This is a genomic window from Pseudoxanthomonas sp. J35, from assembly GCF_000513995.1.
Classification (GTDB): Bacteria; Pseudomonadota; Gammaproteobacteria; order Xanthomonadales; family Xanthomonadaceae; genus Pseudoxanthomonas.
Map to the genome: position 1 here is coordinate 115,732 of NZ_KI911337.1, position 51,694 is coordinate 167,425.

Sequence of the window (51,694 nt, forward strand, 5' to 3'; positions counted from 1 at the left end):
GCCAGTTGCCTGGCCGCTGCGCTGCGGCGTGATGGGTGGGAGTGGTGGGCTTCGGACGGAGCCGCGGCAGCGCGGGGGTATGCCGCATCGCGCGGTTCCGCGTCCTGCTCCAACGCGCGAGCGCAGCACATCCCTGTGCTGCTTGCGGCATACCCCCGCACTACCGCGCCTTCGGGAGCGTTGGGGACGTGGCTTCGATTGGCGCGCCGGGAGCCTGGCTGACACTCGGAGCGCGGCTATTGGAGGCCGTACGAGTCGCGACTGCATCAGGGCGCCGTCGTCGGCGGCGGCACACTACTGATCCCCGATTCGCGCAGCCGCTGCCGGGAGTGCGCGCGTTCGTCGATCACGGCGGTGATCAGGGCGCCGGCGAAGAACACAACGGCGGCGTAGTACATCCACATCAGGAGCAGGACCAGGGCGCCCATCGAGCCGTAGGCGCTGCCGGGGGCGGCCTGGGCCAGGTAGAGGCCGATCAGGTAGCGGCCCAGGGCGAACAGGAGGGCGGTGATGGCGCCGCCGAGCAGGGCCTGTGGCGCCAGGCGACGCGGCGGTCGGGCAGGTAGTGGTAGAGGAAGGCGAAGCCCACCGTGTAGAGCAGCAGGGTGGTCACGTAGCCGACGATGGGCAGCACCGAGGGCAGGCGTGCGAACACGACCTGCAGGGCGGTGGTGGCGATCATCGAGACGATCAGCAGGAAACCCAGTGCCAGCACCACGCCCAGCGAGAACACGCGCTTGCGCAGCCAGGCGCGCAGGCCGCCGAGCTGTTCGCCGCCGGTGCGGAAGATCAGGTTCAGTGCGCCCTGCAGCTGGGCGAACACCACCGTGGAGCCGATGAACAGCAGGGCCATGCTCCACCAGCCGGCAAGCGAGCCGACGTCCGGCTGCTGGTCGGCATTGCGCAGCACGGTCTGGGCCACGGCGGCGGCCTCGGCGCCGGCAAGGTCGTGGATCTGGGCGACCAGCGAGGCCTGGGCGGGCGGGTACAGCGAGGCGGTGAGCCACAGCAGCAGCACCAGCAGCGGGGCCAGCGAGAGCAGGGTGTAGAAGGACAGCGAGGCGGCCTGGGTCACCAGGTCGGCTTCGACGAAGCGGCGCAGCAGCGCCGCCGGCAGGCTTTCCCGCAGGCGTTCGAGATGGCGGCGCAGCTTGGCGGGGGATGGCCGCTTCATCGCAGTGGCAGGTGGGGCATGGACCCAAGCCTTGCGCGTGCGATGTGGCCGGTGCGTGAGCGGTCAGGCCGCGGCGCTGGCGGCGAGGGCGCGGAGGGCTTCGCCGTCGAGGCGCTGCACGGTCCATTCGTCCATCGGCCGGGCGCCGAGGCTGCGGTAGAACTCGATCGCCGGGGTGTTCCAGTCCAGTACCGACCATTCGAAGCGGCCGTAGCCGCGCGACACGGCCAAGGCAGCCAGGTGGACCATCAGCTTGCGGCCGATGCCGCGGCCGCGGAATTCCGGGCGCACGAACAGGTCTTCCAGGTACAGGCCGGGCTTGCCGAGGAAGGTCGAGAAGGAGATGAAGAACAGGGCGAAGCCGGCCGGCGTGCCGTCGCATTCGGCGATCACGACTTCGGCCGCCGGGCGCGGGCCGAACAGCGCCGCTTCCACGTCCTCGGGGGTGGCCACCGCTTCGTGGGCCAGGCGTTCGTATTCGGCCAGGGCGCCGATCAGCTCGAGGATCAGCGGGATGTCGGCCGGGGTGGCCGGGCGCAGGTCGATCTTGGCGTCGGTGGACATCGGCGAGGGGCGGGCAGGGGTGGAACGTCCCATTGTGGCCTGTCTTCGCGCGCGCCGTGGCGCAATGACGGCCGATCCGCGATCGCGCATGGTCGCGGCGGTGCCGGCGCACGCGGGTCGGCACCGGAAGGCAGGGTGGCGGGCTCCGACCCGGCCACCCCGCGGGCGGGCCTCAGCCGGCCAGGCGGCGCTTCACCAGGGCCGAGACCTGGCCCATGTCGGCCTGGCCGGCCAGCTGCGGCTTGAGCACGCCCATCAGCTTGCCCATGTCGGCGGGGCCGGGGGCGCCCCCGCTTTCACCAGACATGAGGGCGATGGCGGCGTCGATCGCGGCCAGGATCGCGGCCTCGTCCAGCTTGGCCGGCAGGTAGCGCTGGATCACCGCGATCTCGGCGCGCTCGACGGCGGCCAGGTCCTCGCGGCCGGCGCCCTCGTACTGGGAGACCGAGTCCTTGCGCTGCTTGACCATCCTGTCGAGCACGGCCAGCACGGCGGCATCGTCCAGCTCCACGCGCTCGTCCACTTCCTTCTGCTTGATCGCGGCGTTGATCAGCCGGATCACGCCCAGCGTGTCCTTGTCGCCGCCCTTCATGGCGGCCTTCATGTCGTCGGTCAGTCGCTGCTTCAGGCTCATGGCAATACCTTTCGGAAGGGAGGGCGGGCCGCCGCGCGCAGCGCGACGTGCTTCTGCAGGGAACACAAAAAGCCGGCCACGCTCGCGTGCCGGCTTTCGGTTGCCTCTCGTCGGAACGACCCGGCCGCACGGGCGGCCAGGGCGACGCTACGTCAGTACAGGCGCTGGCGCTTGGTGACGTCGCGCGACATCCGGCGCATCTGGCGCTTCACCGCCGCGGCGGCCTTGCGCTTGCGCTCCTGGGTCGGCTTCTCGTAGAACTCGCGCTTGCGGGTTTCGGCCAGGACGCCGGCCTTCTCGCAGGTGCGCTTGAAACGGCGCAGAGCGAACTCGAAAGGCTCGTTCTCACGGACTTTGACGCTGGGCATGGAATCTCCGGTGCACAAATAACCGGGCCGGGCCCGGTGAGCCGCGTATGATAGCGGGGTCCCGTGGCCGGCTGCAAGCCGGTCCGGGCTTTTTCTTTCCCTCCCCCGCACCCATCTGTCCCCCATGCGCGTCCTCGGCATCGAAACCTCCTGCGACGAGACCGGCGTAGCCGTCTACGACACGGCCTTTCCCGGCCCGGCCGGCCTGCGGGCCCACGCGGTCTACAGCCAGATCGCCCTGCACGCCGAGTACGGCGGCGTGGTCCCCGAACTGGCCAGCCGCGACCACGTACGCAAGTTGCTGCCCCTGGTCCGCCAGACCCTGGCCGAGGCCGGGCTGGCGACCTCCGACCTCGACGGGGTGGCCTATACGGCCGGCCCGGGCCTGGTCGGGGCCCTGCTGGTGGGCGCCGGCACCGCGCGGGCGCTGGCCTGGGCGCTGGACGTGCCGGCGGTGGGGGTCCATCACATGGAAGGCCACCTGCTGGCCCCGCTGATGGAGGACGACCCGCCGCAACCGCCGTTCGTGGCCCTGCTGGTCTCCGGCGGCCATACCCAGCTGGTAGCGGTGGAGGCGATCGGCCGCTACCGCCTGCTGGGCGAGACCCTGGACGACGCCGCCGGCGAGGCCTTCGACAAGACCGCCAAGCTGATGGGCCTGCCGTATCCGGGCGGTCCGCAACTGGCCGCGCTGGCCGAGAAGGGCACGCCAGGCGCGTTCCGCTTCGCCCGGCCGATGACCGACCGGCCCGGGCTGGACTTCAGCTTCAGCGGGCTGAAGACCCAGGTACTGCTGGCCTGGCAGCAGTCGGACCAGTCGGAACAGACCCGCGCCGACATCGCCCGCGGCTTCGAGGACGCGGTGGTCGACACCCTGGCCATCAAGTGCGAGCGCGCGCTGGACGCGGCCGGCAGCAACACCCTGGTGATCGCCGGCGGCGTCGGCGCCAACAAGCGCCTGCGCGCGAAGCTGCAGGCCATGTGCGCGCACCGCGGCGGCCGCGCCTGCTTCCCGCGGCCTGCGCTGTGCACCGACAACGGCGCGATGATCGCCTTCGCCGGCGCGCTGCGCCTGGAAGCCGGACAGCGCGAGGATGCTTCGGTCAACGTCACGCCACGGTGGGATATGGCGTTGCTGCCGCCGTTGGTGGCGGGAAAGCCGTGATTCGGGATTGGTGATTCGGGATTCGCAAGAGCAGAAGCGAAAGGCACAGCAGAAGAAGCAAAGAGCGAAAAGCGAAAAGCGAAAAGCGAAAAGCACGGGCCCAGGTTGCTACCATCCTCATCGAATCCCGAATCCCGAATCCCGAATCCCGAATCCCGAATCCCGAATCCCGAATCCCGAATCACAGCTCCCAATGGACAAAGTTTTCATCGAAGGCCTCGAGATCGAGGCGCTGATCGGCATCTACGACTGGGAGCGGCGGATCCGCCAGCCGCTGCGCTTCGACCTGGAGATGGCCTTCGACAACCGCGTGCCGGCGGCCAGCGACGACATCGCCGACACGCTGGACTACAAGGCGGTCAGCAAGCGCCTGATCGAGTTCGTGGGGCAGTCGGACTTCGGCCTGGTCGAGACCCTGGCCGAGCGCTGCGCGGCGATCGTGATGGAGGAGTTCGGCGTGCGCTGGCTGCGGCTGAAGCTGAGCAAGCCCGGTGCGGTGCGCGGCGCGCAGGCGGTGGGCGTGGTGATCGAGCGCGGCGTGCGGGAGGCCTGAGCGGATGCTGGTGATCGCGGGCATGGAGGCCGTCACCGTGCGTTGGCTGGAAGTGGCGCGGACCACGCTGGAACCCTATCCCTGGGCCTACACCCTGCTGGTGCTGGCGGCGTTGCTGCTGCTGTCCGGCCTGGCCAACCTGGTGACGAAGAAGATCCTGCTGCGCGGCCTGCACCGCGTGGTGGGCATGCTCGTGCGCAGCGAGGACAGGGAAGCGCCGTACCGGCTCAAGGTGATCCCGCGCCTGGCCAACGTGGTGCCGGCACTGGTCATCGCCCTCGGCATCGACTGGGTGCCGGGCATGCCGGACCCGGTGGTGGCCTTCGTCCACGGCGCCTGCAAGGTCTGGATCGTGCTGACCGTGGCGCTGGCGATGGCGCACGCGCTGGACGCGCTCAACATCGTCTACGAGCGCCGCCCTGAGGCGCGCACGCGTCCGATCAAGGGCTACCTGCAAGTGGCCAAGCTGGCGATCTTCGTGGTCGCCGGCCTGTCGGTCGTGGCGACCCTGGCCGGGGTGCGCATGCTGCACCTGGTTACCGGCCTGGGCGCGGCCACCGCGGTGCTGATGCTGGTGTTCCAGGACACCATCCTGTCCTTCGTGGCCAGCGTGCAGATCAGCAGCGACGGCCGCGTGCGGGTGGGCGACTGGATCGAGATGCCCAGCCAGAACGCCGATGGCGACGTGGTCGACATCGCCCTGCACACGGTCACCGTGCAGAACTGGGACAAGACCGTCACCACCATCCCGACCAAGAAGCTGATCAGCGAGTCGTTCAAGAACTGGCGCGGGATGCAGGAAGCCGGCGGCCGCCGGATCAAGCGCGCGCTGTACCTGGACCAGGGCAGCGTGCGCTTCCTCGACGCGGAGGAGCGGCAGAAGCTCAAGCGCTTCGCCCTGCTGCGCGAGTACCTGGAGGCGAAGGAGCGCGAGCTGGCCGAATGGAACGCCGGCCTCGGCGAGGACGGGCAGCTGCCGGTCAACGCGCGCCGCATCACCAACCTCGGCACCTTCCGCGCCTACGTGGAGCGCTACCTGCGCCGCCATCCGCAGGTCCACCAGGGGATGACCCTGCTGGTGCGCCAGCTGCAGCCGGGCGCCACCGGCATCCCGCTGGAGATCTACTGCTTCACCAACGACACACGCTGGGCCGTATACGAAGGCATCCAGGCGGACATCTTCGACCACCTTCTGGCGATCCTGCCGGAGTTCGGGCTACGCGTGTTCCAGGAGCCCGGCGGAGCGGATTTCCGCGCCCTGCTGGCGCCCGGCGACGGCGCGCCGGCCCCTTGACGCCCGCCGCGGGCGCGTGCATGTTGCAGTGCACAAGCCGGTGCGGGGGTGCCGGCATGCCAGGCGGGTGCGATGGACTGGAGCAAGTACCGGACACCGTCCTTTGACGAGCTGATCGGGCCCGAGGGCCTGCCGCGCCCGGCCGCGCGGCCGCTGGTCGAGTACCTGTCCGGGCTGTCCGGGCGCGAACTGGCCGAGCGCCAGCTCGCCGCCGACGTCGCCGCCCGGGTCATGGGCATCACCTTCACCGTGTACAGCGACGGCCGCAACGTCGACCGCACCCTGCCTTTCGACCTGATCCCGCGGATCCTCGACCGCCGCGAGTGGCAGCGCACCGAGGCCGGCCTCAAGCAGCGCATGCGCGCGCTCAACCTGTTCATCGGCGACATCTACGGCGCGCAGAAGATCGTCCGCGACAAGGTGTTCCCGGCCTCGCTGCTGAAGCAGTCGGTGAACTTCCGCCCGCAGTGCGTGGGCGTGCGCCCGCCGCTGGACGTGTGGGCGCACATCTGCGGCTCGGACCTGGTGCGCGACGCCGACGGCACCCTGTACGCGCTGGAGGACAACCTGCGCATCCCCTCGGGCGTGTCGTACATGCTCGAGAACCGCATGGTCGCCAAGCGCGTGTTTCCGGAGCTGTTCGAGACCAGCGCGATCCTGCCGGTGGACGACTACCCGGCGCAGCTGTACGACACCCTCGCCGCGCTGTCGCCGCGGCCGGGCGACACCCCGGTGATCGCGCTGCTGACCCCGGGCGTGTTCAACAGCGCCTACTTCGAGCACGCTTACCTGGCCCAGGCGATGGGCATCGAGCTGGTCGAAGGCGGCGACCTGTTCGTCGCCGACGACGACTGCACCTACATGCGCACCGTGTACGGCCCGCAGCGGGTGGACGTGATCTACCGGCGCGTGGACGACCTGTTCCTCGACCCGGAGGTCTTCCATCCCGACTCGCTGCTGGGCGTGCCCGGGCTGATCCGCAGCTGGCGAGCCGGCAAGGTCGCCCTGGCCAACGCGCCCGGCGCGGGCGTGGCCGACGACAAGGTCGTGTTCGCCTACGTGCCGAAGATGATCCGCTACTACCTGGACGAGGAGCCGATCCTGCCGAACGTGCCCAGCTACCTGTGCCACAACGCCAGGGACCGCAGGTACGTGCTCGAGCACCTGCACGAGCTGGTGGTGAAGCCGGCCAACGAGTCCGGCGGCTACGGCATGCTGATCGGCCCGCGCGCCAGCAGGAAGGAGCGCGAGAAGTTCCGCGCGCTGATCGAGGCCGACCCGCGCAACTACATGGCCCAGCCGACCCTGTCGCTGTCCACCGCGCCGATCGTCGCCGACGAGGGCCCGGCGCCGCGGCACATCGACCTGCGCCCGTTCATCCTCTCGCGCGAGGACACCTACGTCACCACCGGCGGCCTGACCCGGGTGGCGATGACCGAAGGCTCGCTGGTGGTGAATTCCTCGCAGGGCGGCGGCGCCAAGGACACCTGGGTGGTCGACCTGGAGGAGATGGGCTGATGCTGTCCCGCGTCGCCAACCAGTTGTACTGGTTCAGCCGCTACCTGCGCCGGGCCGAGAACACCGCGCGCCTGGTCGGCGTGGGCAGCCTGCTGCAGCTGGACCTGCCGCGCTCGGTGCGCTTCACCTGGCGGCCGATGATCGCCACCGTCGGCGCCGAGGAGCTGTTCCTGGGCGTGCATCCGGAGCCGGACGAGGCCCATGTGCTCGACTTCCTGCTGCTGGACGCGCGCAACCCGTCCTCGTTGCGCAGCTCGGTGGACCAGGCCCGCGAGATCCTGCGCGGCATCCGCGACGCGCTGCCGCAGGAGGTGTGGGAAGCGGTCAACGACCTGCACCTGTACATCGACGGCGACGGCGGGCGCGTGCTGACCCGCCGCTACCGCATGGACTTCATCGGCCGCATCACCGACGGCTGCCTCAAGGTCTCCGGCCTGCTGCAGGCCAACGTCAGTCGCGACATCGGCTTCCATTTCCTGCGCCTGGGCACGGCGCTGGAACAGGCCGACATGACCACCCGCATCATCGACGCCGGCGCCTCCGGCCTGGTCACCCCGCGCCACGAGGAGGACCGGGAGGCGTTCCAGAACATGCAGTGGATGGCGGTGCTGCGCGCGCTGGCCGCCTACCAGATGTACCGCCGCCACGTGCGCCAGCGCGTCTCGGCCGCGCATGCGCTGAGCTTCCTGCTGCACGACACCGAATTCCCGCGCAGCGTGCAGTTCTGCCTGAGCCGGCTGCAGCGGATCCTGCCGTCGATGCCGCCGCGCCCGCCGGTGGACCGCGCGCTTGTCCGCGTCAGCGGCCTGGTGCGCCAGGCCGATCCGGCGATGCTGGCCGCCGGCGACCCGGCGCGGTTCATGGACGAGGCCCAGCTCTACCTCGGCCGCCTGCACGCGGCCATCGCCGAGGGCTACTTCACGGGCTGAACCTGCGCTTCCCGCCCGCGGCCATGACGGCCGCACCCATGCCCCGGGTAGTAGAATCCTCGTACCGGAACCTGCAGATCGCCATGACCTACTGCGTCGGCATCGAAGTGGACGAAGGCCTGGTCTTCGCCGCTGACACCCGTACCAACGCCTCGCTCGACGACGTCCGCGTGCACCGCAAGCTGCATGTGTTCGAGTACCCCGGCGAGCGGGTGTTCGTGCTGATGAGCGCCGGCAACCTGGCCACCACCCAGCTGGCGGTGTCGCGGCTGCGCCGCGACGCCGAGGATCCGGAGGCATCGCGCAGCCTGCGCACCTTCCGGCACCTGTTCGAGGTGGCCGAGTACGTCGGCGAGGTGCTGGTGGCCAGCCAGGTGCAGGCCAGCGAGCACGGGCCCAACGCCGGCATCAGCACCCAGGCCACGCTGATCCTCGGCGGGCAAATCGCCGGCGAGCGCCCCGGCCTGTACATGATCTATCCGCTGGGCAACTGCATCGCCGCCTCGCCGGAGACGCCGTACCTGCAGATCGGCGAGTCCAAGTACGGCAAGCCGATCCTGGACCGGATCATCCGTCCCGAAACGGCGATGGAGGATGCGGCGCGCTGCGCGCTGCTGTCGCTGGACTCGACCATCCGCTCCAACCTGTCGGTGGGCCTGCCGATCGACCTGGCGCTGATCCGCGCCGGCGACCTGCGGATCAGCCAGCAGATGCGCCTGGAAGGCGATACGCCGCTGTACGCGGAAATCCACGACACCTGGTCGCGCAAGCTGGAGAACGCGGTGCGCACGCTGCCGCGCTTCCCGTGGGAGCCGCCGCTGCCCGCCGCGGACGAGTCGCGCCCGCTGCCGCCGCTGCCGCCGCGGCGCGGGCCTTCGCGGCAGGACCCGGGCGACCAGTCGGCGCAGCAGTAAGGCATCGCAACCATGGATCCGAAACCGGCGGCGGTGGCCGCCATCCCGGTGCTGCTCAGCCTGGGCAGCAACCTCGAACCCGAACGCCACCTGCGTGCCGCGCTGGACGAGCTGCGCGCGCGCTTCGGCGAGATCGCCGTCTCGCCGGCGTACCGCACCGCCGCGGTCGGCTTCGACGGCGCGCCGTTCCTCAACAACGCCGTGTCCCTGCGCACCACGCTGCCGCTGGCCCAGCTGGAGGACTGGCTGCACGCGCTGGAGGACCGCCACGGCCGCGTGCGTACCGGCCCGCGCCTGGCCGACCGCACCCTGGACGTGGACGTGGTGTTCTACGGCGACCAGGTGGTGCGCGAGGACGGACAGGTGCGCATTCCGCGTCCGGAACTGAAGCACGCCTTCGTGCTCAAGCCGCTGGCCGACATCGCTCCGGATTTCGTCGATCCGCTGGGCGGGCGTACGCTCGCCGCGATGTGGCAGGCGCATCCGCAGCATGGCGATGCGTTCGAGGTCGTGCCGCTGTAACGACAGGCTTCGCGTAGCGGCGCACGCGTCGCGTTGGAGGAGTCAGCGCTCGCGGCCGCCGTCCACGTGCAGCACCTGGCCGGTGACGTAGGCCGCGTCCGCCGACAGCAGCCAGGCCACCGCCGCGGCGATGTCTTCCGGCGTGCCGGCGCGGCCCAGCGCGGTGGCCTGCAGGATCGCCTGCTGCGCGTCGGGGTCCGGTTCCTGCTCCGGCCACAGGATCGCGCCGGGCGCGACGGCGTTCACCCGCACCTGCGGCGCCAGCTCCAGTGCGAGCGCGCGGGTCAGCGAGACCAGCGCCGCTTTGGCCGACGAGTACGGCGCGTGCCGCGGCAATGGTCGTGCGGCGTAGACGTCGGCCAGGTTGACGATCGCGCCGCTGGCCGCGCGCAGGTGCGGCGCGGCCGCCTGGGCCAAGAAGAACGGCGCGCGCGCGTTCACCGCGAACAGATCGTCCCACTGCGCCGGCGTCACCGTGCCCAGCGGGGTGGGGAAGAAGTTGGAGGCGTTGTTGACCAGGGCGTCGAGGCGGCCGTAGTGGCCGACGGCAGCGGCGACCAGCTCCGGCAGGCGGTCGAACTGGCGCAGGTCGGCCTGCAGCACGTGCACGCTGCCGGCGCGCACGCCTTCCAGTTGCGCCGCCAGCGCCTGCATCTCCGCGCCCGAATGCAGGTGGTGCAGGGCCAGGTCGTAGCCGGCCGCATGCAGCCGCTGCGCGATCGCCGCGCCGATGCGGCGGGCGGCGCCGGTGACCAGGGCGACGGGGCGTGCGGGGGCGGGCGTCGGGCTCATCGTGACGGGGGCTCGGCTATGCTGGTCCATTGTCACCGCCCCACGACCACGATGCACGCCGAACTCCCCCTTCCCGAGCCGCAGGCCCTGGCCCACAGCGACACCCTGGCCGCGCACATCCGCGCCGAGATCGCCGCGGCCGGCGGCAGCGTGCCGTTCTCGCGCTTCATGGAACTTTGCCTGTACGCGCCCGGCTTCGGTTACTACAGCGCCGGCAGCACCAAGTTCGGCGCCGCCGGCGATTTCGTCACCGCGCCGGAGCAGGGCCGGTTGTTCGCCGCCACCGTGGCCGGCGTGCTGGCCATGGCGCTGCAGTCGCTGGGCCCGCAGTCGCGGGTGCTGGAGGTGGGCGGCGGCAGCGGCGCCTTCGCCGAGGTCGCGCTCAAGCGCCTGCTGCAGCTGGACGCGCTGCCGGACCGCTACGCCATCCTCGAACCCAGCGCCGACCTGCGCGAGCGCCAGCGCGAGCATCTCGCCCGCACCCTGCCACCGACCGTGTTCGAGCTGGTGGAATGGCTGGACCGCCCGTTCGACGACGAGTGGGACGGCGTGCTGTTCGCCAACGAGGTGGTCGACGCGCTGCCGACGCCGCGCTTCGCCGTGCGCGGCGGCGAGGTGTTCGAGGAACACGTGGCGATGGACGCGGACGGCCGCTTCATCCTCGTCGACCAGCCGGCCGACGCGCTGCTGACCGCGGCGGTGCGCCACGTCGAGCGCACCATCGGCGCGCCGCTGCCGGAGGACTACCGGTCCGAACTGCTGCCGCAGCTGCCTTACTGGGTGCAGGCGGTGGGCGGCGGTCTGCGCTCCGGCGCGATGCTGTTCCTCGACTACGGCTATCCGCGCCGCGAGTACTACCTGCCGCAGCGTGCCGACGGCACCCTGCGCGCGTTCTACCGCCAGCGCATGCACGAGGACGTGCTGCGCTGGCCGGGCCTGCAGGACCTCACCGCCTCGGTCGATTTCACCGCGCTGGCCGAGGCCGGCACCGGCGCCGGCTTCGACCTGGCCGGCTACTGCAGCCAGGCCAGCTTCCTGCTCGGCAACGGCATCGACCGGCTGCTGGCGGAGGCCGAGGAACGCACCGACGAGGCCGGCGCCCTGCGCCTGCGCCAGGAGCTCAAGCGGCTCACCCTGCCCGAGCAGATGGGCGAGCGCTTCCAGGCCATGGCTTTCACCCGCGATGTCGACCTGGGCGCGGCCTTCCTGCTCGGCGACCTGAGCTGGCGGCTGTGAGCGTGCTCAAGCCATTCCGGCGCCCGCGCCTGTGGCTGGGGCTGTGGGCCGCGGCGCTGCTGGCGGTGATCGTGGCCTGCCTGGTCCCGCCGCCGCCGCTGGAGCTGCCGCAGCACAGCGACAAGCTTGAACACCTGCTCGCATACGCGATACTCGCCGCTGGCGCGGTGCAGCTGTTCCCCCGCGGCCGGGGGCTGTGGATGGCCGGCGGGGGACTGGTGCTGATGGGCGTGCTGCTGGAGGTCGCGCAGGGCGCGCTGACCAGCACGCGCATGGCCGATCCGGCCGACGCGCTGGCCAACACAGTGGGCGTGGTTCTCGGGCTTTCGACGGCGTTGACGCCATGGCGCGACGCCCTGCTGAAGATGGAAGGGGGCGATGGCTGAAGCGGACGGCGACGGCAGCGTGAAGCGGGGGGCACCGCCAGGTGCAGCCACGCCCGCCACGCTCTACGCCGCCGCCTTTGCCGCCTACCGCAGGGGCGATGCCCTGCAGGCCCTCGCTATCCTCCAGCACCTCCTGCGCCAGGCGCCTGGCCATGCCGACGCCTGGAACCTGGCCGGCGTGATCCACGGCAGCCGCCAGGAACTGCCGCAGGCCATCGCCTGCTACCGGCGCGCGCTGGCCGCCGGCGCGCCCCCGGGCACCTGGGTCAACCTCGGCCTGGCGGAACAGCGCCGCGGCGCCCCTGCCGAAGCCGAGGCCGCCTACCGCGAAGCCCTGCGCCGCGACGACCGCCTGGCCCTGGCCTGGCAGAAGCTGGCCCAGCTGCAGGAGGAAACCGGACGGCCGGAAGAGGCCCTGGCCAGCCACCGCTGCGTGCTGCAGCTGGATCCCGGCAACCTGCGCAGCCTGGGCGAGGCGCTCACCCTGCGCCGCTACCTGGCCGACTGGGATCCGGCGCTGGGTCCTTCGCCCGAGGCGCTGCTGGCCGCCTGGCGCCAGGCTCCCGCCAGCGACCTCTCGCCGCTGCAGCTGCTGGCCCTGCCCGAGGCCGACGCGCCCCTGCAGAAGATGGCCGCGGCGAAGTTCGCCGCCACGCAATGGGGCGCGCAGCTGGCCCAGCCGCCGCTTTCGGCACCGCCCACGCCGCTGGAAGGCCGGCGCCTGCGGGTGGGCTACACCTCCTCGGACCTGCGCCGGCATGCGGTGTCCTACCTGCTGCTGGAGGCGATCGAGGCCCGCGACCACGCCAGCTGCGAGGTCTTCCTCTATGCGCAAGGCCCGGCGCCTCCCGGCGACGTCTGGCGCGCGCGGGCACGGGCCGCCGCCGACCGCTTCGTCGAACTGCCCGGCGACGACCTGGCCGCCGCGCGCCTGATCGCCGACGACCGGCTCGACGTGCTGGTCGACCTCAACGGCTATACCGGCAATGCGCGCATCGGCGTCCTCGCCCTGCGCCCGGCGCCGACGAGTGCGACCTGGCTGGGCTACATCGGCACGCTGGGCGACGGCCGCCTGGTGGACTACGTGATCGGCGACGCGGTGGCCACGCCGCTGGCGCGCGCGGGCGACTTCGCCGAGCACCTTGCCCTGCTGCCGCATTGCTACCAGCCCAACCCGTCGCTGCAACCGATACAGGCGCCGACGCGCGCCGAGGCCGGCCTGCCGGAAGAGGCGGTGGTGTTCTGCAGCTTCAACCAGGCCTACAAGCTGCATCCTGCGCTGTGGGACGACTGGTGCGCGATCCTCGCGGCGGTACCCGGTTCATTGCTGTGGCTGGCGCCACCACGCGCCGAGGTGGCGCGCGCCAACCTGCGACGCGAGGCCGAGGCGCGCGGCGTCGATGGCGCGCGCATCGTGTTCGGGCCGCAGCTGCCGCTGGAGGAACACCTGTCGCGACTGGCGCTGGCCGACCTGGCCCTGGATACCTGGCCCTACAACTCCGGCACCACCGCCGCCGACGCGCTGCGGGCAGGCGTGCCGCTGCTCACCTTCACCGGCGATACCTTCGCCGGGCGCATGGCCACCAGCCTGCTGCGTTCGCTGGGCCTGCACGAATGCATCCGCGCCGATCGCGCCGCGGTGGTCGCCGAGGCGGTGCGCCTGGGCAACGATGCGGCGGCGCGGGCGGCCTTGCGTTCGCGCCTGGCGGCGCTGCTGCCCACCGCACGCCTGTTCGATCCGAAGGCGATGGCGGCCGACCTGGAGCGGCTGTACCGCGCGATGCACGCCAACGCCCTGGCCGGGCGCCACGTGCCCATCGCCCTCGATCCCTGATACCCCGTTGCGCGGGCGCGCGGCCCGCGCAACGGAGCGGATGCCTCAGCGCAGCTGCAGGCCGACCCGGTCGACCACCCACATCTGCGGGCGCGTATCGCCGGTGAAACGCAGGCACAGGTCGCGGCGCCCGGCGACATCGGCAGGCAGTTCCGCCACCAGCTCGATGAAGCCATCCCGGCCCGGCGCTTCCGGCAGCGGCACGCTGGCGAGGCGTTCGCCGCCGCAGCCGTCGGCGTGGATGTCCAGCTCGCCGTGCGTCGAGCGCGACGCTTCGAACTTGCGGTGCGGTTCGTCGTGGGCCAGCTGGAAGTAGTACGGGATGCGCCCGGCGCGCACCTTCACCGCGGCCACGCCATCCAGGTCGGCGCCGTTCCACTGCCAGCACGGGTAGAAGATCGTGGTGTTGAAGATCGCACGCTCGCCGTCCGCCGGGCCGTCGTCTTCCAGGCGCAGCAGCAGGCGCCCGGCGTCCGGGCAGGTGGCCAGCTGTTCGTCGGTGCGGACCAGCAGCGACGAGGCGTCCCAGCGGTAGTCGCGCGCCGGTGCCAGCGCCACGCCGTCGGCGAAAGCCGCCGCGCGCAGCCGCGCCGGCAGCTCGAGCGTGAGCGGGCCGGTGTAGGCGGCGGAGCCGGCGGTCGGCTCGCTGCCATCGGTGGTGTAGTGCACGGCGTAGCCGAGCGGATTGGACAGGGTCACGGACACCGTGCCGGCCTTGCGGTCGTCCTCGGCCACCGCGTCCACCTGGAACGGCGTCTGCGCATAGCCGATTCCGGAGGCGCGGTAACGCTCCAGCTGCACCGGCAGGCGACGCAGGAAGCCGGCGTAGTCCTTGCGATCGGCCGGCGTCCAGCCGGTTTCGGCCACCGCCGCCAGGCGCGGGAACACGTGGTGCTCGAAGCGCTCCCAGGTGCGGGTGTGTTCGGTCCACAGGTTGGCCTGCAGGCCGAGGACGTGGTGGCGCTTGTCTTCCTCCAGCTCTGCCGGCACCGGTTCGAACTCGTACACGTCGCGCAGCGTGATCGTGTCCGGCCGGCCCGGTGGCTCGTACGGTGACTCGGTCTGCAGGTAGTCCAGGTACAGGTCGCCGGACGGCGACATCACCACGTCATGGCCTTCGCGCGCGGCCTCCAGCCCCCCCTCGGTGCCGCGCCAGGACATCACCGTGGCTTCCGGCGGAAGCGGGCCCTCGAGGATCTCGTCCCAGCCGACGAGGCGCTTGCCGTGCGCGGCGAGGAACTTCTCCAGCCACGCCACGATGTGGCTCTGCATCTCCATTTCGGTCTTCGCGCCGACCTCGCGCATGCGCTGCTGCACGCGCGCCGAGGCTTCCCACTGGTCCTTGACCGCCTCGTCGCCGCCGATGTGGAAGTAGGTGCCGGGGAACAGCGGGATCAGCTCGCCGATCACGTCCTCGAGGAAGGCGATGGTGCTCTCCTCGGCGTTGAACAGGTTGGGGAACACGCCCCATTCGCTGGACGGCACCAGCGGCTCGTCGGTCGAACCCAGCTCCGGATACGCGGCGATCGCCGCGGTGGCGTGGCCGGGCTGGTTGATCTCCGGGACCACGGTGATGTGGCGCGCCGCGGCGTAGGCGACGATCTCGCGCACCTCGTCCTGGGTATACCAGCCGCAGTACGGACGCGGCTTGCCGGTGCGCGGATCGATGCCGCCGTCGCCGGCCGGGATGCGGCAGCCGCCGACCTCGGTGAGCTTCGGATACTTCCTGATCTCCACGCGCCAGCCCTGGTCGTCGGTGAGGTGCCAGTGCAGGACGTTGAGCTTGTGCAGGGCCATCGCGTCGATGACCTGCTTGACCTGGTCCACGGTCCAGAAGTGGCGGGCCGGGTCCATCATGAAGCCGCGCCATGGGAAGCGCGGCGCATCCTCGATGCGCACCGCCGGCAGCCAGGCGGTGCCGTCGCCGTCGACGGTGGCCAGCTGCAGCAGGGTCATCGCGCCGTAGAACAGGCCGGCGGCATCGCTGGCGCTGACCGTGGCGCCAGCGGGTGTCACTTCCAGCAGGTAGGCCTCGGTGCCGGCGGCGGCGCGTGCCGGATCGAGCACGAAGCGGATCGCGCCGTCGGTCTCCTGCAGGCCTTCGCCCAGCCGGGGTTCGATGCCGCGGCCCTTGCCGAGCAGCGCCGCGAACTGCGTGGCGACGGTGCGTGCCGCGTCGCCTTCGGCCAGCAGCCGGGTATCGGCGCCGAGGGCGAGGCGGCCTTCGCCGGGCGTCATGCTGGCGGGCGCGGGCACCAGCGCCTGGCGGCTGTCGTAAGCCGGCGCCGCCGCCGAAGTGGCGGCCGGCTGGGCTTCCGGGGCCGCATCGCGGTCCCCGCCGCAGGCGGCGAGCATGGCGAGCAGGCCGGCCGCGCCGAGGCGGCGGGCGTGGTGGAGCAGGGTCGATCGCTTCATGGTCACTCCGTGAGGGTACGGATGCGGCGCCGGACATGGAACGGGCCCGGGATCCCCGGGCCCGTCCACGGACGGACAGCGCATGCTGCCGTCATGGCGCCGGCATCAGAACTGCACGCGCAGGGTCGCCTGGTAGCGGCGGCCGGTGCGGTAGTCGCCGCGCACCAGCTTGTCGGTGTTGGGGATGCCGTCGACTTCCGCGTAGGTGTAGTAGTTGGAATCCAGCAGGTTCATGCCGTCCAGGCTCACGCTGAGGAACTCGTTGATCCGGAACGAGACGCTGCCGTCGAGCGAGTCGTAGTCGTCGGTGACCAGGTAGTTGCCGCGGTCGACCTGGGTGTAGTACTTCGAACGCCACGAGTAGGTCAGGCGCGCGCTCCAGCGGTCGTTCTCGAAGAACGGGCTGACGTTGACCTGGTGTTCGGAGTTGTAAGGCAGCGGGTCGCCGTTGTCCGCCTCGGCATCGGCCCAGGTGTAGTTGGCGAGCAGGCCGAAGCCGATCGGCAGGGTGTGCTGGAACGCGGCCGAGAAGCCCTGCACGGTGGCGTCGCCGGCGTTGTTCGGTCGGGAGACGTTGTAGACCGTGTCGCGGCCCTGGTTCTGGTTGAAGTGGGTCTCCTCGCGGGTGGTCACCAGGATGTAGTCGGAGACGTCCTTGCGGAACAGCGTGCCGGCCAGGATGGAGTTCTCGCTGAAGTACCACTCGGCCGAGAAGTCGAGGTTGGTGGACTGGTACGGATCCAGCTCCGGGTTGCCGCCGCCGCCGGTGAGGGTCTGGTCGCCCAGCCACAGGTAGCTGGACATGTCGCCGTAGTTCGGGCGCGCCATCACCTTGGCCGCCGAGAAGCGCAGCATCAGGTCGTCGCGCGCCTCGAAGGCGAGGTTCAGGTTGGGCAGCAGGTTGTCGTACTTCTTGCGCACGCTGGTCGGCGCGTAGGCGTTGGCCGGGCAGGGGCTGACGTTGATGGTGCAGGCCCAGCCCATGCTGTCGGACTCGGTGCGCACGTAACGCACGCCGAAGTTGCCGCGCACGCGGTTCCAGCTGTAGTCGGCCTGCACGTAGAACGCGTCGATGTCCTCGGTGACCGTCCAGGTGTTGGCGGCGAAGGACGGGTCGTTGAAGGTGTTCGGCTCGGGCATGGTCTGCCACGGCGCCAGCCAGTCGCCGCTGAGGATCCAGTCGGCCAGCGCCCAGCCGTCGATGGTGAAGCGCTCGGACAGGTCGCCGGTGTTGGGGAAGCCGCTGAGGTAGTTGCCCGGCAGCGGGCGCGGGCTGAACTGGTCGGCGGTGGCGTTGCCGTAGCCGGCGACGGTGGCCAGCGAGACGCCACCCATGCGCTGGCCGGTCTCGTGCTCGCGGCGCTTGGCGCCGAAGCGCAGCTGGTAGACCGGCGAGTCGAGGCGGATGCCGAAGTCGACCTGGCCGTACTTCTCCTCGTCCCAGGTCGGCTTGAACACGATGTTGCCGCCCCAGCCCGGGTTCCAGGTGGCCGCGCTGGACGGGTCGGCGCCCCAGCCGCCGTCGATCTGGAACGCGGACGGATCCAGGAACGGGTTGGCGCCGTGGAAGGTCAGGCTGCGATCGCCGCTGATGTCGTAGCTGTAGTCGGACCAGTTGAGGAACTCGCCGTAGACCTGGCGGCCGGTGCCGCCGGTGGCCTTGGAGCGGCCGAAGTGGGTCGAGGCGAACCAGCGGTCCTCGTTCCAGGTGGCCTTCAGGTCGTATGAATCGGTGTCGATGGTCGACTGGCGGTTGATCAGGTCGTAGACCACCAGCGCGTTGTCGAAGGTGGCCTTGGTGATGACGCCGCCGTCCACGGTGAGGTCGGTCATCTTCATCAGCCCGTTCCAGGCGTTGCCGTTGAAGGCGAACATGGAGTGGCTCATGTTGTCGAACTCGGCCTTGACGTCGAGCGCGTTGAACTCGATGTCCAGCTGCTCGACCGGCTTGAACTGCAGCGCGACGGAGGCCGTGTCGCGGTTGCGCTGCTGCTCGAAGTAGTGGGCGCTGACCGAGTTCGGGCCGACCGCGTCGAGGTTGGCCATCAGCGTGGTGGCGCAGGCGCCGGTGCAGGACGCCGGCAGGGTGGGCTGGCTGCCGTCCGGGTTGGGCGCCTGCGACCAGTCGGCCGGCAGGTTGTAGATCGAACCGCCGCCACCCTGGCCATAGGCGTAGTCGCGGCCGGTGACGGTGCCGTAGGACTCGATGCCGTCGCGGCGGATGCTTTCCTGCGCGCGCTGCGCGGCGACGATCACGCCGAAGTTGCCGGCGTCGTTCTTCCAGCCCAGCAGCAGGGAGGCCTGCGGGTCGCCGCTGCCGATGCGGTCGTTGTACAGGTAGCCGATCTGCCCGGAGATGGTGGTCTTCTCCAGGTCCAGCGGCTTGCGGGTGACGATGTTGACGGTGCCGCCGATGGAGCCTTCGTCGATGTGCGCCTCGGGCGACTTGAACACCTCGACGCGGCCGACGATCTGCGGCGCCAGCAGCGAGTAGTTGAAGGTGCGGCCGGGCTGGTCGGTGATGAACCAGTCGGCCGACGCCATGGTCTGGCCGTTGAGCAGGGTGCGGTTGAGCGCCGGGTCGGTGCCGAGGATCGAGACCTTCTCGCCCTGGCCGAAGGCCTTGTCGATGGTCACGCCCGGGATGATGGTGATCGCCTCGGCGACGTTGGTCGCCGGGAACTTGCCCACGTCCTCGGCGGTGACCACGTCGATGATGGCGTCCGCGTCGCGCTTGGCGTCCAGCGCCTGCTTGAGGCTGCCGCGGATGCCGACCACGGTGACGGTATCGAGCTCGGTGGCGCTGTCGTTCGCCGGCGCAGTGGCTTCCTGCGCGCTGGCCTGCACGGCGAAGCCCATACAGGTGGCGATGGCGACGGAAAGAATGGACTTGCGGTGCTTCATGATGTCTCTCCCATCATTGTCTGGATTGCACCGGAGACCCCGCCTCCGGCGACGACTGCCTGCTGTGACACGACCCGGAAACACCGGGACAACCCAACGACGCACTGCTCCCGGCGTTGTTCAGCCGTGTTGTTCGTTCTCCACGGGACCCGAGCCGAGGTACCAGCTGGCGGCGCCGACGACGCCCAGCTGCCCGTGTTCGACCAGCCGCACCGACACGCGCTCGAGCGCCTCGCGCATCGGGCCCTTGTTGAGGAAGCGCGCGACGAAATCGCTGCGGACCAGGAATTCGCGGATCTGCGGCAGGATCCCGCCGGCGAGGTAGACGCCCTGCACGCCGTACAGCAGGGCCATGTCGCCGACCGTGCTGCCGAGCAGTCCGCAGAACACTTCCAGGCTTTCGCGCGCCAGCGGGTCGGTGCCGGCCAGCGCCGCCGCGGTGACGTCGCCGGGGCGCCCATGTACCGGATCGCTGCCACGCAGCGCGCACAGCACGGTGTAGAGGTTCATCAGGCCTGGGCCGGACAGCGCGTGCTCGACCGGCACGTGGCTGCGCTGGGCCAGCATCTGCCGCAGCAGCGCCATCTCCACTTCGGTGCCGACCGCCAGCGCGGACTGGCCGGCCTCGGTGGCCAGCACCACCGGCCGCGTCGCCGTGGGGATCCACACCGCCGCGCCCAGCCCGGTGCCCGGGCCCAGCACCAGCACCGGTCCGCGCGCGGTTTCGGCGGGGCCGGCCAGCTGCAGCACCTCGCTCTCGTCGAGGTGGGCGACGGCGTGCGCGACCGCTTCGAAATCGTTGACCAGGTGCACCGCGTCGAGGCCCAGCGCATCGCGGATCGCCGAGGGCGACAGCGTCCAGGGCAGGTTGGCGGCGATCACCGTGCCGTCGTCCAGCGGATAGCCGGCGCTGGCGATCACCGCCACGCGCGGCGCGGCGGCTTCGCCGCGGGCCTGGACGATGCCTTCGATGAACTCGCGCAGGATCGCATCCAGGCCGGCGTAGTCGGCGCAGCGGAACTTGCTGTAGGCGATGACCTGCAGCGGCGCGCCGGTACCGGCGGCCTCGACCAGGCCGATGCGCACGTGGGTGCCGCCGACGTCGGCCGCGATGAACGGCCGGGGCGGTTGGACTGGCGTAGGTGTTGCGGTAGCGGCTGCTGGCACGCGTCTTTCCCCGTCGCTTGTGTGCCCGGACGTCCTGCCCTGGGCACGGAACGGGGCCGAGTCTGGGATTGCCTTGACAACGATGTCAAGACTTTCCGGACACGCACGGGGATCCACCCGGCCGATCCGGGCGAAAACTGGAACGGTGGTGGAGTCGGTGCGGTATTGCCAGCAAAAAAGGCGTCAAAACAGACGCATAGACGTATTCATATTCGCCGGTTGGCGAGTGATGGCTGCTGCATTGCAGCGGAATATGCGCTTGTCGCACCCCCGCCAGGTTGACAAGCGGGCCGTCGCGAACGAATAAATGTGACAACGTTGTTCCCAGCATCGGCCCGCAACGGGCCACGCCCAACCCGGGGAGGCAGTGCACGGAATGTCAGCGACCACCACCGCGCAGGCGCGCAGCGGACTGGCCACGTCGATCGCGGTCGTCGGCGGCCTGTTCTTCATCATCGGCTTCTTCACCTGGATCAACGGGCCGCTGATCAGCTTCGTCCAGCTCGCCTTCGACGTCAGCGAGATCTCGGCGTTCCTGGTGTTGATGGTGTTCTACCTGTCGTACTTCTTCCTCGCCCTGCCGGCGTCGTGGATCCTGCGCCGCACCGGCATGAAGAAGGGCCTGGCGCTGAGCCTGGCGGTGATGGCCGGCGGTGCGGCGATGTTCGGCCAGTTCGCCACGCAGCGCTGGTTCGGCGGCGCGCTGGGCGGGCTGTTCGTGATCGGTGGCGGCCTGGCGCTGCTGCAGACCGCGGTGAACCCGTACATCTCCATCCTCGGCCCGATCGAGAGCGCGGCCCGGCGCATCGCGCTGATGGGCATCTGCAACAAGGTCGCCGGCATGCTCGCGCCGGTGCTGCTCGGCTCGCTGGTGCTGCATGGCATCGGCGACCTGGAGGCGCAGGTGCAGGCGGCCGATGCCGCCGCGCGCGCGCAGCTGCTCGACGGTTTCGCCGCCAAGATCCACGCGCCCTACCTGGTGATGGCCGGGCTGCTGCTGGCGGTGGCGGTGGCGGTGCTGTTCTCGCCGCTGCCGGACCTGCGCAGCGAGGAAGCCAACGCGGTGCCGGCCGGCGCGGCGACCCAGCGCCGCAGCGTGTTCCAGTTCCCGCACCTGTGGCTGGGCGTGCTGTGCCTGTTCGTGTACGTGGGCGTGGAGGTGCTGGCCGGCGACGCGATCGGCACCTACGGCCGCGGCTTCCACCTGCCGCTGGACCAGACCAAGTTCTTCACCTCCTTCACCCTCGGCGCGATGCTGCTGGGCTACCTCACCGGGCTGGCGCTGATCCCGCGCTTCGTCTCGCAGGAGCGGTGGCTGAGCGTGTCGGCGCTGCTGGGCGTGCTGTTCGCGGTCGGCGCGCTGCTGACCCGCGGCTACGTCTCGGTGGGCTTCGTCGCCGCGCTGGGCTTCGCCAACGCGATGATGTGGCCGGCGATCTTCCCGCTGGCGATCCGCGGCCTGGGCCGCTTCACCGAGACCGGTTCGGCGCTGCTGATCATGGGAATCGCCGGTGGCGCGATCATCCCGCAGGCCTTCGCCGTGCTGAAGCAGCACTACGACTTCCAGTGGGTGTTCGCCGGCCTTGCCGTGCCCTGTTACCTGTACATCCTGTTCTACGCGCTGCGCGGTCATCGCGCCGGGCTGACCGGGGCGCGCTGATCGCGCATCATTGAAGGCAGTCGGGAACCGGACGAAGAAGCGATGCGCAGGCCCACCATCAAGGACGTCGCCGAGCGGGCCAAGGTCTCGCTGAAGACCGTGTCGCGGGTGATCAACAACGAGCCTTCGGTGATGCAGGCGACGCGCTCGCGGGTGCTGGCCGCCATCGCCGAGCTGGACTACGAACCGGACGCGACCGCACGCAACCTGCGCAGCGGCACTCCGTTCGTGATCGGCCTGGTCTACGACAACCCCAACCCGTACCACATCATCGGCGTGCAGAACGGCGTGCTGGCGGCCTGCCGCGAGACCGGTTTCGGCCTGCAGATCCAGCCCTGCGACTCGACCTCGCCGCTGCTGGCCGAGGAACTGGCCGAGTTCGTGCAGCGTTCGCGCCTGGCCGGGCTGGTGCTGACCGCGCCGATGTCCGAGCGCGCCGACCTGGTCGCGGCGCTGGTGGCGCGCGGCATCCGCGTGGTGCGGATCATCGCCGCCACCGAGGATCCCGGCGACGGCCCCTGCGTCTACATCGACGACCGCGACGCGGCCTACGAGGTCACCGAGCACCTGATCCAGCTCGGCCACCAGCGCATCGGCTTCCTCTGGGGCGGGGCGCAGCACCGCTCCTCCGGCGAGCGCTATGCCGGCTACGAGGCGGCGCTGAAGGACTACGGCATCCCGCTGGACAAGCACCTGGTGGTGCCGGGCGACTACACCTTCGACGACGGTTTCCGCGGCGCGCGCCGCCTGCTGGCGCTGCGCGAGCCGCCGACCGCGATCTTCGGCAGCAACGACGAGATCGCCGCCGGCGTGCTGGCGGCGGCCAAGTCGGTGGGGCTCAACGTGCCCTACGACCTGTCGATCGCCGGCTTCGAGGACAGCCCGTTCTCGCGGCAGTCATGGCCGCCGCTGACCACCGCCAAGCAGGCCACCGAGGACATCGCCCGCCACGCCGCGCGCCTGCTGATCGGCAGCCTGCGCCAGGATGCCTACGCCGAACACCCTCTGGCCGTGACCAACCAGGGCTTCGTGCCGCAGCTGGTGGTGCGCGGCTCCACCGCGCCGGCGCCGCTGCAGGCGCGGCCGCGACCCGCCACGCCCTCCTCCGAAGCATGACCATGCCGCCGCAGCTGCCTGCCGAAACCGCAACGCTGATGCACCGCGAGGCCGCCGAGGCGGCCGATGTCGTCGCCACGCAGTTCGCGCGCAACCGCGACACCGTCGCCGCGCTGGCCGCGCGCCTGCGCGATGCGCCGCCGCCGTTCGTGGCCACCTGCGCGCGCGGCAGCTCCGACCACGCCGCCACCTACGCCAAGTACCTGTTCGAGACGCGGCTGGGCGTGGTGACGGCCTCGCTGTCGCCCTCGGTCGGATCGGTCTACGAGGCGCCGTTGCGCCTGCGCGGCGCACTGTTCATCGCCGTGTCGCAGTCCGGCAGGAGCCCGGACCTGCTGCGCAATGCCGAGGCGGCGAAGGTGGCGGGCGCGCACGTGCTGGCGCTGGTCAACGTCGAGGATTCGCCGCTGGCGGCGCTGGCCGATACGGTGCTGCCGCTGTGCGCCGGCCCGGAGCGCAGCGTGGCGGCGACCAAGAGCTACCTGGCCTCGCTGGCGGCGATCGCGCAGCTGGGCGCGTACTGGTCCGGCGACGCGGCGCTGCTGTCGGCGCTGGATGCATTGCCCGATGCGCTGCGCGGGGCGTGGCAGCAGGACTGGTCGCCGCTGGCCGACGGGCTGGTGGATGCTTGCAACCTGTTCGTGCTCGGCCGCGGCCTGGGCCTGGGCGCGGCGCAGGAGGCGGCGCTGAAGTTCAAGGAAACCTGCGGCCTGCACGCCGAGGCGTACAGTTCGGCCGAGGTGAAGCACGGGCCGATGGCCCTGGTCGGCGCCGGCTTCCCGGTGCTGGTGTTCGCCCAGCCGGACGAAACCGGTGCCGGCGCGGTCGCGGTCGCCGACGAGTTCCGCGCGCGCGGCGCGCAGGTGTGGCTGGCCGGGCAGGGCGGCGCGCCGGAAGGGCGCCTGCCGCTGCCTGAGGCGCCGCATCCGGCGCTGGCGCCACTGCTCACCGTGCAGGCCTTCTACCGCGCGATCAACGCGCTGGCGCTGCGCCGCGGCCACGACCCGGACCTGCCGCCGCACCTCAACAAGGTCACGGAGACGGTGTGATGGCCACGACCGCCCTGCTCAACGCACGCGTGCTGGCCGGCGAAAACCTGCAGGACGGCCTGGCCGTCCTCGTCCGCGACGGCAGCATCGCCTCGGTGCTGCCGGCGGAACAGGCACGTGCGCAGGCCAGCGCGGTGCACGACCTCGGTGGCGGCATCCTGTTGCCTGGCTTCATCGATGCCCAGGTCAACGGCGGCGGCGGGGTGCTGTTCAACAACGACACCACGGCCGAGGCGATCGCCGCGATCGGCCGCGCGCACCGGCGCTTCGGCACCACCGGCTTCCTGCCGACGCTGATCAGCGACGACGCGCCGGTGATGGCACGCGCGGTGGCGGCCACGCGCGAGGCGATCGCCGCCGGCGTACCCGGCGTGCTGGGTGTGCACCTGGAGGGGCCGTACATCGCGCCGGCGCGCAAGGGCACGCACGACGCCAGCAAGTTCCGCGTGCCCGATGCCGCGGAAGTGGCGATGGCCACCTCGCTGGACAACGGCGTCACCCTGGTCACCCTGGCGCCGGAGCAGGTGCCGCTGGAGACCATCCGCGCCATGGTCGCGCGCGGCGCGATCGTCGCCGCCGGCCACACCGCCGCGACCTACGAACAGGCGCGCGCCGGCCTGGAGGCGGGCCTGCGCGGCTTCACCCACCTGTACAACGCGATGTCGCCGCTGCAAGGGCGCGAGCCGGGCGCAGTGGGCGCCGCGCTGGAGGACCGCGAGGCCTGGTGCGGGGTCATCGTCGACGGCGTGCACGTGCATCCGGCCAGCCTGCGCGTGGCGCTGGCGGCCAAGCCGCGCGGCAAGGTCTACCTGGTCACCGACGCGATGCCGATGGTCGGCGCCGACGATCCCTCGTTCGCGCTGTACGGCGAGGTGATCACCGCGGTCGACGGCGTGGTGCGCAATGCCGCCGGTGCGCTGGCCGGTTCGGCGCTGGACATGGCCACGGCGGTGCGCAACAGCGTGCGTCTGCTGGGCCTGCCGCTGGAGGAGGCCGCGCGCATGGCCTCGACCTATCCGGCACGGTTCCTCCGGCTCGACGACCGCCTGGGCCGCATCGCGGCCGGCTACCGCGCCGACCTGGTGCTGCTGGACGAGGCGTTGCAGGTGCGCGCGACCTGGATCGGCGGCGCGCGCGAGGACGTGGCATGAACCCGGTACCGGCCGCGGCCTGATGGGTGGCGGCCCGGCCACTCCGCCGCGCTTCGCCTCGGTCGACGCCCTGCGTGGGTCGACCGTGGCGGCGATGCTGCTGGTCAACACGCCTGGCGACTGGGGCCACGTCTACGCGCCGCTGCTGCATGCGTCCTGGCATGGCTGCACGCCGGCCGACCTGGTGTTCCCGTTCTTCCTCTTCATCGTCGGCGTGTCGATCGCGCTGGGCGTGGTGCCGCGCGCCGAGGCCGGGGTCGACCGCGGCGTGCTCGGGCGCGCGGTGCTGGTGCGCTCGCTGCGGATCGTCGGTCTCGGCCTGCTGCTGCACCTGCTGGCGTGGTGGTGGCTGGACCAGGCGTACTTCCGTCCATGGGGCGTGCTGCAGCGGATCGGCCTGTGCTTCCTCGGCGCCGGCACGGTCGCGCTGTGGCTGAAGCCGCGCGCGCAGTGGCTCCTGCTCACCGTGCTGCTGCTGGGCTGGTGGGCATTGCTGGCGCTCGGCGGCAGCCTCGACCCCTGGGACAACCTCGCCAGCCGCATCGACGATGCGCTCGCCGGCCCATGGCTGTACCAGCATGACCCGGCAAGCGGACGCGGCCACGATCCCGAAGGGCTGCCGAGCACCCTGGGTGCGCTGGCGACCACGCTGCTGGGGCTGCGTGCCGGCGACTGGTTGCGCCGAGGCGCCACGCCGCGGCTGTGGTGGTCGGGCTTTGCTCTGTTGCTGGTCGGCCTGGCCTGGTCGCTGCTGCTGCCCTGGAACAAGAACCTGTGGACGTCCTCCTGCGTGGCCTGGACCGGCGGCTGGGCGATGCTGGCGCTGGCCATCGCGCATGCGCTGGTGGACCGGCGCGGCTGGCCGGCGCTGGGGCGCAGTCTCGGCGTCAATGCGATCGCCGCGTACGCGGGTTCGGCGGTGATGGTCTATGCGCTCGCCGCGCTGGGCTGGTGGGGGCCGCTCTACGAGGTCGCGTTCGCCGGCTGGATGACGCCGCGCTTCGGTCCGTACCTGCCGTCGCTGGCGTTCGCGCTGGCGTTCGTCGCGCTGTGGTGGCGGGTGGTGCGCTGGATGGACCGGCGTCGCCTGTACATCAGGATCTGACCCCGCCCCGTGCCCGCGGCGCGGCGGTGCCGGCGAGGGTGCCGGCGCTGCTGCGATCGGGCTGCCGATGGCCGGCCCCCGTTCGCGGTGCAGAATGCGGCGGACGGCTGGCGGGCGTGGACTCCCGCGGCCACACACCGGCAGGAGGTGCACGTGGCTGGAGGCCCATGCAGCCGCGCTGATGGCGGTCGTGTTCATCATCCTGGGTGTGGCCCTGGCGGCCAGCGGCGCCGACGGGCTGTAGCGCCGGCCGGGCGCACGCGAAGGGGGCGCACCGGTGGTGCCGCGAAGGCTGCGCGGTGGCGCCGGCTCAGGTATCGCAGCGCGCGGCCCGTTCCAGCAGCAGCTTGCGCTCGCGGGCGTTGCCGGCCAGCTCCGCGGCGCGTTCGAACTCCGCGCGTGCTTCGTCCAGCCGTCCCAGCCGGAACAGGAGGTCGCCGCGCACGCTGGGCAGCAGGTGGTAGTTGGCCAGCTTCGGTCCGTCGCGCAACGCGTCCACGCTTTCCAGCGCCACCGCCGGGCCCGATGCCATCGACACCGCCACCGCGCGGTTGAGCTCGACCACCGGCGATGGCGCCAGCTGCACCAGTGCGTCGTACAACGCGACGATCCGCGCCCAGTCGGTGTCCGCGGCGGTGGGCGCGCGGGCGTGGCAGGCGGCGAGCGCGGCCTGCAGCGCGTAGGGGCCGAGGGTGCCGCCAAGCTGGCGCGCACGCTCCAGCGCCTCCAGACCGCGTCCGATCAGCAGGCGGTCCCAGCGCGAACGGTCCTGGTCGAGCAGCAGCACCGGCTCGCCGTCCGGGCCGGTGCGCGCGTGCAGGCGCGAGGCCTGGATCTCCATCAGCGCGACCAGGCCGTGGACCTCCGGCTCCCGCGGCATCAGTCCGGCCAGCACCCGGCCCAGGCGCAGCGCTTCATCGCACAGCGCCGGGCGCACCCAGTCGTCGCCGCTGGTCGCCGCGTAGCCTTCGTTGAACACCAGGTAGATCACGCCGAGCACCGCCGACAGGCGCTCGGGAAGTTCCTCGCGCCGCGGGATCTCGAACGGCACGTTGGCCTCGGCCAGGGTGCGCTTGGCGCGGACGATGCGCTGGGCGATGGCCGGCTCGCTGGCGAGGAAGGCGCGGGCGATCTCGCCGGTCTCCAGGCCACCGAGCAGTCGCAGGGTCAGGGCTACCCGCGATTCCGGCGGCAGCACCGGGTGGCAGGCGATGAACATCAGCCGCAGCACGTCGTCGCCGACCGGATCGTCGAGCAGCGACTCGTCGCGCTCGCCGGCCTCCTCCTGCCACTGCTCCAGCTCGTAGGCGACCTCGACGTGCTTCTGCTCGCGCAGCTTGAGGTGGCGCAGGCGGTCGATCGCGCGGTTGCGCGCGGTGGTCGTCAGCCACGCGCCCGGGTTGTCGGGCACGCCGGTTTCCGGCCATTTCTCCAGCGCGGCGACCAGCGCGTCCTGCGCCAGCTCCTCGGCCAGGCCGACGTCGCGTACCATCCGGGTGAGGCCGGCGATGACGCGCGCCGACTCCATCCGCCAGACCGCGTCGATGGTGCGATGGATCTCCGCGTGGGGGGCTGCGGGGCTCATGCGATGCGATCACAACACCGGGGCGCGGCGCGGGCAAGCCCCGCCCCGTGCGTCGCCAGCCAGGGCAGGGCGCGGGCGGCTCAGCCGCGGCTCCCGATCTGCTCGCGCAGGCGTCGTTCCTGTTCGTGCAGTTCCGGAGTGAATTCCGCGCCGAAGTCCTCTTCCTCGAACACCGGGCGGATCTCGATCTCGCTGTCCTCGGGCATCGGGTTGGGGCAACGCCGGACCCATTCGATGGCTTCTTCCATCGAACGCACCTGCCACAGCCAGAACCCGGCGACCAGCTCCTTGGTCTCGGTGAAGGGGCCGTCGACCACGCTGCGCTGCCTGCCGGAGAAGCGTACCCGCACCCCCTTCGAACTTGGATGGAGTCCCTCGCCCGCCAGCATTACCCCGGCCCTGACCAGTTCCTCGTTGTAGCGGCCCATGTCGGCGAGCAGTTGCCCGCTGGGCAGCTCGCCCGCTTCCGAGCTGGGAGTCGCCTTGACCATCACCATCACGCGCATGCGGGCTCTCCATGGCGGGCGCCCGATGCGCCCCTCTGGCACCTCGACGTCCGATGCGGCCGGGAATCGACATCCGCAGGGGCCGGCAGCGGGCGGCCGGCACCGGCGGCGTGCCGTGGTGGGCTGCCTACCCGCTGCGGCGCCCGCGCATCTGGCGCAGGCCCCGATGGGCCCGATGCGCAAGGGCGAGGTACATGAAGCCGCCCGCGGCCACGTGGGCGAGGGCCGCGCCGGTGGTGCCCAGCCGCGGGACCAGTACCGCCAGCAGCAGGACCTGCAGCGCCGCGGCGGCGGCCACCGTGCGGAGCAGGGCGCGGTTCTCGCCCTGGTGCTTGAGCCAGGTCGGGGCCATCGCGAACACGGTGCCGATCGCGGTACCGACGGCGAGGATGCGCAGGGCGTTGGCCCCTTCGGCCACGAAGGCCGGGTGGAACAGCCCCACCAGCTGCGGGGCGAACCCGAACACGACCGCGAGGTAGAGGGCCAGCGGCACGACCAGCCGGCGCGCACGAACCACATCAGCTGCTCGCCGGCCATGTAGTTGGCGTTGAAGGCGAGGCCGCGCGCCCGCGGCAGGCCGCCCTGTTCCGGGTCCTTGTACCAGGCGGTGAGGTGGATGTTGTTGGCGTCCATCGCCGCGCGCGCGTGGATCGGCGTGCGCGTCCGCGCCAGCGAGGTGAAGCCGACTTCGAGCATGTAGAAGTGTTCGTCCTTGCTGAAGAAGTCGTCGATGGTGCTGCCGGTGTCGCTGCTGTGCACGGTGAACACACCCGGCTTGACGTACAGGCCGCCGCTGGTCGGATACCAGGCCGCCACCGCGCCGAAGCCGCGCAGCGGCGAAGCGATGCTCGGGCTGGTGGAGAACGCCTGGGTCAGGAACTGGCGGTTGTCGTCGAAGAACGGATAGGCGTTGAGGAAGTTCGGCGCGAAGATCTTGCCGATCGTGTAGTGGAAGCGGTTGCCGGCCAGGTTCTGCCGGATATAGGCCTGGGTGACGCCCAGGCTGAAGTCGCCATAGGTGGCGGCGGTGGGGATCATCGAACCGGTGGCCATGCCCGCCTGCAGCGGCGCCAGGTCCGTGCCGAGCGGGCGGCGGTCCTCGACCGCCACGTCCAGCGACAGTGCATTGGCCTGGCCGCGGTTGAACAGGTCGTAGGAGAAGTTCAGGGTCAGCTTGCTGCCCACCGCGTCGTGCTGGTCGATGAGGCTGCTGGAATAGTTCTGCCACAACACCATCAGCGATCCGCCGAAGGTGCGCCCGGTGTCTTCACGTACCCGGTTCTTCCAGGCGAACCAGGAGCCCATCGAGGTCGGCCGCCGCATCCAGCCGGCGGGACGGGCGGTGTCTTCCGCCAGGTCGCCCTGCACCGACATCGTGGTGTCGAGCAGGTCCGGATAGGGTTCGCGGTCGGCGATGTCGGCGAGGGTGAGGTCGAGTGGTTCCGGCTCGCCCGCGGCCGTCGGGGTTTCCTGCTGCGCGAACGCGTTCCCGCCGGCCAGCAGCAGGCACAGCGCCGCCGCAGCGCGCCCCGATGCGGAGGGGCGCGGACATTCCTGCGCCGCAGCGCGGCCAGGATGCCGGCCGCACCGATGTAGCCGGTGATGTAGTCGTTCATCACCAGCGTCGGCGGGAACCGCGGCACGCCGGTGCCGCGGCCCTCGACGAGGGTGAAGCCGGTGGTGGACACGCCTTCCATGTCGAACGCGGCGCGATCGCCCCACGGGCCTTCCCAGCCATAGCCGCGCACCGACAGGTAGACGATGCCGGGACGGCACGATGCGACCTCCTCCACGCCGAAGCCCAGGCGTTCCATCGAGCGGCCGCGGAAGCCCTCGATGAACACGTCCGCCTGCCGAAGCAGGCCGGCGAAGCGCTGGTTATGCGCCTGGTCGCGCAGGTCCACCCAGGCCGAGCGCATGCCGACGTTGACGTCGACCACCAGCGCCTCGTGCTCGAAGCTCTGGTCGCGGGCGATATGCAGCACGTCCGCGCCGTACTCGGCCAGGGTCCGCGCCGCGGTGGTACCGGCGATCACGTGCGTGCAGGAGACCACCTTCAGCCCGGACAACGGCCGCGACGGCCGGGCGGCGAACTCGCGCGTTGGCGCGTCGCCGATCTTCACCAGCTCGATCAGCGGCGTTCCGGCAAGGTAGCGGCCCTGCGGATGCGCCAGCCATTCCTCGCGGGTGCGATGCAGCACGCCCACGCCGTTGCGCGCCGCGAGCGCGTCCTCCAGTTCCTGCCCGTCGCGCTTCTTCACCGCCGAGCGGATCGCGGCCGCGTCGGGCGGCACCGCGAGCACCTCGAGTACGCGGTCCATCAGGTGCGGGTAGATGCCGGTGAGGTTGATGAAGCGGCCATCGCCGTTCTCCTCGCTGCCAGGTGCATGCCCTGTTGCAACGACGACGGGCGCCGGAAGCGGAAGTCGACAGGTGCCCCGGGCACGGGGAACGCCCTGGCGCTGGTTCCGATCCGCCGCGGTCGAGGAGGAGATCGCCGCGCTGCTGCAGGCGAAGGCGCGGGTCTTGGTCGACGGGAATTCGTCCCGGGCGGGGCGCCCTAGCCGGGACGGCGCAGCGTGCGGGCGGCGGCGATCGCCGCTACCCGCGCGCGCTGCACGGCACGACCGACTTCCGGGCCGCTGAGGCCTTCTGCCAGGGCCAGGTCGCGCGCGTTCACCGCCGCGGCGGCGGCATGCAGGCGGCACAGTTCCGGTCCCTGCGGATACCCGGCGTCTTCGCTGCCGAGGCGGCCGCGCTTGTCGGCCTCGCAGCACAGGGCGACACGCGCCACCTGGCCCGGTTGGCGGAACGCGTCACAGCGTTCCAGCAGCTGCAGCACGGTGTCGTCGCGCAGTTCGGCCAGGCGATGCACGTTGAGGTGTTCGCGGCACACGACCTCGGCCAGGCGGCGATGCGCGGTGGGGATGCGCAGGCGCTCGCACAGCTTCGCCAGCGGCTTCAGCCCCGCGCTTTCGTGGCCGATGTGCTTCGGCAGCACGTGCGCCGGGGTGAGCGCCTTGCCGAGGTCGTGGGTGAGCGCGGCGAAGCCGACCAGGTCGTCGCCGGGGGCGAGGCGGGCGGCCATGTCGCTGACCAGTTCCTGGTGCCTGCCGGTATCCACTTCGGGATGGAACTCGGCGCGCTGTGGCACGCCGTACAGGGCGTCGACTTCCGGCAGCACCACGGCCAGGGCACCGCAGGCGCGCAGGGTGGCGAGGAAGGCGGAGGGCCGCGGCGCGGCCAGCGCCTTGCGCAGTTCCTGCCAGACGCGTTCGGCCACCAGGGTCTCCAGTTCGCCGCCTGCGACCATGCGTCGCATCAGCCCGATCGTTTCCGGGGCGACGGTGAATCCGAGCGGCGCGAAGCGGGCCATGAAGCGGGCGGCGCGCAGCACGCGCAGGGGATCCTCGGCGAACGCAGGGCCGATGTGGCGCAGCACGCGCCGTTCGATGTCGTCGGTGCCGCCGTACGGATCGATGAGGTTGCCGTGGGCGTCGCGGGCGATGGCGTTGATGGTGAAGTCGCGGCGCTGGAGGTCTTCTTCCAGGGTCACCGAGGGATCGGCGTCGACGACGAAGCCGCGGTGGCCGCGCCCGCTCTTGCGTTCGGTGCGGGCGAGGGCGTGTTCCTCGCCGGTGTCCGGATGCAGGAACACGGGAAAGTCGCGGCCGACGGGGCGGAAGCCGGCGTCGAGCATCTGTTGCGGGGTGGCGCCGACGACGACCCAGTCGCGGTCCCCGGGCGGCAGCCCCAGCAGCTCATCGCGGACCGCGCCGCCGACCAGGTAGGTTTCCATGGCGCGCATCGTATCGCGGCGGGAGGGTGCGCATGGGGTCGTTGCGGGATAGGCCCCGACGTCAGAGAGTGGCCGGGCAGGCGAACGCCTTGCGCTTGCCTTCGGTACGGCCGAGCATGCGTTCGCTCACCGGCAGGGCGTCGCCGTTGAGGCGCCAGTCGTAGATGGCGCTGAAGGCCAGCACGCGGGCGACGTAATCGCGGGTTTCCTTGTAGCTGATCGTCTCGATCCACAGGTCCGGATCGTGCGTGGGACGCTGCGACAGCCAGCGCGCGGTGGGCGTGGGGCCGGCGTTGTAGGCGGCGATGGCCTGGTAGGTGGCGCCGTACTTGTCTTCCATCTCGCGCAGGTAGGCGCTGCCCAGGGCGATGTTGATGGACGAGTCGTACAGGCTGTCGGCGCCGGAGTAGGGCAGGCCGGTACGGCGCGCCACGGCGGCGGCGGTGGATGGCAGCAGCTGCATCAGGCCGCGTGCATTCGCGGAGGAGCGCGCGGTCGGGGTGAAGATGCTCTCGGCGCGGATCTCCGCGGCGATCCACGCCGGATCCAGGCCGTTGCGCCTGGCCGCGGCGCGGATGTCGGCATCGTGGTGCAGGGGGAAGCGCAGTTCGTACAGGCGCTGTTCCTCGGGCACCTTGCCCAGCGCGAACACGGCACGGTCGAACCAGCCGTTTTCCTGCGCCAGCGCCACCGCGGCGCGGCGCCTCGGATCGTCGAAGCGGGACAGGGCGTCGTTCCACTCGCGCGTCGCCCAGCCGGCCTGGTCGATGCGGTACAGGGCCAGGGCGCGCTGCAGGGCCGGGTCGCGCGCGACCTCGGTGCGCAGCGACGGCGGGTCGCCCGGCTGCCAGGGGCACAGCGCATAGGGCAGGCCAAGGCGGTCGGCGGCGAGGAAGCCGTGGAAGTTGGACGAGGTGGCGGCGGCGCGGAACAGCGGCTGCGCCTCGGCGGCGCGTCCGGTCTTCTCCAGCATGCGGCCTTCGAACCAGCGCCAGCGCGCGTCCTCGCGCTGCTTTGCAGGCATCAGGCGGATGGCCTCCAGCGCCGCGGCCCAGTCGCCGCGCGCCATCGCCTCGCGCGCGCGCCATTCGTGCAGGCGTTCGTCGTAGGCCGCGGCCGGCACCGCGGCCAGGCGCCGCGCCGAATCCGGCAGGTACGAGGCCACCGTCCACAACGCGACCTGGTACAGCACCTTGCCGCGATCGGCTTCGGTCATGCCCAGCTGCGGCACCAGTTGCGCCAGGTGCCGTTCGGCGGCATCAGGATTGTTCTTGGCCAGCCGGGCGAGCCCGGCGGCGGCGACCTGGCGGCTGCGCGCGTCGCGAGGCCACTGCGAGGTGCGCGCGTGCGGCGCCTGCACGAAGGCGGCGTAGTCCTGGGCCAGGGCGAGCGCACTGGCCGGCAGCCCACGGGCGGCGGCGCGCATCACGCCCGGCTCACCCTCGGCGACGGCCAGGTCGAAGCGTTCCCAGCGCAGGGCGTCGTCCAGCCCGCCGCGCGCGGCCAGGCTGGCGAAGGTGCGGTCGCAGGCGTCGGGCAGCGACTTGCCGGTGCGCCACAGCGCCTGCGCCTGGGCGTTCCAGTCCGGATCGGTGCGGCCCAGCGCGGCCTGCGCGTTGAGCCGGGAGCAGCGCAGCGCCGGATCCTCGAGCGGGCGCCAGTCGGCAAGGAAGTCGCTCCACAGTTCGCGCCGCGCCAGCGAGGCCAGCCACAGCGGGCGCAGGGCACTGGCGACGGCCTGGCCGTCGTAGCGCTGCAGGAAGGCGCGGACCTGCGCCGCATCGGCGCGGTCGAGGTCGCGCGACAGGCGCGCGAACTCCACCCACGGCCAGCGTGGATCCGCGCGCAGCGCCGCATCGGAAACGCTGGCCGGCTCACCGCGCTGGGCGGCGGCGATGGCGGAGCGGATCGCCGCGTCGCTGGCGGCGGTGGCGGGAGCCTGCGCGTGCGCAAGCAGTGGAAACAGCGCGAGCAGCAGGGCCAGCCAGGGCTGGCGCAGGCTTCGCGAGGAAAGGATGGTGGCCGGACGCGACATGCGGTCGAATATACCCAACGGGCCTGAACGGCCGTGACGACGGCCGGCATGGCGTGTCGCGGTTGCTGCCCACCGCTGGAGCATTCCGTGTCGCTGCTGATCCTGCTGCTGTTCCCCGTGCTCGGCGTGGTTGCCGGCATCCTCGCCGGCCTGCTCGGGATCGGCGGTGGCCTGGTCCTGGTCGCCGCACTGGCGTGGCTGCTGCCGCTGGCCGGCGTGCCGCAGGAGTCGGCGATGCATGCGGCGCTGGCCAGTTCGCTGGCGAGCATCGTGCTTACCGGTGCCTCGTCGGCGCGCGCGCATGCGCGGCGCGGCAGCGTGCTGTGGCCCACGGTGGCGTGGATGGTGCCGGGCCTGCTGCTCGGCGGCTGGCTGGGCAGCGGCCTGGCGGTGGCGCTGGACGACAACGTGCTGCGCTGGATCGTCTCCGGCTACTGCCTGCTGGCGGCGTGGCAGATCGGCTTCGGCCGCACCCGCACGCCCGCCGATGGCAGCGAGGTGGCGCCGCCGCGCGGCTGGCCGATGACCGTCGCCGGCGGCGGCATCGGTGCGTTGTCGGCGGTGGTCGGCATCGGTGGCGGCAGCATGACCGTGCCGGTGCTGGTCTGGCGGGGCGTGGTGCCGGTGCGTGCGGTGGGCACTTCCAGCGCCTGCGGCGTGGCGATCGGGCTGGCCAGCGCGCTGGGGTATGCGCTGCACGCGCCGGTGGGGGCGCTGCCGGAATACGCGGTCGGCTATGTGTACCTGCCGGCGGCAATCGGCGTGGCGCTGGCCTCGGTCGTGGCCGCGCCGTGGGGCACGCGGCTGGCGCACCGGCTCAGCGGCAACGCGCTGCGCAAGGTGTTCGCGCTGTTCCTGCTGCTGGTGGGACTGAGCGTGCCCTGGTCGGGGTGAGGTCTGGCGGGAGCCGCGGGGCAAGCCCCGCTCTAGGGTTGGCCTGCAGGCGTCGCCGCGTGGTGCCCGCCCGGGGGTTCAGTCGCCGCAGCCCTGCACCACGATCGCGCGGCGCCGCTCGTATTCGGCGCGGCGCCATTCGACGTTGTCGGGATGGGCGAAGCGCCAGCGCGCTTCGGCCTCGCGCGCGTGCCGGCGCCAGGCTTCGCAGGCGCCCTCGGCCGGCACCGGCGCGCACTGGTCGCGGATCACTTCGCAGGCGCTGCCGGCGCCGGTGGCGGGATTGCCGTCCAGGCCGACGGTGCGCAGCGGCACGCAGCGCGGTTCCGGTTCGGCCTGTTCGGACAGGTAGCGGTCGCCCTCGCGGCGGACGCACTGGAACAGCGGTGGAGGTGGCGGCAGTGCCGGCGCATCGGCGGCGGGTGCCTCGCGCACCAGGTCGGCGCTGTCGAGGATGCGCGGCTCCGGCCCGACATGGGTGGTGACGAACCCGCCAGCGCGGGAGCCTTGCGCGGAACCCGCGGTACCCGCGTCCACGGACGGGTGCGGGGCGCCGGGCATGGGCGCCCCGGGACCGGTTGCCGGTCCCAGGCCTTGCGGCGGTGGTGGCGTCGTCGTTCCCGCCACCCTCGCCGCGGCTTCCGGGCTGGTCGGGACCTCCGCCACCGGTTGCTCGCGCTGGGTCGTGCCCGGCGGGCAGGGCCGGCTCTGGATGGTGAGGTTGCCGGCGGTGTCGGTGCAGCGGTACAGCGTCACCGCCTGGGCGCGCGCGTCGCCGGCCGCGGCGCCGGCCAGGACGAACAGCCAGCAGCAGGACAGGAGCGTGGCGCGGATCGGCAGGGCCATCAGGATCGGCAGTCGTTGGCCATGCGCTCGTCGATCAGCGCCTGCTCGCGGTCGAGCTCGGCGCGGCCGCTGGGCGTGGCGGCGTGGTAGACGCGCAGTATCTCGTAGCGGCGGTCCGAGAGGCGGCGGCACACGTCCTCCTGCGGCAGGCGCGCGCAGGTGTCGCGGACCCAGCTGCCGCCGGCCATCACCGGCACCGGTCCCGGCTGCGGCGGGCGGCCGGGTGGATGCGGCGGGCGCGGCGGATTGCCGGGCGGATGCGGCGGGCGTGGCGCGGGCCCGCTGCCCGGCGGGGCGACGGGTGGACGCAGCGGTGGTCGCGACGCCACGGAAAAACCCAAGGTCCACAGCGGCACCCAGCGCGGGTTCCCGTCGTCGCTGTCGCTGGTATAGGTCGTGCCGTCCGGCGCGGTGCATTCGTACATGGGCTGCGGCGGCTGCAGCTGCACGGCATGGACTTCGCGCAGCGGCGGCTCCGCTCCGGAAGGCGGCGCGGGCGCGGGCGCGGCAGGACGCGGCGGCGGATCCTGCGGCCGCTGCATCTGCACCACCTCGGACTTCTCGCCGGCCAGGCACGGCGAATCGCGCAGCGCGACCAGGCGGCCGTTGCCGTCCAGGCAGCGGTAGACGGTGACCTTGCCGGCGGCCGGTCCGGCTGCGCCGGCCGCCGACGCGGGCAGGCAGGCGCAGAGGAATGCGAGGGCGACGGAGGCGCCGGTCGACGCCACGCGCCGGCGCGTCATCGCGCGCTCGCTGCCGGTAGCGGGGATTGCGGGCGGTTCGGGCGCCGGGGACTTCGACATCGCCATCTCCTCGCAGGGCAGCCGGTGCGGAAGATCGCCGGTTGCGCTCAGTCCCGCAACACGCTGCCGTCCAGCGCCACGCGGATCTGGGTGGGCCGGTCCAGGCCGCCGGTCTCGCCGGCGACGATGCCGTCGAGGGTGTCGTGCAGGGCCGGATCGAGCTGGGCGCGCGAACGCGCCGGCGGCTTGCCGGCGAGGTTGGCGCTGGTCGATACCAGCGGGCCGCCGAAGGCCTCGCTCAGCGCGACCACGGTCGGATGCGCGCTGATCCGCACGGCGATGCTGTCGCGGCCGCCGGTGACCCAGCGCGGCGCGCCTTCGGCGGCGGGCATCACCCAGGTGTGCGGGCCCGGCCAGGTGGCCAGCACCGCGGCCAGGCGTTCGGCGGGCAGCGCCGCCAGGTCCAGCCAGCGGCGCAGCGGGTCGATGTGCGCGGCGACCAGGATCAGGCCCTTCTCCAGCGGGCGCTGCTTGAGCCGCAGCAGGCGCAGCACCGCCGCCTCGTTGTCCGGATCGCAGCCGAGGCCCCACACGGCTTCGGTGGGGTAGGCGACCAGGCCGCCGCGCTGGAGCAGCGCGGCGGCGTCATCGATGTCGAGGGTACGGGCCATGGGTGGCGATGTTAGCCACAGCGATCCGGCCGGCGGATGAAGGGCCGGGGTGACGCCGGTCTCAGAACGGCGGCGCGTCGTCGGCGGCGGAGCGGGCGGTCTTCTTCGCCGCGCCCTTGCCGGCGGCCTTGGTCGCCTTCTTCGCCGCGCTCTTCTTCGTCGCCTTCTTGCCGGGCTTCTTCGCCACCGCCTTCTTCGCCGGTTTCTCGCTCGATTCCTTCTGCACCGTCTTCTTCGTGGTGGTCTTCTTCGCCGCCTTGGCGCCGAAGCCGCGGCGCGCCGGCTTGCCGGTCTCGGCCAGCAGCTGCTGCACTTCCTCCAGGGTCAGCGAGGACGGCTCGCGGTCCTTGGGGATCTTGCCGTTGAGCTTGCCGTCGCTGATGTACGGGCCGAAGCGGCCGTTGAGCACCTGGATGTCGCTGCCGGGGAATTCCTTGATCACGCGGTTGCGCGCGATCTCCTCCTTCTCCTCGATCAGGAACACCGCGCGCGCCAGGTCGATCTTGTACGGATCGTCCTCCTTCTTCAGCGAGGCGTAGGTGCTGCCGCGCTTGGCGAACGGGCCGAAGCGGCCGATCCCGACGCTGACCTGCTGGCCGTCGCTCTCGCCGAGGATGCGCGGCATGTCGAACAGCTTCAGCGCCTCCTCCAGGGTGATGGAGTAGATGCTCTGGCCCGGCTGCAGCGAGGCGAACTTCGGCTTCTCCTCGTCCTCGACGGTGCCGATCTGCACCATCGGGCCGAAGCGGCCGATGCGCGCGCTGACTTCCTTGCCGGTCTTCGGGTCGACGCCCAGCGAGCGCGAGCTGCCGGCATCGGTACGGTCCAGGGATTCCTTCTTGTCCTCGACCAGTTCCTTGAACGGGCCCCAGAACTTCTCCATCAGCGGGACCCACTCCTCCTCGCCGCGGGAGACGGCGTCCAGCTCGTCCTCCATGCGCGCGGTGAAGTCGTAGTCGACGTAGCGGGTGAAGTGGCCGGCCAGGAACTTGCTGACCGCGCGGCCCACGTCGGTGGGCTTGAACGCGCGGCCTTCCATCTCCGCGTACTTGCGGAACAGCAGGGTCTGGATGATCGAGGCGTAGGTCGACGGACGGCCGATGCCGTATTCCTCCAGCGCCTTGACCAGCGCCGCTTCGGTGTAGCGCGGCGGCGGCTGGGTGAAGTGCTGGTCGGCGTGGATGCGGTCCAGCGGCACGCGCTCGCCGGGCTTGAGTGGCGGCAGCTTGCGGCCCTCGTCCTCGTCCTCGGCGGTCCGGGTGTCCTTGCCCTCCTCGTACACGGCGAGGAAGCCCGGGAACACCACGGTGGTGCCGTTGGCGCGGAACGAATGCTCGCTGCCGGCCGCAAGGTCGACCGAGACGGTGTTCAGCGTGGCCGGCACCATCTGGCTGGCCACCGCGCGCTTCCACACCAGCTCGTAGAGCTTGCGCTCGTCGTCGGTGAGGTAGCGGGCGACCGAGGCCGGGGTGCGCAGCGCCGAGGTCGGGCGGATCGCCTCGTGCGCTTCCTGGGCGTTCTTCGACTTGGTCTGGTAGGCGTTGGGCTTGTCCGGCACCGAGGCGGTGCCGAAGTCGCGGGCGATCACGTCGCGGATTTCGGCCACCGCCTCCTGCGACAGGTTCACCGAGTCGGTACGCATGTAGGTGATCAGGCCGACCGTGCCTTCGTCGCCCAGGCTCACGCCTTCGTACAGCTTCTGCGCCACCTGCATGGTCTTGCGGGTGGTGAAGCCGAGCTTGCGCGAGGCTTCCTGCTGCAGGGTCGAGGTGGTGAACGGCGGCGCCGGGCGGCGCTTGCGTTCCTTGCTGGCCACGTCGGTGACGTGCAGGGCGCCGGCCGCGGCCTGCTGCAGGCGCAGCCGCGCCGCTTCGGCGGTCTCGCCGTCGGTGATGGTGAACTGTTCGAACTTCTGCCCGTCCAGCTTCACCAGCTTGGCGGTGAACGGCTGCGAGGCGTGCGCCAGCTCTGCGCCGATGGTCCAGTACTCGCGCGCCTTGAACGCCTCGATCTCCTCCTCGCGCTCGACGATCATGCGCAGCGCCGGCGACTGCACGCGGCCGGCGGACAGGCCCGGCTGCACCTTGCGCCACAGCACCGGCGAAAGGTTGAAGCCGACCAGGTAGTCGAGCGCGCGGCGCGCCTGCTGCGCGTCGACCAGCTCGCCGGCGATCTGCCGCGGCTGGGTCATCGCCTCGCGGATCGCGCGCGGAGTGATCTCGGTGAACACGACGCGGTGCAGCGGCTTGCCGTCGAGCAGGCCGCGCTCCTTGAGGATCTCGGCGATGTGCCAGCTGATCGCCTCGCCCTCGCGGTCCGGGTCGGTCGCCAGGTAGATGTCGTCGGCGGCCTTGGCCGCCCTGGCGATCGCCTCGACGTGCTTCTCGTTCTTCTCGATCAGGTCGTAGCGCATGGCGAAGCCGCGCTCGGGGTCGACCGCGCCCTCCTTGGGCACCAGGTCGCGCACGTGCCCGTAGGAGGCCAGGACGGTGAAGTCCTTGCCGAGGTATTTGTTGATCGTCTTGGCCTTGGCGGGCGATTCGACGATGAGCAGGTGCTTGGGCATGGGGTCCGTTTCTGTGCTGCTGCGGCGTCCTTCCGGGACGCGTGCGGGCGGTGAGGGCGGCGTGAAGAACGCGCCCGCCAGAGATGCCGACGCCCGGGAGGGGGCCCCCGGGCGCGGTCACTGTCCTTTTTATAGGTGAATCACGCCGCGGCCGGCCGTGTCAAGCCGGCCGGCCGGGCGGGGGCCGCCAGGACGGCCCCCCCGGCGCGTGGCTCAGTGCCAGCGCATCGAGGACAGCATGCCGATGAAGGCGACCATGGCGATGATGCCCAGCACCATCAGCAGGCCGAAGATGACCAGGACCACCACGGTCACCGTGTCCAGCCCGCGTTTCTGCATCTGCGGCTGGGCGGTGAAGGCGTAGCGGTCGACCACCAGGGTGTCGCAGAGCATGTCGTGCAGGGCCTGCTTGCGCTGGGTGAAGGCGACCATCAGGCCCGATACCAGCACGCCCACGCCGCAGGTGAAGATCGCGAACACCAGGTAGGCGACGTAGCGCAGCAGCGCGCGGCCGAAGCCGACCGGATCGCCGTTGCCGCGCACGACCTTCACTCCGACCGCCATCTTGCCCAGGCTGGCCTGGCTGCTGGAGGAGTGCATCCAGGCGAAGTACAGCGCGGGCACGCCGAAGCTGATCGCGTAGTTCAGGGTCAGGAAGCCGACGCTCATGCCGGTTTCGGCGAAACCGCCACTGGCCAGGTTGGACATGCTCAGGCCGAACACCAGCATCAGCGGGATCAGCAGGGCGTAGCTGATGATGCCGGTGATGAAGCCGTCCAGGACGCTGGCGGCGAAGCGGCGCCAGAGGCCGGCATGGACCACGTCGTCGGCATCCACGGTCGCCGCGGCCGCCGCGTAGGTGTAGCCGGCATGGCCGCCGCTGGCCGCGTGGGCGGGGACCTGCGGTACGGGCGGGATGGCCTCGACCCCCGCCGGTGACCCGGCGGCGGCCGCCGGCACCGGCTCCGGAGCGGCGCGGAAGTCCAGGGTGGGCGGGGGCGCCTCGTCCAGGCCCAGCTCGGCGCGCATCGTGCCCAGCGGCTGCCAGGCGGCCATGCCGTCGCGCCAGACCAGGGTGGCCGCGTCGACCTCGCCGCCGCGGAACAGGCGGGCGATCTCGGTGGCGGGCAGCGGGCCGAGCTGGCGGCGCTGGCGATCGGCGTAATACCACTGGGTCATGCGTCCATTCCTCGTCGTGTGGCGGCCAGGGCCCCGGTGTCAGCCGCGGCAGTCGTGGGGCAGGTAGCGGTCCTCGACGGCGGAAGAGCACATCCAGGTATCCACCGCCGGGTTGTATTCCAGCCAGACCGGCTGGCCGTCGAGCTGGTCCTTGCCCGGTGCGGAAATCTCGGCGGACAGGCCGCACAGGGTGCTTTCCTCGAACTGGCCGAAGCGGATCGAGGCCAGGTGCGCGCCGGCGTAGCTTCCGGCGCTTTCGAAGCCTTCGTCGTCGTTGCCCGGGCAGCGCCCGTTGGCCTCCATGAAGGCGACCACCGCGCCCTTGTGCATGCCGGCTTCGAGGATCGCCTGGGTGGCCTGCGAGCGCAGGACGTAATCGTTGTAGGCCGGCAGCGCGATCGCCGCGAGGATGCCCAGCACCCCCAGCAGGACCACGCCGGCGACGCCGACCAGGGCGGCGATGGCGCAACCGGACAGCCCGCGCGGCGCCGGCTGCGGCGCGGCCGGCGTCGCCGGCATCGGCGGCGGCAGTCCAAGCGTCGTGGCGAAGTCGTGCAGCGGGCGCCACTGCGCCTCGCCCTCGCGCCATACCAGCGTCTGCGGCCCGACCGTCCCGCGCATGGCCAGCGCGCGCAGCCCGTCCGCCGTCACCGGGCCATGGCGGTGCCCGCCGGCGTCGGCGTAATACCAGTGATTCATTCGATCCCCCAAGCAGGTGTGAAACTTAACCGAAGCCCCTGACGCAAGGAAGCCGGCTTGCGCCGGCTTCCGTCGTTGCGGGCTGTTCGCGTGGTGCTCAGTGCACCGGTTCCGGCTCCTCGCCGAACATCTGCGTTTCCATCCAGGCGTAGGCCGCTTCGGCGCCAGGCTGGTTGAACAGGACCATCAGCACCACCCACTTCAGGTCGTCCAGGTCCAGCTCGTCCTGGTCCAGGGCCATGGCGCGGTCCAGCACCAGCTCGCGCTGGCCGGCGTCGAGCACGCCCTGCTGCTCGAGGAACAGGAGGAAGCCGCGGCAGTCGACGTCGAGGCGGTCCAGCTCGGGGCCGTGGTAGACCCGCACCGGGCCGTTCACGCGCGCCTCGCCGCCCGCCGGGCGCTGCTGCGCCAGGCCGTCGAGCCAGTCGAAGGCCTTGCTGATCTCGCTGGGGCTGAAACCGGCCTCGATCAGGCCCTGTTGCAACGGATCGCGGTCGCGGAGGCTGTCCGCATCGTCGCCGATGTAGTGTTCGAAGAGGTAGAGCAGTACGTCCAGAATGCTTTCTTTCATTGCCCTCGGCCTGCGCCCCGCAAGGAGCGCCGTGGGGGTGGGGAACCGCCGCTGCCGACGTTCGTGTTCAGCCGCAGCGCCCGGCGGGCCTGCCGCCGGCGGAGCTGCGCGAGTAGCGGCCATGTTCGACCACCACCCGCCCGTCCAGTTCCATGGCCAGCAGCATGGGGGACAGGGCGGCGGGCGTCAATCCGGTCCGCTCGACCAGGACATCCATAGGGATGGGGTCGTGGCCCAGTGCGTTCCACAACCTGTCGTGGTCGGTGGCGCCGGCGCGACGCCCCTTCCTGACCCCGGCGTGACCCGTATGAATGCGGGTCCGGGGCGGGTCCGCCGCAGACAGCGACAGGGCCAGGCGGCCGGCCAGCGGGGCGATCCCGGCCAGCACCTCGTCCGGGTGTTCGACCAGCTGGGCGCCGTCGCGGATCAGGCGGTGGCAGCCGCGTGCCAGCGGATGGTGGATCGAGCCGGGGATGGCGAAGACCTCGCGCCCGGCCTCGGCCGCCTGGCGGGCGGTGATCAGCGCGCCTGAACGCAGCGCCGCCTCCACCACCACGGTGCCCAGCGCCAGGCCGGCGATGATCCGGTTGCGCGCCGGGAAGTGCCAGGGCCTCCCCGGCGTCCCGGGCGGGTGTTCGCTGGCCACCGCGCCGGTGGCGGCGATGCGGTCGCGCAGGCCGGCCAGGTGCGGTGGATAGGCTAGGTCCGGACCGGTGCCGAGGACGGCGACGGTGCGCCCGCCCGGCGCGGCCAGGGCGCCTTCGTGCGCGGCGGCGTCGATCCCGGCGGCCATGCCGCTGGTGACTGCGATGCCGGCGCCGCACAGCGCAGTGGCGAAGGCGCGGGCGTGTTCGCGGCCGCCGGCGCTGGCGCAGCGGCTGCCGACGATCGCCACCGAGGGCTGCCACAGCAGGTCCGGGTCGCCGTCGACGAACAGCGCCAGCGGCGCGCCGGCGGTCTCGCGCAGCAGCGGCGGGTAGCGCGGGTCGTCGCGGCCGAGCAGGTGGTGGCCGGGCTGGTCCAGCCAGCGCAGGGCGTGTTCGAGGCGGTGGGCCGGCACGTCAGGTCCGGCCGTGGCCTCGCGGGTGCCGGCGCCTGGCCGGGTCGGCGCGCAGAGGGCGAGCACGCGCCGCAGCAGCGCTTCGGCGCCGTCCGGTGGCGCGGGGGAGGGGGCATCCATGCCACGCATGCTGCCCCGGAAACGACGACGGCGCCCTAGGGCGCCGTCGCGTGCGGCTGTAGGAAAACCTCGGCGGTTACTGCGCGTCCGGATGCAGCGCCTCGTAGCCGACGCGGACCGGCTTGATCCCGTCCATGACCAGCGCGTAGCTGACCTTGTCGAAGGTGCGGAACACCATGGCGTGGGCGGCGTACTCGTCCGGCAGGACCACGCCGGCGCCGCTGAAGCGGTCGTCCTGGCGCGAGGTGGCGCGGCCGGTGACGCGGTCGTTGACGTGGCGGCCCTGGCGCCACAGCGAGACCACGGTGCCGTTGTCGATGCCGTCGAGGCGGCCGGCGGAAAGCGCGACCACGTCGCGCGGACCGGCGGCGGTGAACGAGTCGGCCACCGCCAGCACGCGCACGTCGGCCGGCAGCGCGGCCGGGGCGTGCGGGAAGAACTGCAGGTCGTACGGCTGCGGCTCCACCGGGACCAGGCGGTCGCCGGCGCGCACCTCGCGGCCGCTGTCCTCCAGCTGCAGGGTGGCGACCTCGACCTCGCCGGAGGGCACGCCGGTGATGGTGCCGACGTTGACCTGGGCCAGCTCGTAGCCGAGGAAGGCGCTGCGGTCGTTCGGCGGCAGGTATTCGCGCCACAGGGCGCCGTCCAGCGCCAGCGGGCGGCCGTTGGCCTGCAGGTCGCGGGTCGGGCGCGGATGGCCGAACTGCACGGTCGGGCGCAGCACCGCGTAGCGCTGGCCGGCCTGCGCCCCCGCCAGGCCCTTCACGTAGGCGGCCTGGCCGGCGCTGCCGCGCAGGCGGTTGTCCTCGAAGCCGACCACGTAGGGCAGGTGCTCGAAGGAGTCGGCCACGCGCAGGTTCTTCAGGAACGGCTCGATGTCCGACAGCGGGATGGCGCCGATCGGGGCCTCCTCGCGCGGACCCGGCTGCACCGCGACGCGGTCCAGGTAGGCCAGGCTGAGCACGTCGCCGGGGTAGATCAGGTGCGGGTTGGCGACCTGCGGATTGGCCTGCCAGATTTCCGGCCAGAGCCAGGGCTTGCCCAGGAAGCGCCCAGCGATGTCCCAGAGCGTGTCGCCCCTGACAACGACGTAGGTTTCCGGGTGGGAGCCGCGCGTTTCCACCGCGGTGGCGTACGTGGCGACGGTCAGCATCGCGACGGCGAGCACCGTCCGAAGGCGAGTAAGCATGGTTGCGATCCGCCTGATTCCCCAACAGGTTGGCGGACTATAGCCTAGGATTCAGGCCCTGGCGCAAGCTTCCGCGCTAGAATTGCGACGGCCGGCCGGTTTGCCCCGGCCCCCTTTCCGGAGTATCCCCCCATGGCCCAGCTCCCCATCCTCGAATTCCCCGATCCGCGCCTGCGGACCGTGGCCGCGCCGGTGGACCCGGCCCAGCTGGCCACCCCGGAGTTCCAGCGCCTGATCGACGACATGTTCGAGACCATGTACGCCGCCCCGGGCATCGGCCTGGCGGCGACCCAGGTCGACGCCCACCACCGCTTCATGGTCATCGACGTCAGCGAGGGCAAGGACCAGCCGATGGTCTTCGTCAACCCGCAGATCCTCGAGCGCCAGGGCGAGCAGGTGTACCAGGAGGGCTGCCTGTCGGTGCCGGGGATCTTCGCCGACGTCACCCGCGCCGACCGCATCACCGTGCGCTACCTGGACCGCGAGGGCCGGCAGCAGGAGCTGACCACCGACGGCCTGCTGGCGGTGTGCATCCAGCACGAGATGGACCACCTCGAAGGCAAGCTGTTCGTCGACTACCTCTCGCCGCTGAAGCGCGAGATGGTGCGCAAGAAGCTGGCCAAGCAGCGCAGGCACGCCGCCTGACCTGCCGCGGTGCGCCCGCCGGTGATGGCCACGCACCGCTTCCCGTCCGAACCTGCCGGCGTCCGCGCCGGCCTGCGGCCGCGATGCCCGCAGCGCGGCCCCTGGAGCGTTTGACCCGATGAGGATCGTGTTCGCCGGCACCCCGGAATTCGCGGTGCCCTCGCTGCGCGCCGCCGCGCAGCGCAACGAAGTGGTCGCCGTGTACACCCAGCCGGACCGCCCGGCCGGGCGCGGCCGCGGCGTGGCCATGTCCCCGGTGAAGCTGGAGGCGATCGCCCGCGGCATCCCGGTGTTCCAGCCGGAGACCCTGCGCGATCCCGCCGCCCAGGACCAGCTGCGTGCGCTGCAACCGGACCTGCTGGTGGTGGTGGCCTACGGCCTGATCCTGCCGAAGGCGGTGCTGGCGATCCCGACGTACGGCTGCTGGAACGTGCACGCCTCGCTGCTGCCGCGCTGGCGCGGCGCCGCGCCGATCCAGCGCGCGATCCAGGCCGGCGACGCCGGGACCGGCGTGTGCCTGATGCGCATGGAAGCCGGCCTGGACACCGGCCCGGTGCTGCTGTCGCAGGCCACCCCGATCGGCGCGGAGGAGACCGGCGGCCAGCTGCACGACCGCCTCGCCGAACTGGGCGCGCAGGTGCTGGCCGACGGCCTGGGCCTGTTGCGCGCCGGCCTGCTGCCGGTGCCGCAACCGCAGCCGGCCGAGGGCGTGACCTACGCGCACAAGCTGGACAAGGCCGAGGCGCGGCTGGACTGGACCCGCCCGGCGGCGGAGCTGGCCCGCACGGTGCGCGCCTTCAATCCCTGGCCGGTGGCCGAGGCCCAGGTCGCCGGCGAGCGCCTGCGCATCCACGGCGCGGTGGCGCTGGAGCAGGCCCACGACGCGGTCCCCGGCACCCTGCTGGGTGCCAGCCGCGACGGCATCGACATCGCCTGCGGCGAAGGCGTGCTGCGCCTGCGCGTGGTCCAGCGCGACGGCGGCCGTGCGATCACCGCCGCCGACTGGCTCAACGCCCGCCGCGACCTGGCCCGGGCCGGCTGAGCGATGACCGCGCCGCGTCCGCCCGCCCACCGTCCGCGCCCGTCGCGCCCGCCGCAGGAACGGCGGCCGCTGGCCCCGGGCGTGGAGGTGCGCGTGCTCGCCGCGCAGGTGCTCGACGCGGTCGTGCACCGCGGCCGTTCGCTGAAATCCGAGCTGTCGGGTGCGCTGCCGCGCCTGGCCGACCCGCGCGACCGCGCGCTGCTGGAGGCGATCGCCTTCGCCGCGCTGCGCGGGCGCTACCGCTACGGCCCGGCGGTCCAGGGCTGGATGCAGAAGCCGCCCGGCCCGGCCGACCACCCGCTGCTGGCCCTGCTGCTGGCCGGCTGCGCCCAGCTTGACGCGCTGCAGCTGCCACCGCACGCGGCGCTGGACGCCACCGTCGAGGCGGCGCGGGCGATGGGTCGCCCGCACCAGGCCGGCCTGGTCAATGCGCTGCTGCGTCGCGCCCAGCGCGAAGGCTTCCCGCCCGCCGATCCCGCCGGCGCGTGGCCGAAGTGGCTGCGCCGGCGCATCGAAAGCGACTGGCCCGGCCAGGCCGCCGCGGTGTTCGCGGCCAGCGCCGAACCGGCGCCGCTGTGGTTGCGGGTGAACCGCCAGCGCGTGTCGCGCGACGAATACCTCGCGCGCCTGCAGGCCGCCGGCATCGAGGCCGCGGCCGTGCCCCGGCTGGCCGACGCGTTGCGCCTGGACGCGCCGGTGCCGGTGGCTGCGCTGCCGGGCTTCGACGAGGGCCTGGTCTCGGTCCAGGACGGCTCGGCGCAGCAGGCCGCCGACGCGCTGGCGCCGGACCGCGGTGCGCGCGTGCTCGATGCCTGCGCCGCGCCCGGCGGCAAGGCCGCGCACCTGCTCGAACGCGACCCGACCCTGGAGCTGCTGGCCCTGGACGTGGATCCGCGCCGGCTGCCGAAGATCGAGGAGAACCTGCGCCGCTCCGGCGTGGCCGGCGCCGGCGTGCAGGTGCGCGCCGCCGACGCGACCCTGCCGGCGCTGTGGTGGGACGGCTTCACCTTCGACGCGATCCTGCTCGATGCGCCGTGTTCGGCCACCGGCGTGGTCCGCCGCCAGCCGGACATCCTGCTGCACCGGCGCGAGGAGGACATCGCCGCGCTGGCGCAGGCGCAGTCGCGCCTGCTCGACGCGACCTGGCCGCTGCTGCGCCCGGGCGGTGTGCTGCTGTATGCAACCTGCTCGATCCTGGCCGAGGAGAACTCCGCGCAGGTCGCCGCCTTCCTCGCGCGCACGCCCGGCGCGCGCGCGCTGCCGCTGGCCGACGCGTTCGGCCATGCCGCCGGCCCCGGCCGCCAGCGCCTGCCGGGCGAGGACGGCATGGACGGCTTCTTCTACGCGCGCCTACAAAAATCCGACTGACCGCCGGCTAGCCTCCGACGCCCATGCCGAACCCCGAACCGCGCAACCGAGACGCCTGGCTGTTCTGGATCACCGCCCTGCTGGTGCTCGGCGCCGGCCTGGGCCTGCGCGACCCGTGGCCGGCCGACGAGCCGCGCTTCGCCCTGGTCGCCAAGCAGATGCTCGAAAGCGGCGACTGGCTGTTCCCGCATCGCGGCATCGAGCTGTACTCGGACAAGCCGCCGATGCTGATGTGGCTGCAGGCCGCCTTCTACACCATCTTCGGCAACTGGCGCGTCGCCTTCCTGCTGCCGTCGCTGCTGGCCGCGCTGGGCACGCTGTGGTGCGTGCAGGACCTGGGCCGGCGGCTGTGGACGCGGCAGGTGGGCCTGTACGCGGCGTGGGCGCTGCTGTTCGCGTTCCAGTTCACCTGGCAGGCGAAGAAGGCGCAGATCGACCCGCTGGTGACATTCTTCATCACCTTCGCCAACTACGGCCTGCTGCGGCACCTGCTGCTGGGCGGCGACTGGCGCTGGTGGACGGTCGGCTGGTTCGCCGCCGGGCTGGGCACGATCACCAAGGGCGTGGGCGCGCTGGCGCTGCTGATGCTGCTGCCGGCCGCGTTCGCCTCGGTGCGTGGCTGGCCGCGGGTGCGCGTGCACGCGCGCGACCCGCGCTTCTGGCTGGGGCCGCTGGCGTTCCTGCTGGCGGTGGCGCTGTGGCTGGTGCCGGTGGTGACGGTGGCGCTGTCGCGCGACCTGCCCGAGTACCGCGCCTACCTGGACGACATCCTGTTCCGGCAGACCGCCAGGCGCTATTCGCAGTCCTGGGACCACCACCAGCCGGCGTGGTACCACCTCGGGGTGATGGCGACGATGTGGGTGCCGCCGGCGCTGGCCCTGCCGTGGGCGATGGGGGCCTGGCGCCGCCGGCTGCGCCGGCGCGATCCGCGCTACCTGCTGCCGCTGGCGTGGTGGCTGATGGTGCTGGTGTTCTTCTCGATCCCGGACGGCAAGCGCGACGTCTACATCATGCCGGCGCTGCCGATGATGTGCCTGGCGCTGGCGCCGCTGCTGCCGGGGCTGCTGCGGCGCCGCTTCGCGCGCGCGCTGGTGCTGGCGCTGGCGGCGCTGCTGGCGCTGCTGTTCCTCGGGATCGGCGTTTCCACCCTGCGCGAGGCCGGGTCGATGGCCATGCGCCTGCAGGAGCAGCGCGGCCTGGACCCGGCCGGGATCCGCGCGGCGGCGTGGATGCTGCTGGCGGTCGGCGCCTGGGCGACCGCGTCCCTGCTGGCGTGGTGGCAGCGGCCGGTGGTGGCGCTGTTCGCTGGCCTGGGCGGGCTGTGGGTGGCGTTCGGCCTGGTGGGCTACCCGATCCTCAACGATGCCAGTTCGGCGCGCGGGGTGATGGCCGCCGCCGGTGCGCGGATCGGTCCGGACGCGGAACTGGGCCTGGTCGCCTGGAAGGAGCAGAACCTGCTGATGGCCGACCGTCCCGCGGCCAACTTCGGCTTCAAGGTGCCCTGGGACGAGCAGTTGCGCGCCGCCACGGCCTGGCAGGCGCAGGCGCCCGACCGCTGGCTGCTGGTGCAGGAGGATGCGCTGGAGTCCTGCCTGGATCCGAAGCGGATCGAGCTGGCCGGGATCTCCAACCGGCGCCGCTGGTGGCTGGTGCCGCCGGGGGCGGTGACCGGCGAATGTGTGCCGAGCGCCGAGGAAATGGAACGCGCCGCAACAGGTCAAGCACGCGAGATTGCAGACTGACTGAAGGGTCAGCGCGTGTTCGGGAAGGGACACGCAAGATGCGCCGCTCCCGGCGCCGGATTGGGAAGACGGATGGACCTGATGAGTGGCGACAACACCGACCCGATCCGACTGCGCTGGGCGCGTGCCTGCGCGGCCGGGGCGGTCTGGTCGTTCGCTGCGCTGGTCCTGGCCATGCCCAAGGGCTTGCTGCCCGCCGGCATCCTCTTCCTGCTCTCGAGCCTGCTGGTGCCGCTGCGCGTCGGCGGCGCGGTGCGCCGGATCGGCTGGCCCTGGTTCCTGGTGGCCGGCATGGTCGCGCTGGTGCTGGCGGTGGTCGCCACCTCCTCCCACCTGTTCGACGCCGAGCCCGACCTGCGCAGCCACGACCGCTGGCTGGCCATGCCCTGGCTGATGGCCTGGGCCTGGGCGTTGCAGCCGTCCCGGGTGATGCTGTGGCGCGGCGCGCTGGCCGGGTTGCTGGCGGCGGCGGTGCTGGCCCTGGTCCAGGTGCTGGGCGGGCAGGCGCGGCCCGGCGGCTGGCTCAACGCGATCGTCTTCGCCGACGTGGTGCTGGTGCTGATGGTGCTGGTGGTGTTCTGCCGGCCGCCACGCAGCTGGCAGTGGACCGGCCTGGGCCTGGTCCTGGGCATGCTGGCGATCCTGCTCAGCGGTACGCGCGGTGCGTGGCCGGGGCTGCTGTTGTTGCTGCTGGTGATGGTGCTGGGCAGTGGCTGGCGCAGCCGGCGCAGCCGCAGCCTGCTGCTGGGCGCGGTGGTGGCGGGAGTGGTGGTGCTGCTGTCGTCGGTGCCGGCGCTGACCGAGCAGACGCGCCTGGTGGAACTGCGCCAGGACATCGAGCGCATGGACCGTGGCGACCACGATTCCTCCGCCGGGGCGCGCCTGGAGCGGCTGCAGGTCGCGGGCCGCGCCTTCGCCGAGAACCCGTGGACGGGGGTCGGCGTGGGCGGTTTCGACCGGGCGATGCAGCGCCTGCCGGAGTGCCGCGGGGAGCAAGGCCGGAAGGCGCAGCGCTGCCACTACGGGCATGCGCACAACGACGTGGCCGAGTGGGCGGCGACGATGGGCCTGCCTGGCCTGTTGGCGCTGGCGCTGCTCTATGGGGTGCCGCTGTACCTGTTCCTGCGCCTGCGCCTGCGTGGCGGCCAGTGGCAGGGGCCGCTGCGTGGTTCGGCGGCGGCCGGGGCGATGATGGTGGCGATGTTCATGCTCTGCGGCCTGACCCAGTCGATGTTCGCGCACCAGACCACCACCAGCCTCTACGCCGCCGGCTGCGGCCTGCTGCTGGGCATGGCCCTGCGCGAGGCGCACCGGGGCCGCGGCGCGCCGGCAGCTGACGAAGGCGCCGGGAACGGCTGATGCCAGTTCCCCCTCTCCTCCGGGAGAGGGGCCGGGGCCGATACGAGGCCGGATCGCCACGGTGCACGATTCCCAACGCCGTTGGCTTCGAACCGATCCGTGGGACGCCCAAAAGCAACAGCGCTAAACCGTGCGAGCTCCGGACGGAGCCGCGGCAGCGCGGGGGTATGCCGCAAGCAGCACATGGATGTGCTGCGCTCGCGCGTTGGAGCCATGGATGGCGGAACCGCGCGATGCGGCATACCCCCGTGCTGCCGCGGCTCTCGGCGCGTTGGGGTCGCTTCGTTTTTTCTTCCTCTCGCCCTCCGGGGGAGGGGCCAAGAAAAAAGGTTCTTCTCCCAAGTGAGGGAGAGAGACACACGGCCGACCCGGCAGACTTGCTGGTGTCTAGACAACAAACTGGGGCCGGCCGTGGCCGAGTTGGATTGTATGTTCCCGCTGGGAGGCTGGGCGGGATATGGCGTGAGCCGCTGGCATCGCGAGCCGCGCGGCGGCCAACGCTGGCTGGTGATCGAGCTTGATCCGCAGGAGGGCGTGCGGCGTTGCTGCAGCGGCTGCGGCCAGCCCGTGGCGGCGATCCACGACCGCGCGGTGCGGCGGATCCGCGACCTGCCGGTGTTCGAGG

Annotated in this window: 42 protein-coding genes and 1 pseudogene; 21 read left to right on the forward strand and 22 right to left on the reverse strand. The window is 71.9% G+C overall.

The genetic code is table 11. From position 1 onward, the window contains the following. Window positions 1-266: 266 nt before the first annotated feature. The 4 genes and pseudogenes from PSEJ35_RS16460 to rpsU all read right to left on the reverse strand — a co-directional run bounded on the left by PSEJ35_RS16460 (window position 267) and on the right by rpsU (window position 2,740). Window positions 267-1,174 (reverse strand): annotated as a pseudogene (locus PSEJ35_RS16460) (YihY/virulence factor BrkB family protein). Between the two features lie 63 nt (window positions 1,175-1,237). Then, a complete protein-coding gene (locus PSEJ35_RS0114770; RefSeq protein ID WP_028918449.1) occupies window positions 1,238-1,738 on the reverse strand; it encodes a GNAT family N-acetyltransferase in 501 nt (166 codons plus the stop codon). A 172-nt stretch (window positions 1,739-1,910) separates the two neighbouring features. Then, window positions 1,911-2,372 (reverse strand): GatB/YqeY domain-containing protein, encoded by a 462-nt coding sequence (locus PSEJ35_RS0114775; RefSeq protein WP_028918450.1) that lies wholly within the window; start codon window positions 2,370-2,372, stop codon window positions 1,911-1,913. A 152-nt stretch (window positions 2,373-2,524) separates the two neighbouring features. Next, window positions 2,525-2,740 carry a 30S ribosomal protein S21 gene (gene rpsU / locus PSEJ35_RS0114780; protein WP_024869901.1) on the reverse strand — a complete coding sequence of 72 codons (216 nt, stop codon included), beginning with the start codon at window positions 2,738-2,740 and terminating at the stop codon, window positions 2,525-2,527. Window positions 2,741-2,864: 124 nt separating this feature from the next. Between rpsU and tsaD the strand changes: the two genes are divergently transcribed. The 7 genes from tsaD to folK all read left to right on the forward strand — a co-directional run bounded on the left by tsaD (window position 2,865) and on the right by folK (window position 9,635). Continuing rightward, complete coding sequence (gene tsaD / locus PSEJ35_RS0114785; protein ID WP_028918451.1) at window positions 2,865-3,905, forward strand: tRNA (adenosine(37)-N6)-threonylcarbamoyltransferase complex transferase subunit TsaD; 1,041 nt, start codon at window positions 2,865-2,867, stop codon at window positions 3,903-3,905. A 193-nt stretch (window positions 3,906-4,098) separates the two neighbouring features. Further along, window positions 4,099-4,458, forward strand: coding sequence for a dihydroneopterin aldolase (gene folB / locus PSEJ35_RS0114790; RefSeq protein ID WP_028918452.1), 360 nt, complete (start codon window positions 4,099-4,101; stop codon window positions 4,456-4,458). A 22-nt stretch (window positions 4,459-4,480) separates the two neighbouring features. After that, entirely contained in the window at window positions 4,481-5,752 is a 1,272-nt protein-coding gene (locus PSEJ35_RS16465) for a mechanosensitive ion channel domain-containing protein (RefSeq protein ID WP_051412725.1), read from the forward strand. A 72-nt stretch (window positions 5,753-5,824) separates the two neighbouring features. After that, on the forward strand, window positions 5,825-7,270 hold the full coding sequence (locus PSEJ35_RS0114800; RefSeq protein WP_028918453.1) for a circularly permuted type 2 ATP-grasp protein: 1,446 nt from the start codon (window positions 5,825-5,827) through the stop codon (window positions 7,268-7,270). After that, complete coding sequence (locus PSEJ35_RS0114805; protein WP_028918454.1) at window positions 7,270-8,199, forward strand: alpha-E domain-containing protein; 930 nt, start codon at window positions 7,270-7,272, stop codon at window positions 8,197-8,199. Before PSEJ35_RS0114800 ends, PSEJ35_RS0114805 begins: the two co-directional genes overlap by 1 nt. 83 nt (window positions 8,200-8,282) lie before the next feature. Continuing rightward, the gene (locus tag PSEJ35_RS0114815) at window positions 8,283-9,113 is read left to right on the forward strand and encodes a 20S proteasome subunits A/B (protein WP_028918455.1); all 831 of its coding nucleotides are present in this window, start codon (window positions 8,283-8,285) and stop codon (window positions 9,111-9,113) included. A 12-nt stretch (window positions 9,114-9,125) separates the two neighbouring features. Continuing rightward, window positions 9,126-9,635: a 2-amino-4-hydroxy-6-hydroxymethyldihydropteridine diphosphokinase gene (folK, locus tag PSEJ35_RS0114820; protein ID WP_051412715.1), complete on the forward strand. Its 510-nt coding sequence runs from the start codon at window positions 9,126-9,128 to the stop codon at window positions 9,633-9,635. Window positions 9,636-9,677: 42 nt separating this feature from the next. Here the strand turns inward: folK and PSEJ35_RS0114825 are convergent, their stop codons facing one another. Continuing rightward, window positions 9,678-10,427: a pteridine reductase gene (locus PSEJ35_RS0114825; protein ID WP_028918457.1), complete on the reverse strand. Its 750-nt coding sequence runs from the start codon at window positions 10,425-10,427 to the stop codon at window positions 9,678-9,680. 51 nt (window positions 10,428-10,478) lie between these two features. Between PSEJ35_RS0114825 and PSEJ35_RS0114830 the strand changes: the two genes are divergently transcribed. Genes PSEJ35_RS0114830 through PSEJ35_RS16470 form a run of 3 tightly spaced genes read left to right on the forward strand, consistent with a single transcriptional unit; the run spans window position 10,479 to window position 13,883 of the window. Continuing rightward, on the forward strand, window positions 10,479-11,663 hold the full coding sequence (locus tag PSEJ35_RS0114830) for an SAM-dependent methyltransferase (RefSeq protein WP_028918458.1): 1,185 nt from the start codon (window positions 10,479-10,481) through the stop codon (window positions 11,661-11,663). Next, window positions 11,651-12,049 carry a membrane protein gene (locus PSEJ35_RS0114835; protein WP_028918483.1) on the forward strand — a complete coding sequence of 133 codons (399 nt, stop codon included), beginning with the start codon at window positions 11,651-11,653 and terminating at the stop codon, window positions 12,047-12,049. The genes PSEJ35_RS0114830 and PSEJ35_RS0114835 overlap by 13 nt, the downstream gene beginning before the upstream one ends. Beyond that, window positions 12,042-13,883 carry a glycosyltransferase family 41 protein gene (locus PSEJ35_RS16470; RefSeq protein ID WP_051412716.1) on the forward strand — a complete coding sequence of 614 codons (1,842 nt, stop codon included), beginning with the start codon at window positions 12,042-12,044 and terminating at the stop codon, window positions 13,881-13,883. The genes PSEJ35_RS0114835 and PSEJ35_RS16470 overlap by 8 nt, the downstream gene beginning before the upstream one ends. 45 nt (window positions 13,884-13,928) lie before the next feature. Here the strand turns inward: PSEJ35_RS16470 and PSEJ35_RS0114845 are convergent, their stop codons facing one another. The 3 genes from PSEJ35_RS0114845 to PSEJ35_RS16475 form a co-directional block, all read right to left on the reverse strand. Further along, entirely contained in the window at window positions 13,929-16,298 is a 2,370-nt protein-coding gene (locus PSEJ35_RS0114845) for a family 20 glycosylhydrolase (protein WP_028918459.1), read from the reverse strand. 105 nt (window positions 16,299-16,403) lie between these two features. Beyond that, entirely contained in the window at window positions 16,404-19,202 is a 2,799-nt protein-coding gene (locus PSEJ35_RS0114850) for a TonB-dependent receptor (RefSeq protein ID WP_028918460.1), read from the reverse strand. Window positions 19,203-19,322: 120 nt separating this feature from the next. Next, entirely contained in the window at window positions 19,323-20,369 is a 1,047-nt protein-coding gene (locus tag PSEJ35_RS16475) for a glucokinase family protein (protein ID WP_051412717.1), read from the reverse strand. Window positions 20,370-20,745: 376 nt separating this feature from the next. Between PSEJ35_RS16475 and PSEJ35_RS0114860 the strand changes: the two genes are divergently transcribed. The 5 genes from PSEJ35_RS0114860 to PSEJ35_RS0114880 are packed head-to-tail and all read left to right on the forward strand — an operon-like array spanning window position 20,746 to window position 26,450. After that, the gene (locus PSEJ35_RS0114860; RefSeq protein ID WP_028918461.1) at window positions 20,746-22,029 is read left to right on the forward strand and encodes a sugar MFS transporter; all 1,284 of its coding nucleotides are present in this window, start codon (window positions 20,746-20,748) and stop codon (window positions 22,027-22,029) included. A gap of 42 nt (window positions 22,030-22,071) precedes the next feature. Then, window positions 22,072-23,145, forward strand: a complete 1,074-nt coding sequence (locus PSEJ35_RS0114865) for a LacI family DNA-binding transcriptional regulator (RefSeq protein WP_028918462.1) — start codon at window positions 22,072-22,074, stop codon at window positions 23,143-23,145. Beyond that, window positions 23,142-24,194, forward strand: coding sequence for an SIS domain-containing protein (locus PSEJ35_RS0114870; protein ID WP_028918463.1), 1,053 nt, complete (start codon window positions 23,142-23,144; stop codon window positions 24,192-24,194). Before PSEJ35_RS0114865 ends, PSEJ35_RS0114870 begins: the two co-directional genes overlap by 4 nt. Beyond that, the gene (nagA, locus tag PSEJ35_RS0114875; protein ID WP_028918464.1) at window positions 24,194-25,345 is read left to right on the forward strand and encodes an N-acetylglucosamine-6-phosphate deacetylase; all 1,152 of its coding nucleotides are present in this window, start codon (window positions 24,194-24,196) and stop codon (window positions 25,343-25,345) included. The genes PSEJ35_RS0114870 and nagA overlap by 1 nt, the downstream gene beginning before the upstream one ends. Window positions 25,346-25,367: 22 nt before the next feature. Further along, the gene (locus PSEJ35_RS0114880) at window positions 25,368-26,450 is read left to right on the forward strand and encodes a heparan-alpha-glucosaminide N-acetyltransferase domain-containing protein (RefSeq protein ID WP_037083501.1); all 1,083 of its coding nucleotides are present in this window, start codon (window positions 25,368-25,370) and stop codon (window positions 26,448-26,450) included. Window positions 26,451-26,760: 310 nt separating this feature from the next. Here PSEJ35_RS0114880 and PSEJ35_RS0114890 read toward each other — a convergent pair whose 3' ends face one another. The 5 genes from PSEJ35_RS0114890 to PSEJ35_RS0114910 all read right to left on the reverse strand — a co-directional run bounded on the left by PSEJ35_RS0114890 (window position 26,761) and on the right by PSEJ35_RS0114910 (window position 34,375). After that, window positions 26,761-28,035, reverse strand: coding sequence for an RNA polymerase sigma factor (locus PSEJ35_RS0114890; RefSeq protein ID WP_028918466.1), 1,275 nt, complete (start codon window positions 28,033-28,035; stop codon window positions 26,761-26,763). A gap of 80 nt (window positions 28,036-28,115) precedes the next feature. Beyond that, window positions 28,116-28,541 carry a YciI family protein gene (locus PSEJ35_RS0114895; protein WP_028918467.1) on the reverse strand — a complete coding sequence of 142 codons (426 nt, stop codon included), beginning with the start codon at window positions 28,539-28,541 and terminating at the stop codon, window positions 28,116-28,118. Window positions 28,542-29,776: 1,235 nt separating this feature from the next. Then, window positions 29,777-30,862, reverse strand: a complete 1,086-nt coding sequence (locus PSEJ35_RS16480; protein WP_051412718.1) for a CoA transferase — start codon at window positions 30,860-30,862, stop codon at window positions 29,777-29,779. 239 nt (window positions 30,863-31,101) lie between these two features. Further along, a complete protein-coding gene (locus PSEJ35_RS0114905) occupies window positions 31,102-32,340 on the reverse strand; it encodes a multifunctional CCA addition/repair protein (RefSeq protein WP_028918468.1) in 1,239 nt (412 codons plus the stop codon). 61 nt (window positions 32,341-32,401) lie between these two features. Next, a complete protein-coding gene (locus PSEJ35_RS0114910) occupies window positions 32,402-34,375 on the reverse strand; it encodes a transglycosylase SLT domain-containing protein (protein ID WP_051412719.1) in 1,974 nt (657 codons plus the stop codon). Window positions 34,376-34,462: 87 nt separating this feature from the next. Here PSEJ35_RS0114910 and PSEJ35_RS0114915 point away from each other — a divergent pair, with 87 nt between their 5' ends. After that, entirely contained in the window at window positions 34,463-35,269 is an 807-nt protein-coding gene (locus tag PSEJ35_RS0114915; RefSeq protein ID WP_232207686.1) for a sulfite exporter TauE/SafE family protein, read from the forward strand. A 78-nt stretch (window positions 35,270-35,347) separates the two neighbouring features. Here PSEJ35_RS0114915 and PSEJ35_RS0114920 read toward each other — a convergent pair whose 3' ends face one another. From PSEJ35_RS0114920 to PSEJ35_RS0114960, 9 genes are all read right to left on the reverse strand, one after another. Then, window positions 35,348-36,115, reverse strand: coding sequence for a DUF4124 domain-containing protein (locus tag PSEJ35_RS0114920; protein WP_051412720.1), 768 nt, complete (start codon window positions 36,113-36,115; stop codon window positions 35,348-35,350). After that, window positions 36,115-36,918 (reverse strand): hypothetical protein, encoded by an 804-nt coding sequence (locus PSEJ35_RS0114925; protein WP_232207687.1) that lies wholly within the window; start codon window positions 36,916-36,918, stop codon window positions 36,115-36,117. The genes PSEJ35_RS0114920 and PSEJ35_RS0114925 overlap by 1 nt, the downstream gene beginning before the upstream one ends. 47 nt (window positions 36,919-36,965) lie before the next feature. Next, on the reverse strand, window positions 36,966-37,529 hold the full coding sequence (locus PSEJ35_RS0114930) for a Sua5/YciO/YrdC/YwlC family protein (RefSeq protein ID WP_028918473.1): 564 nt from the start codon (window positions 37,527-37,529) through the stop codon (window positions 36,966-36,968). Window positions 37,530-37,590: 61 nt separating this feature from the next. Continuing rightward, the gene (locus PSEJ35_RS0114935; protein ID WP_028918474.1) at window positions 37,591-40,095 is read right to left on the reverse strand and encodes a DNA topoisomerase I; all 2,505 of its coding nucleotides are present in this window, start codon (window positions 40,093-40,095) and stop codon (window positions 37,591-37,593) included. 213 nt (window positions 40,096-40,308) lie between these two features. Then, complete coding sequence (locus PSEJ35_RS0114940) at window positions 40,309-41,274, reverse strand: RDD family protein (RefSeq protein ID WP_028918475.1); 966 nt, start codon at window positions 41,272-41,274, stop codon at window positions 40,309-40,311. 39 nt (window positions 41,275-41,313) lie between these two features. After that, window positions 41,314-41,973 (reverse strand): GYF domain-containing protein, encoded by a 660-nt coding sequence (locus PSEJ35_RS0114945; protein WP_028918476.1) that lies wholly within the window; start codon window positions 41,971-41,973, stop codon window positions 41,314-41,316. A gap of 97 nt (window positions 41,974-42,070) precedes the next feature. Then, window positions 42,071-42,544, reverse strand: coding sequence for a DUF494 family protein (locus PSEJ35_RS0114950; protein ID WP_028918477.1), 474 nt, complete (start codon window positions 42,542-42,544; stop codon window positions 42,071-42,073). A gap of 67 nt (window positions 42,545-42,611) precedes the next feature. Next, window positions 42,612-43,724: a DNA-processing protein DprA gene (gene dprA, locus PSEJ35_RS16485; RefSeq protein ID WP_084635572.1), complete on the reverse strand. Its 1,113-nt coding sequence runs from the start codon at window positions 43,722-43,724 to the stop codon at window positions 42,612-42,614. A 76-nt stretch (window positions 43,725-43,800) separates the two neighbouring features. Next, the gene (locus tag PSEJ35_RS0114960) at window positions 43,801-44,913 is read right to left on the reverse strand and encodes a LysM peptidoglycan-binding domain-containing protein (RefSeq protein ID WP_028918478.1); all 1,113 of its coding nucleotides are present in this window, start codon (window positions 44,911-44,913) and stop codon (window positions 43,801-43,803) included. Window positions 44,914-45,045: 132 nt separating this feature from the next. On the opposite strand from PSEJ35_RS0114960, the gene def reads away from it, so the two are divergent. From def to PSEJ35_RS16490, 5 genes are all read left to right on the forward strand, one after another. Next, window positions 45,046-45,558: a peptide deformylase gene (def, locus tag PSEJ35_RS0114965; protein ID WP_028918479.1), complete on the forward strand. Its 513-nt coding sequence runs from the start codon at window positions 45,046-45,048 to the stop codon at window positions 45,556-45,558. Between the two features lie 118 nt (window positions 45,559-45,676). Then, a complete protein-coding gene (gene fmt, locus PSEJ35_RS0114970) occupies window positions 45,677-46,600 on the forward strand; it encodes a methionyl-tRNA formyltransferase (RefSeq protein WP_028918480.1) in 924 nt (307 codons plus the stop codon). A gap of 3 nt (window positions 46,601-46,603) precedes the next feature. Beyond that, window positions 46,604-47,968, forward strand: coding sequence for a 16S rRNA (cytosine(967)-C(5))-methyltransferase RsmB (gene rsmB, locus PSEJ35_RS0114975; protein WP_084635573.1), 1,365 nt, complete (start codon window positions 46,604-46,606; stop codon window positions 47,966-47,968). Between the two features lie 23 nt (window positions 47,969-47,991). After that, window positions 47,992-49,710 (forward strand): glycosyltransferase family 39 protein, encoded by a 1,719-nt coding sequence (locus PSEJ35_RS0114980; RefSeq protein WP_028918482.1) that lies wholly within the window; start codon window positions 47,992-47,994, stop codon window positions 49,708-49,710. A gap of 72 nt (window positions 49,711-49,782) precedes the next feature. Then, window positions 49,783-51,069, forward strand: coding sequence for an O-antigen ligase family protein (locus PSEJ35_RS16490; protein WP_232207688.1), 1,287 nt, complete (start codon window positions 49,783-49,785; stop codon window positions 51,067-51,069). Window positions 51,070-51,694: the final 625 nt, after the last annotated feature.

Bases quoted from the DNA above. Each gene is read 5' to 3' on its own strand.
- PSEJ35_RS0114770 (WP_028918449.1), bottom strand. From the start codon at position 1,738: ATGTCCACCGACGCCAAGATCGACCTGCGCCCGGCCACCCCGGCCGAC.
- PSEJ35_RS0114775 (WP_028918450.1), bottom strand. From the start codon at position 2,372: ATGAGCCTGAAGCAGCGACTGACCGACGACATGAAGGCCGCCATGAAG.
- rpsU (WP_024869901.1), bottom strand. From the start codon at position 2,740: ATGCCCAGCGTCAAAGTCCGTGAGAACGAGCCTTTCGAGTTCGCTCTG.
- tsaD (WP_028918451.1), top strand. From the start codon at position 2,865: ATGCGCGTCCTCGGCATCGAAACCTCCTGCGACGAGACCGGCGTAGCC.
- folB (WP_028918452.1), top strand. From the start codon at position 4,099: ATGGACAAAGTTTTCATCGAAGGCCTCGAGATCGAGGCGCTGATCGGC.
- PSEJ35_RS16465 (WP_051412725.1), top strand. From the start codon at position 4,481: ATGGAGGCCGTCACCGTGCGTTGGCTGGAAGTGGCGCGGACCACGCTG.
- PSEJ35_RS0114800 (WP_028918453.1), top strand. From the start codon at position 5,825: ATGGACTGGAGCAAGTACCGGACACCGTCCTTTGACGAGCTGATCGGG.
- PSEJ35_RS0114805 (WP_028918454.1), top strand. From the start codon at position 7,270: ATGCTGTCCCGCGTCGCCAACCAGTTGTACTGGTTCAGCCGCTACCTG.
- PSEJ35_RS0114815 (WP_028918455.1), top strand. From the start codon at position 8,283: ATGACCTACTGCGTCGGCATCGAAGTGGACGAAGGCCTGGTCTTCGCC.
- folK (WP_051412715.1), top strand. From the start codon at position 9,126: ATGGATCCGAAACCGGCGGCGGTGGCCGCCATCCCGGTGCTGCTCAGC.
- PSEJ35_RS0114825 (WP_028918457.1), bottom strand. From the start codon at position 10,427: ATGAGCCCGACGCCCGCCCCCGCACGCCCCGTCGCCCTGGTCACCGGC.
- PSEJ35_RS0114830 (WP_028918458.1), top strand. From the start codon at position 10,479: ATGCACGCCGAACTCCCCCTTCCCGAGCCGCAGGCCCTGGCCCACAGC.
- PSEJ35_RS16470 (WP_051412716.1), top strand. From the start codon at position 12,042: ATGGCTGAAGCGGACGGCGACGGCAGCGTGAAGCGGGGGGCACCGCCA.
- PSEJ35_RS0114845 (WP_028918459.1), bottom strand. From the start codon at position 16,298: ATGAAGCGATCGACCCTGCTCCACCACGCCCGCCGCCTCGGCGCGGCC.
- PSEJ35_RS0114850 (WP_028918460.1), bottom strand. From the start codon at position 19,202: ATGAAGCACCGCAAGTCCATTCTTTCCGTCGCCATCGCCACCTGTATG.
- PSEJ35_RS0114860 (WP_028918461.1), top strand. From the start codon at position 20,746: ATGTCAGCGACCACCACCGCGCAGGCGCGCAGCGGACTGGCCACGTCG.
- PSEJ35_RS0114865 (WP_028918462.1), top strand. From the start codon at position 22,072: ATGCGCAGGCCCACCATCAAGGACGTCGCCGAGCGGGCCAAGGTCTCG.
- PSEJ35_RS0114870 (WP_028918463.1), top strand. From the start codon at position 23,142: ATGACCATGCCGCCGCAGCTGCCTGCCGAAACCGCAACGCTGATGCAC.
- nagA (WP_028918464.1), top strand. From the start codon at position 24,194: ATGGCCACGACCGCCCTGCTCAACGCACGCGTGCTGGCCGGCGAAAAC.
- PSEJ35_RS0114880 (WP_037083501.1), top strand. From the start codon at position 25,368: ATGGGTGGCGGCCCGGCCACTCCGCCGCGCTTCGCCTCGGTCGACGCC.
- PSEJ35_RS0114890 (WP_028918466.1), bottom strand. From the start codon at position 28,035: ATGAGCCCCGCAGCCCCCCACGCGGAGATCCATCGCACCATCGACGCG.
- PSEJ35_RS0114895 (WP_028918467.1), bottom strand. From the start codon at position 28,541: ATGCGCGTGATGGTGATGGTCAAGGCGACTCCCAGCTCGGAAGCGGGC.
- PSEJ35_RS16480 (WP_051412718.1), bottom strand. From the start codon at position 30,862: ATGGACCGCGTACTCGAGGTGCTCGCGGTGCCGCCCGACGCGGCCGCG.
- PSEJ35_RS0114905 (WP_028918468.1), bottom strand. From the start codon at position 32,340: ATGGAAACCTACCTGGTCGGCGGCGCGGTCCGCGATGAGCTGCTGGGG.
- PSEJ35_RS0114910 (WP_051412719.1), bottom strand. From the start codon at position 34,375: ATGTCGCGTCCGGCCACCATCCTTTCCTCGCGAAGCCTGCGCCAGCCC.
- PSEJ35_RS0114920 (WP_051412720.1), bottom strand. From the start codon at position 36,115: ATGGCCCTGCCGATCCGCGCCACGCTCCTGTCCTGCTGCTGGCTGTTC.
- PSEJ35_RS0114925 (WP_232207687.1), bottom strand. From the start codon at position 36,918: ATGTCGAAGTCCCCGGCGCCCGAACCGCCCGCAATCCCCGCTACCGGC.
- PSEJ35_RS0114930 (WP_028918473.1), bottom strand. From the start codon at position 37,529: ATGGCCCGTACCCTCGACATCGATGACGCCGCCGCGCTGCTCCAGCGC.
- PSEJ35_RS0114935 (WP_028918474.1), bottom strand. From the start codon at position 40,095: ATGCCCAAGCACCTGCTCATCGTCGAATCGCCCGCCAAGGCCAAGACG.
- PSEJ35_RS0114940 (WP_028918475.1), bottom strand. From the start codon at position 41,274: ATGACCCAGTGGTATTACGCCGATCGCCAGCGCCGCCAGCTCGGCCCG.
- PSEJ35_RS0114945 (WP_028918476.1), bottom strand. From the start codon at position 41,973: ATGAATCACTGGTATTACGCCGACGCCGGCGGGCACCGCCATGGCCCG.
- PSEJ35_RS0114950 (WP_028918477.1), bottom strand. From the start codon at position 42,544: ATGAAAGAAAGCATTCTGGACGTACTGCTCTACCTCTTCGAACACTAC.
- dprA (WP_084635572.1), bottom strand. From the start codon at position 43,724: ATGGATGCCCCCTCCCCCGCGCCACCGGACGGCGCCGAAGCGCTGCTG.
- PSEJ35_RS0114960 (WP_028918478.1), bottom strand. From the start codon at position 44,913: ATGCTTACTCGCCTTCGGACGGTGCTCGCCGTCGCGATGCTGACCGTC.
- def (WP_028918479.1), top strand. From the start codon at position 45,046: ATGGCCCAGCTCCCCATCCTCGAATTCCCCGATCCGCGCCTGCGGACC.
- fmt (WP_028918480.1), top strand. From the start codon at position 45,677: ATGAGGATCGTGTTCGCCGGCACCCCGGAATTCGCGGTGCCCTCGCTG.
- rsmB (WP_084635573.1), top strand. From the start codon at position 46,604: ATGACCGCGCCGCGTCCGCCCGCCCACCGTCCGCGCCCGTCGCGCCCG.
- PSEJ35_RS0114980 (WP_028918482.1), top strand. From the start codon at position 47,992: ATGCCGAACCCCGAACCGCGCAACCGAGACGCCTGGCTGTTCTGGATC.
- PSEJ35_RS16490 (WP_232207688.1), top strand. From the start codon at position 49,783: ATGGACCTGATGAGTGGCGACAACACCGACCCGATCCGACTGCGCTGG.